The organism is Demequina zhanjiangensis (genome assembly GCF_030418315.1).
GTDB lineage: Bacteria > Actinomycetota > Actinomycetes > Actinomycetales > Demequinaceae > Demequina > Demequina zhanjiangensis.
Window position 1 is genome coordinate 227,920 of record NZ_JAUHPV010000006.1, and the last position, 49,617, is coordinate 277,536.

General features: G+C 68.2%; 52 protein-coding genes and 1 pseudogene (1 of these 53 only partly in view). 45 read left to right on the top strand and 8 right to left on the bottom strand.

Annotated elements, in window-relative coordinates:
• The 16 genes and pseudogenes from rplS to QQX04_RS11270 all read left to right on the top strand — a co-directional run.
• Positions 1-150: the final stretch of a 50S ribosomal protein L19 gene (rplS, locus tag QQX04_RS11195; RefSeq protein ID WP_301129198.1), read on the top strand. Its footprint begins 198 nt before the window's first position; the window shows 150 of its 348 coding nt (coding positions 199-348); the start codon falls outside the window, past its left edge; its stop codon occupies positions 148-150.
• A 110-nt stretch (positions 151-260) separates the two neighbouring features.
• Positions 261-866, top strand: coding sequence for a signal peptidase I (gene lepB, locus QQX04_RS11200; protein WP_301129200.1), 606 nt, complete (start codon positions 261-263; stop codon positions 864-866).
• A 4-nt stretch (positions 867-870) separates the two neighbouring features.
• Positions 871-1,566: a ribonuclease HII gene (gene rnhB, locus QQX04_RS11205; RefSeq protein ID WP_301129205.1), complete on the top strand. Its 696-nt coding sequence runs from the start codon at positions 871-873 to the stop codon at positions 1,564-1,566.
• Between the two features lie 58 nt (positions 1,567-1,624).
• Positions 1,625-1,954 (top strand): DUF2469 domain-containing protein, encoded by a 330-nt coding sequence (locus QQX04_RS11210; protein ID WP_301129207.1) that lies wholly within the window; start codon positions 1,625-1,627, stop codon positions 1,952-1,954.
• Positions 1,955-2,031: 77 nt separating this feature from the next.
• Positions 2,032-2,685, top strand: a complete 654-nt coding sequence (locus QQX04_RS11215; protein WP_301129209.1) for a TetR/AcrR family transcriptional regulator — start codon at positions 2,032-2,034, stop codon at positions 2,683-2,685.
• Between the two features lie 32 nt (positions 2,686-2,717).
• Positions 2,718-4,361 (top strand): MDR family MFS transporter, encoded by a 1,644-nt coding sequence (locus QQX04_RS11220; RefSeq protein WP_301129211.1) that lies wholly within the window; start codon positions 2,718-2,720, stop codon positions 4,359-4,361.
• Between the two features lie 173 nt (positions 4,362-4,534).
• A complete protein-coding gene (locus tag QQX04_RS11225) occupies positions 4,535-5,203 on the top strand; it encodes an ArsR/SmtB family transcription factor (protein ID WP_301129213.1) in 669 nt (222 codons plus the stop codon).
• Positions 5,200-6,618 carry an MFS transporter gene (locus tag QQX04_RS11230; RefSeq protein ID WP_301129215.1) on the top strand — a complete coding sequence of 473 codons (1,419 nt, stop codon included), beginning with the start codon at positions 5,200-5,202 and terminating at the stop codon, positions 6,616-6,618. Before QQX04_RS11225 ends, QQX04_RS11230 begins: the two co-directional genes overlap by 4 nt.
• 117 nt (positions 6,619-6,735) lie before the next feature.
• Positions 6,736-7,092 carry a YraN family protein gene (locus QQX04_RS11235; RefSeq protein ID WP_301129217.1) on the top strand — a complete coding sequence of 119 codons (357 nt, stop codon included), beginning with the start codon at positions 6,736-6,738 and terminating at the stop codon, positions 7,090-7,092.
• A pseudogene (locus QQX04_RS11240) lies at positions 7,089-8,021 on the top strand (ATP-binding protein); the annotation flags it as partial. The gene QQX04_RS11235 and the pseudogene QQX04_RS11240, both read left to right, overlap by 4 nt.
• A 195-nt stretch (positions 8,022-8,216) precedes the next feature.
• The gene (locus QQX04_RS11245) at positions 8,217-9,311 is read left to right on the top strand and encodes a hypothetical protein (RefSeq protein WP_301129219.1); all 1,095 of its coding nucleotides are present in this window, start codon (positions 8,217-8,219) and stop codon (positions 9,309-9,311) included.
• Positions 9,312-9,406: 95 nt separating this feature from the next.
• Positions 9,407-9,820, top strand: a complete 414-nt coding sequence (locus QQX04_RS11250) for an RING finger protein (protein ID WP_301129221.1) — start codon at positions 9,407-9,409, stop codon at positions 9,818-9,820.
• 83 nt (positions 9,821-9,903) lie between these two features.
• Complete coding sequence (locus QQX04_RS11255; RefSeq protein WP_301129223.1) at positions 9,904-10,464, top strand: hypothetical protein; 561 nt, start codon at positions 9,904-9,906, stop codon at positions 10,462-10,464.
• A 447-nt stretch (positions 10,465-10,911) separates the two neighbouring features.
• Positions 10,912-11,211, top strand: a complete 300-nt coding sequence (locus QQX04_RS11260; protein WP_301129225.1) for a hypothetical protein — start codon at positions 10,912-10,914, stop codon at positions 11,209-11,211.
• A 308-nt stretch (positions 11,212-11,519) separates the two neighbouring features.
• Complete coding sequence (locus tag QQX04_RS11265; protein WP_301129300.1) at positions 11,520-13,472, top strand: bifunctional DNA primase/polymerase; 1,953 nt, start codon at positions 11,520-11,522, stop codon at positions 13,470-13,472.
• A 555-nt stretch (positions 13,473-14,027) separates the two neighbouring features.
• Positions 14,028-14,363 (top strand): hypothetical protein, encoded by a 336-nt coding sequence (locus QQX04_RS11270; RefSeq protein ID WP_301129226.1) that lies wholly within the window; start codon positions 14,028-14,030, stop codon positions 14,361-14,363.
• 7 nt (positions 14,364-14,370) lie between these two features.
• On the opposite strand, the gene QQX04_RS11275 is transcribed toward QQX04_RS11270, so the two are convergent.
• Together QQX04_RS11275 and QQX04_RS11280 are read right to left on the bottom strand one after the other, a co-directional pair.
• Positions 14,371-14,709, bottom strand: a complete 339-nt coding sequence (locus QQX04_RS11275; RefSeq protein ID WP_301129227.1) for a hypothetical protein — start codon at positions 14,707-14,709, stop codon at positions 14,371-14,373.
• Between the two features lie 60 nt (positions 14,710-14,769).
• Positions 14,770-15,207: a hypothetical protein gene (locus QQX04_RS11280; RefSeq protein ID WP_301129228.1), complete on the bottom strand. Its 438-nt coding sequence runs from the start codon at positions 15,205-15,207 to the stop codon at positions 14,770-14,772.
• A gap of 30 nt (positions 15,208-15,237) precedes the next feature.
• Here QQX04_RS11280 and QQX04_RS11285 point away from each other — a divergent pair, with 30 nt between their 5' ends.
• Positions 15,238-15,921, top strand: a complete 684-nt coding sequence (locus QQX04_RS11285; protein WP_301129229.1) for a recombinase family protein — start codon at positions 15,238-15,240, stop codon at positions 15,919-15,921.
• Here QQX04_RS11285 and QQX04_RS11290 read toward each other — a convergent pair.
• Both QQX04_RS11290 and QQX04_RS11295 read right to left on the bottom strand, forming a co-directional pair.
• Entirely contained in the window at positions 15,905-16,549 is a 645-nt protein-coding gene (locus tag QQX04_RS11290; protein WP_301129231.1) for a hypothetical protein, read from the bottom strand. The genes QQX04_RS11285 and QQX04_RS11290 overlap by 17 nt on opposite strands.
• A gap of 18 nt (positions 16,550-16,567) precedes the next feature.
• Positions 16,568-17,254 carry a hypothetical protein gene (locus QQX04_RS11295; RefSeq protein WP_301129232.1) on the bottom strand — a complete coding sequence of 229 codons (687 nt, stop codon included), beginning with the start codon at positions 17,252-17,254 and terminating at the stop codon, positions 16,568-16,570.
• Between the two features lie 49 nt (positions 17,255-17,303).
• On the opposite strand from QQX04_RS11295, the gene QQX04_RS11300 reads away from it, so the two are divergent.
• Complete coding sequence (locus QQX04_RS11300) at positions 17,304-17,978, top strand: hypothetical protein (RefSeq protein WP_301129237.1); 675 nt, start codon at positions 17,304-17,306, stop codon at positions 17,976-17,978.
• A gap of 59 nt (positions 17,979-18,037) precedes the next feature.
• On the opposite strand, the gene QQX04_RS11305 is transcribed toward QQX04_RS11300, so the two are convergent.
• Both QQX04_RS11305 and QQX04_RS11310 read right to left on the bottom strand, forming a co-directional pair.
• Positions 18,038-18,346 carry a hypothetical protein gene (locus QQX04_RS11305; protein WP_301129242.1) on the bottom strand — a complete coding sequence of 103 codons (309 nt, stop codon included), beginning with the start codon at positions 18,344-18,346 and terminating at the stop codon, positions 18,038-18,040.
• Between the two features lie 110 nt (positions 18,347-18,456).
• Positions 18,457-20,046, bottom strand: coding sequence for a recombinase family protein (locus tag QQX04_RS11310; RefSeq protein ID WP_301129244.1), 1,590 nt, complete (start codon positions 20,044-20,046; stop codon positions 18,457-18,459).
• 28 nt (positions 20,047-20,074) lie between these two features.
• Here QQX04_RS11310 and QQX04_RS11315 point away from each other — a divergent pair, with 28 nt between their 5' ends.
• From QQX04_RS11315 to QQX04_RS11330, 4 genes are all read left to right on the top strand, one after another.
• Positions 20,075-20,671, top strand: a complete 597-nt coding sequence (locus tag QQX04_RS11315; RefSeq protein ID WP_301129306.1) for an ATP-binding protein — start codon at positions 20,075-20,077, stop codon at positions 20,669-20,671.
• Positions 20,668-21,825 carry a DNA-processing protein DprA gene (locus QQX04_RS11320; RefSeq protein ID WP_301129245.1) on the top strand — a complete coding sequence of 386 codons (1,158 nt, stop codon included), beginning with the start codon at positions 20,668-20,670 and terminating at the stop codon, positions 21,823-21,825. Before QQX04_RS11315 ends, QQX04_RS11320 begins: the two co-directional genes overlap by 4 nt.
• A 163-nt stretch (positions 21,826-21,988) precedes the next feature.
• Positions 21,989-22,918, top strand: coding sequence for a tyrosine recombinase XerC (locus QQX04_RS11325; protein WP_301129247.1), 930 nt, complete (start codon positions 21,989-21,991; stop codon positions 22,916-22,918).
• A gap of 12 nt (positions 22,919-22,930) precedes the next feature.
• Complete coding sequence (locus tag QQX04_RS11330; protein ID WP_301129248.1) at positions 22,931-23,767, top strand: FliA/WhiG family RNA polymerase sigma factor; 837 nt, start codon at positions 22,931-22,933, stop codon at positions 23,765-23,767.
• Positions 23,768-23,788: 21 nt separating this feature from the next.
• Here QQX04_RS11330 and QQX04_RS11335 read toward each other — a convergent pair whose 3' ends face one another.
• Positions 23,789-24,346, bottom strand: coding sequence for a M23 family metallopeptidase (locus tag QQX04_RS11335; RefSeq protein WP_301129250.1), 558 nt, complete (start codon positions 24,344-24,346; stop codon positions 23,789-23,791).
• A gap of 370 nt (positions 24,347-24,716) precedes the next feature.
• Between QQX04_RS11335 and rpsB the strand changes: the two genes are divergently transcribed.
• From rpsB to QQX04_RS11405, 14 genes are all read left to right on the top strand, one after another.
• Positions 24,717-25,622 carry a 30S ribosomal protein S2 gene (gene rpsB, locus QQX04_RS11340; RefSeq protein ID WP_301129252.1) on the top strand — a complete coding sequence of 302 codons (906 nt, stop codon included), beginning with the start codon at positions 24,717-24,719 and terminating at the stop codon, positions 25,620-25,622.
• Positions 25,623-25,633: 11 nt separating this feature from the next.
• Positions 25,634-26,473 carry a translation elongation factor Ts gene (tsf, locus tag QQX04_RS11345; protein ID WP_301129253.1) on the top strand — a complete coding sequence of 280 codons (840 nt, stop codon included), beginning with the start codon at positions 25,634-25,636 and terminating at the stop codon, positions 26,471-26,473.
• 57 nt (positions 26,474-26,530) lie between these two features.
• On the top strand, positions 26,531-27,274 hold the full coding sequence (pyrH, locus tag QQX04_RS11350; protein WP_301129255.1) for a UMP kinase: 744 nt from the start codon (positions 26,531-26,533) through the stop codon (positions 27,272-27,274).
• Positions 27,275-27,300: 26 nt separating this feature from the next.
• Positions 27,301-27,858 (top strand): ribosome recycling factor, encoded by a 558-nt coding sequence (gene frr, locus QQX04_RS11355; protein ID WP_301129257.1) that lies wholly within the window; start codon positions 27,301-27,303, stop codon positions 27,856-27,858.
• 31 nt (positions 27,859-27,889) lie between these two features.
• Positions 27,890-28,939, top strand: coding sequence for a phosphatidate cytidylyltransferase (locus QQX04_RS11360; RefSeq protein WP_301129259.1), 1,050 nt, complete (start codon positions 27,890-27,892; stop codon positions 28,937-28,939).
• Positions 28,936-30,051 (top strand): dual-specificity RNA methyltransferase RlmN, encoded by a 1,116-nt coding sequence (rlmN, locus tag QQX04_RS11365; RefSeq protein WP_301129261.1) that lies wholly within the window; start codon positions 28,936-28,938, stop codon positions 30,049-30,051. Before QQX04_RS11360 ends, rlmN begins: the two co-directional genes overlap by 4 nt.
• Positions 30,048-30,599, top strand: a complete 552-nt coding sequence (locus tag QQX04_RS11370) for a DivIVA domain-containing protein (RefSeq protein WP_301129263.1) — start codon at positions 30,048-30,050, stop codon at positions 30,597-30,599. The genes rlmN and QQX04_RS11370 overlap by 4 nt, the downstream gene beginning before the upstream one ends.
• Positions 30,596-31,756, top strand: a complete 1,161-nt coding sequence (gene dxr / locus QQX04_RS11375) for a 1-deoxy-D-xylulose-5-phosphate reductoisomerase (protein WP_301129265.1) — start codon at positions 30,596-30,598, stop codon at positions 31,754-31,756. Before QQX04_RS11370 ends, dxr begins: the two co-directional genes overlap by 4 nt.
• Before the next feature lie 46 nt (positions 31,757-31,802).
• Entirely contained in the window at positions 31,803-33,113 is a 1,311-nt protein-coding gene (locus QQX04_RS11380; RefSeq protein WP_301129266.1) for a M50 family metallopeptidase, read from the top strand.
• A gap of 112 nt (positions 33,114-33,225) precedes the next feature.
• Complete coding sequence (gene ispG / locus QQX04_RS11385) at positions 33,226-34,380, top strand: flavodoxin-dependent (E)-4-hydroxy-3-methylbut-2-enyl-diphosphate synthase (RefSeq protein ID WP_301129268.1); 1,155 nt, start codon at positions 33,226-33,228, stop codon at positions 34,378-34,380.
• Complete coding sequence (locus QQX04_RS11390; protein ID WP_301129270.1) at positions 34,377-35,306, top strand: GNAT family N-acetyltransferase; 930 nt, start codon at positions 34,377-34,379, stop codon at positions 35,304-35,306. The genes ispG and QQX04_RS11390 overlap by 4 nt, the downstream gene beginning before the upstream one ends.
• A gap of 148 nt (positions 35,307-35,454) precedes the next feature.
• Positions 35,455-36,864, top strand: a complete 1,410-nt coding sequence (locus QQX04_RS11395; protein WP_301129272.1) for a CAP and S-layer homology domain-containing protein — start codon at positions 35,455-35,457, stop codon at positions 36,862-36,864.
• A 53-nt stretch (positions 36,865-36,917) separates the two neighbouring features.
• Entirely contained in the window at positions 36,918-38,714 is a 1,797-nt protein-coding gene (locus QQX04_RS11400) for a proline--tRNA ligase (RefSeq protein WP_301129307.1), read from the top strand.
• A gap of 67 nt (positions 38,715-38,781) precedes the next feature.
• Complete coding sequence (locus tag QQX04_RS11405) at positions 38,782-39,528, top strand: glycerophosphodiester phosphodiesterase (protein WP_301129274.1); 747 nt, start codon at positions 38,782-38,784, stop codon at positions 39,526-39,528.
• A 70-nt stretch (positions 39,529-39,598) separates the two neighbouring features.
• Here QQX04_RS11405 and QQX04_RS11410 read toward each other — a convergent pair whose 3' ends face one another.
• Complete coding sequence (locus QQX04_RS11410; protein ID WP_301129276.1) at positions 39,599-40,579, bottom strand: hypothetical protein; 981 nt, start codon at positions 40,577-40,579, stop codon at positions 39,599-39,601.
• An 84-nt stretch (positions 40,580-40,663) separates the two neighbouring features.
• Here QQX04_RS11410 and rimP point away from each other — a divergent pair, with 84 nt between their 5' ends.
• The 9 genes from rimP (at position 40,664) to QQX04_RS11455 (ending at position 49,559) form a co-directional block, all read left to right on the top strand.
• Positions 40,664-41,134, top strand: coding sequence for a ribosome maturation factor RimP (gene rimP, locus QQX04_RS11415; RefSeq protein ID WP_301129278.1), 471 nt, complete (start codon positions 40,664-40,666; stop codon positions 41,132-41,134).
• An 11-nt stretch (positions 41,135-41,145) separates the two neighbouring features.
• The gene (gene nusA / locus QQX04_RS11420) at positions 41,146-42,153 is read left to right on the top strand and encodes a transcription termination factor NusA (RefSeq protein WP_301129279.1); all 1,008 of its coding nucleotides are present in this window, start codon (positions 41,146-41,148) and stop codon (positions 42,151-42,153) included.
• A gap of 23 nt (positions 42,154-42,176) precedes the next feature.
• A complete protein-coding gene (locus tag QQX04_RS11425) occupies positions 42,177-42,461 on the top strand; it encodes a YlxR family protein (protein WP_301129281.1) in 285 nt (94 codons plus the stop codon).
• A gap of 137 nt (positions 42,462-42,598) precedes the next feature.
• Positions 42,599-45,346 carry a translation initiation factor IF-2 gene (gene infB / locus QQX04_RS11430; RefSeq protein WP_301129283.1) on the top strand — a complete coding sequence of 916 codons (2,748 nt, stop codon included), beginning with the start codon at positions 42,599-42,601 and terminating at the stop codon, positions 45,344-45,346.
• On the top strand, positions 45,346-45,780 hold the full coding sequence (gene rbfA / locus QQX04_RS11435) for a 30S ribosome-binding factor RbfA (RefSeq protein WP_301129285.1): 435 nt from the start codon (positions 45,346-45,348) through the stop codon (positions 45,778-45,780). Before infB ends, rbfA begins: the two co-directional genes overlap by 1 nt.
• 4 nt (positions 45,781-45,784) lie before the next feature.
• Entirely contained in the window at positions 45,785-46,717 is a 933-nt protein-coding gene (gene truB / locus QQX04_RS11440) for a tRNA pseudouridine(55) synthase TruB (RefSeq protein WP_301129287.1), read from the top strand.
• A gap of 5 nt (positions 46,718-46,722) precedes the next feature.
• Positions 46,723-47,706, top strand: a complete 984-nt coding sequence (locus QQX04_RS11445) for a bifunctional riboflavin kinase/FAD synthetase (protein ID WP_301129289.1) — start codon at positions 46,723-46,725, stop codon at positions 47,704-47,706.
• 121 nt (positions 47,707-47,827) lie between these two features.
• On the top strand, positions 47,828-48,595 hold the full coding sequence (locus QQX04_RS11450; RefSeq protein WP_301129291.1) for an amino acid ABC transporter ATP-binding protein: 768 nt from the start codon (positions 47,828-47,830) through the stop codon (positions 48,593-48,595).
• Between the two features lie 88 nt (positions 48,596-48,683).
• Complete coding sequence (locus tag QQX04_RS11455) at positions 48,684-49,559, top strand: glutamate ABC transporter substrate-binding protein (protein WP_301129292.1); 876 nt, start codon at positions 48,684-48,686, stop codon at positions 49,557-49,559.
• The last annotated feature ends 58 nt before the right edge of the window (positions 49,560-49,617 follow it).

A 49,617-nucleotide genomic window follows, 5' to 3' on the forward strand; every position in this document is an offset into this window, starting at 1 on the left:
GTGGGTGTGGAGCGTAAGTTCCCCATCAACGCGCCGACCATCGAGAAGCTCGAGGTCGTCACCCGCGGTGACGTCCGTCGCGCCAAGCTCTACTACCTGCGCGGCCTGCGCGGTAAGGCTGCTCGCATCCGCGAGAAGCGCGAGAGCTAATCATCAGCGATTCCACGCAGACGCCGGCGGGCGGGGCACAGTCCCCGTCCGCCGGCGCTCGTGTATGGAGCTGGATCAAGGAGCTCGGCATCATCGCCATCGCGGCGCTCGTGCTGTCCCTGATCATCAAGACGTTCTTCTTCCAGTCCTTCTGGATCCCGTCCGGGTCGATGCATCCCACCCTGCTCGAGGGCGATCGCATCCTCGTGACGAAGTGGCGTCCGGGCCCGCTTGAGCTCCGCCAGGGCGACGTGGTGGTCTTCAAGGACCCGGGTGGCTGGCTGAACGGCGCAGAGTCGGTCGAGGCCACGGGGGCGCAGAGGGTCGTTCAGGACGTCCTCCAGTTCGTCGGGCTGCTTCCCGAGGATGCGGGCGAGCACCTGGTCAAGCGCGTCATCGGGCTCCCGGGTGACACCGTCGAATGCACGTCCGCCGAAGGCCCGCTGATGCTCAACGGTGTCGCGCTCGAGGAGGACTTCATCGCGGAGGGCTCGCAGCCGTGCGGCGCCGAGTTCTCGGTGACCGTCCCCGAGAACAGCCTGTGGGTCATGGGGGACAACCGCGACAACTCCGCCGACTCCCGCGCCCACATGGGCCTGCCGGGCGGTGGGACCATCCCGATGAGCTCGGTCGTGGGCACGGCCTTCGTGACGTTGTGGCCCATCGACCACTGGGGTGGCATCGGCAACCCCCTCGTCGACAGCGGCCAGGCCTGACCCCATGCGGTACACGGTGTCGCTCGAGCATGAGCGCGCGCTCTGGGATGCGGGCGCGCGCGTGGTCGCCGGGATCGACGAGGTGGGGCGTGGCGCTCTCGCCGGCCCCGTGAGCGTCGGCGTGTGCGCACTCGAGCGTCGCAAGGACTGGCCCGAGGGGCTTGCCGACTCGAAGGAGCTCACCCCGGCACGCCGCGAGGCGATGGCGGTCGCTCTCGCCGGGTTCGGAGTCGCCCGTGCCGTCGGTCATGCGGACGCGAGCGAGATCGACGAGCATGGGATCGTCGGCGCGCTGAGGCTCGCGGGGCTCAGGGCGATGTCGACGCTCACTCGCCAGGGAGTCGTGGTGGACGCCGTGCTTCTGGACGGCACCCATGACTGGCTCACGCCGCCCGCGGCGGATCTGTTCGCGGCGGCGAGCGGGGATCCGATCCTCGCCCTGGTACCGGACGCGCCTCCGGTGCCTCCGGTGACGACCGTCGTGAAGGGCGATGGCCGCTGCGCGTCCATCGCGGCGGGCTCGGTGCTCGCGAAGGTCGAGCGCGATGCGCTCATGGCGGCCGCCGACGGCGATCACCCTGCGTACGGCTGGGGTCGCAACAAGGGATACGGCGCGCCCGTGCATCTCAAGGCGCTGCGCAAGCATGGTCCCAGCCCGCTGCACCGTCTCAGCTGGTCGTTGCCCGCGCGCGATCTCTGACTCGCCCGGGACACGCCGCGATGCGGCCGCACGCCCACGCATCCGTCACAATGGACGGGTGAGCAGCGAGGACCTGGAGAACTACGAGACCGAGGCGGAGCTGGCCCTCTACCGCGAGTATCGCGATGTGGTCGGCCTGTTCCAATACGTGGTCGAGACCGAGCGCCGGTTCTACCTGGCGAACAAGGTGGACCTGCAGGTGAAGGCGTCCGGCGGGGACATCTACTTCGAGGTGACGATGGCCGACGCCTGGGTGTGGGACGTGTACCGCTCCGCGCGGCTGGTCAAGAACGTGCGCGTCGTGACGTTCAAGGACGTCAACATCGAGGAGCTCGCTCACGACGATGATCAGACGATCCCTGACCTGAGGCAGCTGCGCGGCAGGTGATCGCCCCGCGGCCACGGAGGGACCCGCTCCCCGGACCGCATTGACTGCTCGTTGCAGAGACTGCAATGATGCAGAGCATGCACGAATCGACGTCGGTGGCGCCCGCGCGGGCCGAGGGCCTGCGCGAGCGCAAGCTTCGGGAGGCCAGAGTCGCCGCCCAGCGCGCCGCGGTGGAGCTGTGCCTCGAGCGCGGGCTCGACTCGGTGACCGTGGAGATGATCGCCGACCGCGCAGGGATCTCGCCTCGCACCTTCTACAACTACTTCGGCACGCGCGAGGCCGCCCTGCTGGGCGATGCCAAGCCCGAGCCGACGGAGGACCAGGTCGCGAGGTTCCTCGCGCGCGACGACGTGAGCGACGTCGAGGCGTTCGCGATCATGGTCGCGGAGGCCTGGGCCGCCTCGCAGCCGGACCAGGAGCTGTTCCTCCTGCGCCAGCGTCTCTACGAGGCCGAGCCGACGCTCGCGGCGGCCAACCTGTCGCGTGTCGGCGAGCATCGAGAGGCCCTTGCGATCATCGCGCGAGAGCGGGTCGCCCTGCGGCATCCGGAGCTCACCGAGCCTGACCTCACGCTCGAGGCCACGCTCACGGTCGCCCTCGCGATGGCCGCGGTGCAGACCGTCGGGCGCGCCTGGCTCGCCGACGGCAACGCGGATCTCACCCAGCTCGAGCAGCTCATCTCCGACCTGGTGCCTCGCGTGAGACGCCTCACCCAGACCCCTCGCGCCTGACGCGAGACCTCACACCCCGGGAGCCCCCACTCATGTCAGACAGCATCGCGTCTCACAGCACAGGCGCCACCGAGGCGCCCGACAGGCGGAGCATCCTGCTCGTCTTCGTCGGCCTCATGACGGCCATGCTCCTATCCGCGCTCGACCAGACCATCTTCTCGACTGCGCTTCCCACGATCGTCGGCGAGCTCGACGGCGTCGACCACATGCTGTGGGTGACGACGGCCTACATCCTCGCGGCGACCATCATGATGCCGGTCTACGGCAAGGTCGGCGACCTGATCGGGCGCAAGCCGCTGTTCATCGTCGCGATCACGCTGTTCATGATCGGCTCGATCGTGGGTGGCCTGTCGCAGGGGATGACGGAGCTGATCGTGGGGCGCGCCATCCAGGGCCTCGGTGGCGGAGGACTCATGATCCTGTCGCAGGCGATCATCGCCGACATCGTCCCTGCACGGGAGCGCGGGCGCTACATGGGGGTCATGGGCGGAGTGTTCGCCCTGGCCTCGGTCGTGGGGCCGCTGCTCGGCGGCTGGTTCACCGAGTCGGTGAGCTGGCGCTGGTGCATGTGGATCAACATCCCTCTGGGCGTGCTCGCGATCATCTCCGCGATCGTGTTCCTGCACCCGCCGCACACGGATCGGGCGAAGCCGCGACTCGACATCGCGGGCATGGTGCTGATCGCCGTCGCCTCCGCTGCGCTCGTGCTCTTCACGTCCTGGGGCGGCGGCCAGTACGACTGGAACTCGCCGGTGATCGTGTCCCTCATCGCCCTCACGGTGCTGGCAGGCGTCGCGTTCGTGCTCGTGGAGCGCCGCGCGGCCGAGCCGATCATGCCGCTCATGCTGTTCCGCCGCCGCAACTTCGTGCTCACCACGTCCGCCGGACTGCTCATGGGCATCGCGATGTTCGGCACGCTCGCGTACATGCCCACGTACCTGCAGATGGTGGCGCAGGTGGATGCGACGGTCGCGGGCCTTCTGATGATCCCGATGATGGGGACGATGCTGCCCACGTCGATCATCGTGGGACGCCGTGTCAGCGTCACCGGGCGCTACAAGGCGTTCCCCGCCGTCGGCGCGGTGGTGATCGCCGTCGCGATGTACCTGCTGTCCACCATGGCGTTCGATCAGCCGATCTGGCAGACGTGCCTCTACCTGGCGGTCTTCGGTGCGGGTCTCGGTCTGCAGATGCAGGTGCTGGTGCTGATCGTGCAGAACACGTTCCCTCTGAGCATGGTGGGGACTGCGACCGCGGCGAACAACTACTTCCGTCAGATCGGGGCCTCGCTCGGTGCGGCGGTGGTCGGCTCGATCTTCACGAGCAACCTCATCTCGCTGCTGACCGAGCGCATGCCCGGGGGAGCGTCGAGCCTTGGCGACGCGAACTCGATCACGCCGGGGGCGGTGCTCGACCTGCCGCAGGACATCCAGGACGTGATCGTGAGCTCGTACAACGATGCGCTGACCCCTGTGTTCCTCTACATCGTGCCGCTGTCGCTGCTGTCCCTCGCGCTGCTGCTGTTCGTGAAGGAGGTGCCGCTGCGCACCACTCTCGATCGCGAGCCGGCGATCGAGCCGTCGCACATGGACGGGCCCGACTACCTCGAGGACGAGCGGGACTCGCGGCAATCTGCTGGCACCTCGGGAGCGTCGGAGCGGGGCTCCGCGACCTGAGCCTGGCCTTCCGGGGAGGTGCATGCCTCCCCGGTGGGGTGAGGGGCGCTGGTCGGCGGCACCGCCTCGCGGCGCGGCGGGGGTGAGCCTCCTCGCATGGATCCCGGGACCATCGCGCTGAAGTTGCAAAGAAACGGTTGCAAAGAATGCTTTGCAAGCCTACTGTGAGTGGCATGAGCACCGATGACGGCCAGACTGCCGATCCTCAGCACGCGTCGGGGGAGCCGAGCTCCGACAGCCCTCACTCCACCGTGCGGAAGGCCGACGCCGCCGCGATCAAAGGCCTCGCGCACCCGCTGCGGCTCGAGCTGTACGACCAGCTCGTCACGTTCGGCCCGGCCACCTCGGCGATGCTCGCGCACCGGCTCAACGAGTCCTCAGGCGCGACCAGCTATCACCTGCGGCAGCTCGCTCGCAGCGGACTGATCGTGGAGGTCCAGGGGGAGGGCACCGCGCGGGAGCGCTACTGGCAGCCGACGCCGGGAGGGCTCGCCCTCGGACCCGACGACCACCTCTCGCCCTCGTCCAAGCAGGCGGCGGGCAGCGTCGCCCGCAACGTCGCCCAGCGTGCGTCCCAGCGCGCCGAGGCCTTCGTCGATCGCGCGCTCGGGCACATCGAGGACCCGGAGGAACGGCCCTGGCTCGAGGCGTCGGAGCTCGCGGTGACCCGCCTCCAGCTCACCGTCGAGGAGCTCGCCGAGCTCGGGGAAGAGGTGCAGCGGATCCTGCAGGCCCGACGGCTGTCCGCCGAGCAGAGGGACTCGACCGCCGAGACCCGACGCATCCAGGTGCAGTTCTACGCCTTCCCCCTCGACGCCCCGGACGAGGGAGACCTGTCGTGACATCGCATCCGCCCGCACCCAGCGACCGTGGGCTCGGACACGGCTTCGGAAGACTCTTCTGGGCGGCCGTCGCCACGAACCTCGGCGACGGGCTCAGCCGCGTCGCAGTGCCTCTCGTCGCCGTGACCCTCACGCGAGATCCTCTCGCCGTCTCCGTGCTCGGAGCGCTCGCAGTGCTTCCTTGGCTGCTTTTCGGGATCCACGCCGGAGTGCTCGTCGACCGGCACGACCGCCGTCGAGTCATGGCGATCGCGAACGGGATGAGGGTGGTCACCGTTGTCGCCGTGCTTGCGAGCATCGTCGCCGACAGCGTGAACCTGGTCATCCTCGGCGCCGCGACCGTGCTGTTCGGCGTCGGCGAGGTGCTCGCCGACAACGCGACGAACGCGATCATGCCCGCAGTGGTGCGCAAGGATGCCCTCGACCGCGCGAACGGCCGCATCCAGGCCGCGCAGATCGGCGTCGACACGTTCGTCGCCACACCGCTCGGCGGAGTCCTCTTCGCCCTCGCGGTGACGCTGCCGCTCCTGCTCGCCACCGGCGCCTTCGCGGCGGTCGTCGTGCTCGCGCTCGCGCTACCCGCCTCAGCCGCTCGGGCGCGCTCCCGTGCGGTCGCACCGCCGCTCGTCGTCGCGCCAGGGGAGTCCCTGCCAGACGGAGACGTGGCGGAGGCGGTCGGTCCCGATCGCGGTGAGGCGGCCACGGGGGAGGCCGAGACGCCTGTCCGCGCGCGCGACGGGATCGCCTTCCTGTGGAACTACCGCTGGCTGCGCTGGATGACCCTGCTCACCTCTGCCACGGCTGCCTTCCTCACCTTCGCCCAGGCGACCACGCTCCTGCTCTTCCTCGACAGCTTCGGCGTGCCGGAGGCCGCGATCGGCGTCGTGACGGCCGGCGTCGGGCTCGGGGGCCTGGCCGGTGCGCTGGGAGCGCCGATGGTGGTGGCGCGGTTCGGGAGAGGCCGTGTCATGCTCGGCGGCATCCTCGCCGCCGGCGCGGGCCTCACCGCAGTCGGCCTCGCTCCCAATCTGCCCGTCGCCATCGGCGCGTATGCCATCAGCGCATGCGGGGTCGGCGTCTGGAACGTGCCGTGGGGTGCGACCCGCCAGTCAGTGATCCCCAGCGAGCTGCTCGGCCGAGTGCTCGGCTTCGGCCGCACGATCGGGTGGGGTCTGATCCCCATCGCGTCGATCGCGGGAGGCCTCGTCGCGCGGCTGTCCCTGACCACGCCGCTGATCATCGGAGGGCTTGCGATCATCGCGCTCGGCCTCGTCGGCGCAGTACTGATCCTCGCGACGGACCGGCAACCCTCGGTCTCCGACGCGGAGGACGAGCAGGTGTTCGACGAGGAGGGCCGGCTCGCCGACGACGCTGAGGCCCCGCCGCGAGAGGCCGTGCCTGCCGACGTCGTCTAGGGGAGCTCCGCCCCCGCCGTTCCCAGGCCGCACCACGCAAGCCGCCGTCCACCGCAGTCGGCCATGCGCACCCCGGCGTCCGCCGTCTCGCGCAAGGTGGTCGCTCGGAGGTGGGACATGGCAGCGAACGTCGCGGTCGGACGCTACGGGGAGGAGCTGGTCGCGCGTCGGCTCAGCGCCCAGGGGTGGCGGATCCTCGCACGGAACTGGAGATGCGCCGAGGGGGAGATCGACCTGGTGTGCGCCGACGGCCCCACGCTCGTGGTCGTCGAGGTGAAGACCCGACGGAGCATCTCAGCAGGGCTTCCCCAGGAGGCGGTGACCGCCGCGAAGGTGGTGAGGCTGCGGCGTCTGACCTCCGCGTGGCTCGCCGCTCAGGAGGCGCGCTGGTCCGCCGTGCGAATCGACGTCGTCGCTGTCACCCTTCCACGGTCGGGACCCGCCGTCGTCGAGCACCTGCGGTCCGTCGGATGATCGGGCGCACGCGCTCGGTGGTGCTCATGGGCCTCGCCGGGCACCTCATCGAGGTCGAGGCCCACCTCGCGTCGTCGTTGCCCGCGTTCACCATCGTCGGGCTGCCTGACGCCGCGCTCGGGGAGGCGCGGGACCGGGTGAGGGCCGCCGCGGCGTCGTCCGGGTTGAGATGGCCTGCACGCCGGGTCACCGTCAACCTCACCCCGGCCTCGCTGCCCAAGTCCGGCTCCGTCACGGACCTCGCGATCGCGGTGGCGGCGCTCGCGGCAGCGGGCGAGATCGACGACGCGCGCATCGCGGAGACCGTTCACCTGGGGGAGCTCGGCCTCGACGGGCGCGTGCGACCGCTCGTCGGAACTCTTCCGATGGTCGCGGCGGCCGCCGCGAGCGGAGCGCGCGAGATCGTCGTCCCGATCGGCAACCTCGACGAGGCGAGGCTCGTCGACGACGTGCGTGTGCGAGGTGTCGCAAGCCTCGGAGAGCTGCTCCGCGACTATGGCAGCACCGATGCCTCGCCTTCGTCTCTTCCTGCCGTGCTTCCGCATGCCATCAACGGCGCGCGCGCCGTCGTCCCCGATCTCAGCGACGTCCAAGGGCAGGCCGACGCGCGCTGGGCGCTCGAGGTCGCTGCCGCAGGCGGCCACCACCTCCTCATGACGGGGCCGCCCGGGACCGGCAAGACGATGCTTGCCGAACGATTGCCGGGCATCCTCCCCGACCTCTCCCCGCAGGAGGCGATCGCGGCGACCTCGGTCCACTCGCTCGCGGGCACGCTCGATCCCCAGGACGGCCTTCTACGGCGACCACCCTTCGAAGCGCCCCACCACTCGGCGAGCGCTGCCGCGATCGTCGGAGGGGGAGCGATGCTTGCGCGCCCTGGCGCCATCTCGCGTGCGCACGGCGGCGTGCTGTTCCTCGACGAGTCGCCAATACCAAAGTACACATTGCTATCCGTCGGTTCCCAATTGGTTCCGACGGTGTTATAGTCGAATCAATACCGGCAATACCAGGGAGTATTGCCCGTGCTGAAGGTGACGAACCCCTAGGGACTCCCAGTTCGCCGAAGACAGTGATCCAACGCCGGCCAGAGGTCGTGCGTCCACACTGATCTTTAGGAGACGGACATGGCACGTGGTTTCAATGTCGCATCCGACGTCTTCCAGCGGACCATCGATGGCTTCGACCTCGGTGGCATCTGGAACGACTTCCAGGATGCGCTTCAGGTATACAACCAGGGCAAGGCTCCGATCCTCGCCCTTCTCACCCACAGCACGACCGCGACCGGCGACCCGCTCGCTTTGGATGGCGGCAGGCTCGACTTCGAGGAGGCGTCGGAGTTCGGCGTTCCGAAGTCTGGCCGCGTCGAGCCGGACTACTACGTCGCGGGGTACGACCTCAAGTGGTTCGACCTCGCGCAGCGGTACACCGCCGCGTTCCTTCGCGACGCGACTGCCGAGCAGGTCCGGACCCAGCACATCGCGGCAATGGAGGGGAGCGACCGTCTTCAGTGGACGATGGCGATCAACCGCCTCATGACCCCGGCGCTGGAGGGTTCGCGACCGGTCAACCCGGAGGGGCAGTCGATCTACTCGCTCTATGCCGGATCAACCGACGATGCTCCGCCCGAGTTCAAGGGTCGGACCTTCGCCACCGGGCACAACCACTACCTGGTTTCTGGCGCCGCGACCGTCGACGGCCAGGACCTCGAGGACGCGATCGAGCACGTCGCGCACCACGGCTACGGCGTCGGACCGGGTGAGCGCATCATCCTGTTGGTTCACCCCAACGAGGGAGCGGTCATCCGTGGATTCCGCGCTGGCGTCAACGGCAGCCCCTTCGACTTCATCCCCTCGGCGGGCGGTGTTCCGTACATCACCACCGAGCGGATCGTGGGTGCTGTCCCGGCGGGCGAGTTCAACGGACTGCCGGTGATCGGTTCGTTCGGCAAGGCGCTGGTCGTCGAGACGTACGACGCCTTCGCTGGATACGTCGTTGCCATCGCGCACGGTGGCAACAACTCGACTCGCAACGCGCTGTCGGTCCGGTCCCACACTCGCCCGGAGCTGAAGGGTCTTCGCATGATTCCCGGCACCGACGACAAGTACCCCCTCAGCGGTTCGACCTACGGCATCGGCGTCGGGTTCGGCGTCCGCAACCGTGGCGCAGCAGCCGTGGTTCAGATCACCGCGAGCGGCTCGTACTCCGCTCCGACCATCTGAACCTCAACTGATTGGCGCTAGCGGGCGTCAGTCACCTCGGTGCCGCCGCGTCGCGGCCGGCGCGGCGGCACCACACCTCACAGATCGGAGAAGTCATGAACAGCACTCCAGACGCAGGCACAGTCGCGTTGCTCGAACAGTTCGATGTCGAGACTCGCGACGCGGAGAAACTCATTCCGCTGGTGCGGAACCGGCGACTCCGACGCCACGAGATGATCGGCGGGTGGATCGACAAGGCGCTCCGCTCGTACGACTCCGACGGGGAGTTCGGACCTGTTCCGGTCGTGCGGATCATCGACTGTGAGGTCGAGACGTTCCGACGCAACGGTGCGAAGCCGATCGCGGACGACCGTGCCCAGACCCGGTGCCTCAAGTGCAGTGAGGCCCACCTCGGCACAGTGCCATTCTGGATCAACTGCGGCCACGTGATCTTCCAGGCCGATCTGTGCCCTACGTGCTCTGACAACGCGGTGCTCGAACTCGACGCGCTGCCGCAGACTTGGGTCTAGCCATGGCAGAGCGTCGACGCTGTGCGGGCGTGGTCTCCACAGAGCATTCCGAGCGGTTCGGTGATCCTTGCAGGGCTTGGGCCATGCCGGGGTCGGACTTCTGCAACCAGCACCGGCCCGATGCTGCGGAGCAACTGACTAATCGGTGCGTGCGCCGGAAGAAGAACGGCGAGCAGTGTCGACGCCCTGCGGTGCGCGGATCGACCGTCTGCCCCAAGCACGGCATCAACCGCTTCGCGCTGGCGGCGGCTCAGAGGCGGCTCGCCTCCTTCGCAGACCCGGCGTTGACGGCGCTGTACGACATCTTGATTAAGCCCAGCACGCCGGACAACGAGCGGGCGCGAGTGGCGCTGGCGATCATCGACCGGGTGGGACTTGGTCCTAGCGCCAGGTTCGAGGTCGGGATCGAAGCGAAGCCGTGGGAAATCGTCATGCAGCATGTCGTGCGCGAACTGCCAGAGGGTTCCGACCTCGCCATCGAGTCGGGTCCGGTCGTGGATGCTGAGGTCGTCGAGGAACCGATCGAAGACGAACCTCGACCACGCGACAACCTGCCTCGGATTGTCCCTCCGCACTCCAGCGAGGAACGCGCCACCTACGAGCGCCCTCAGCGTTCGGCTGAGCCACCTGCCCATCTCGTGTGAGGACGGATCATGGAGAAGGATCTTTCGGCGTCGGAGTTCGCCCCAGACGCGACTCCCATCGAGGATCGAGCGCCTGCTGATCCTCCACGCTGGCTGACTGGCGATTCGCGCGCGCAGTGAGAGCTAGGAAGGGCGCGTGAGTCGCCCTAGATCGCGCTGTGGCGCGACGAACGGTGCTAGTGCGATATCGCGATCGACCGCGCGACTTCAGTGCCTCTCAGGCGATCTGATGCGACTGCGCCGGTAGGTCGTCGCGTAACATCTGCGTATCGATGCCGAATCTGAGTGTGTACCAGGTGCGATTAGATTCCCTCTGTGAAATAATCGAACCATCGACGGCGCGCAATCGCGCCGACTCCGACGTTTGGATGCCTGGCACACAGTTCGGAGATGCGTAGGGATCAGTGATTCCGGCTCGTGACCTTCAAGTCATGAACGGATCACGCCATGGCGCTTCCCAAGCGAACGCAGCGACTCGCGCGTTTCCTCGCGTACGACGGAATCACCCACAAGCAACTCGCGGTCGCCCTAAGCGACCCCGACCTCGGCATCGAGGTCACTGAGAACGAGGTCAAGACCCTCGTCCGCGGATGCCGGTATCCCACCCCTCGCGAACTCGAACGCATCAGTGCGATCTTCAACGGCCTCCCGCCAGATGTCTTCTTCGAGAAGTCGATGCTTGTCTACAAGGACGCGACATCGTGGCCGCCGCACGGTCGGGGCTTCCGCACAGGGCGGAACGCGTGATGGCCGCCGACGATGCAGCGCAGGCCGATGCGTCGAACGCGGAGGACTTTGAGCCGATGCCCGACGAGTTGGTGGATAGGGCGTTCGTATTCCTTCGCGGAGGCTGGAAGTGAACCGGCGCGAAGAGGCGACGGTCGCACTCTGGGCAGTCGCCATCGCAGCGGAGTTGTCGCCTAGCTCGAAGGCGAGCGACATTCGTCGGATCGCTGCCGAGCACGCGAAGCGTCCCGGTCGCCGTGTCCGAGCATTGCTTGGGCTGGCAGTCTCGGGGGTGGTCCGTGGCATCGCTCAGTGACCTCAAACCGCTCGTGGCACGTGGGTGGGAGATATTCCCATGCCACAGCGTCGTTGGCGGGGTGTGCTCGTGTGGTGACTTGCAGTGCACGGACCAGGGGAAGCATCCACGCACCCCGCAAGGCTTCAAGGACGCGACTACTGACCTCAACGCGGTCCGGGAATGGTTCGCGCGCTGGCCGGACGCGAACTGGGCGGTTGCTACCGGCAAGCGCTCTGGCGTGGTGGTGATCGACCTCGACCTCAAGTTGGGCGTCCACGGTAGGGACTCGCTCAACTGGTACTGCGCGGAGAACGACGTTGCGCTTCCCGAGACGTATGAGGTCGCCACCGGAGGCGGCGGCACTCACCTGTACTTCAAGTGCCCGGACGGCGGCCTTGGGAACCGTGTGGGGTGGCTCAACAATGTCGATGTGCGTGGGGATGGTGGCTATGTCGTGTTGCCCGGCTCATCGCACAAGTCAGGCCGTGACTACGCCCTCGCGGTAGACATGCAGATTGCGGCTCTCCCTGGCGCGATGGCGCAAGACATTTCGTCGCGCCTTGGTTCAGCGGATCGGACAGACTGGAAGCGTCCGGACAGCGCCGTGGCGGGTTTCCCGGAGGGCGAGCGTGATGACTCACTGTTCCGGTTGGCGTGCAGTCTGCGCAGGCGACTCGGAGACGACCGTGCGGCGGTGGAGGCGCTGATCCTCATTGCGGCCGCAAACTCCACCCCGCCGTTCCCCGAGAAGGACGCGCTCCGGAAGGTCGAGCAGGCTTTCCAGCAGGACCACTCGGACGACTTCGACCTCAGCCAGGTGCCCTTCGCTGCACCGGAAGGCGACCTCTACGAGTTCCTTCGCGACCTCGACCCCGAGATGCTCAGGGACGTTGAGAAGGCGGTTCGAGCTAGGACGGTTCGTGACCTCGCTGAGCGCGTGCGACGCGAGAAGCGTGCAGCCAAGTACGGCGACTCTGCGGCGCTGGACGGCGCGGAGTTCATGTTCGGCGAGGCGTCCGAGTATGTGCCGATCTGGGGCGACGGCGAGCGTCTGCTCTGGGCTGAGAAGGGCGGGCTGATGATCGCCTCAGACCAGGGTCTCGGGAAGTCGCTCACAGCGCAGCAGATCATCGCGGCACGGCTGGGCATTGGGCCGGGCGACTTGCTCGGGTTGCCGGTGCATCCGCTGTCAGAGGATCGCTCGGTGGTGTACCTCGCGCTGGATCGACCGAACCAGATCGCCAGGAGCATGTCCCGGCTCTTCGACTCGGAGGCCGGGCAGAACGTTGCGTACGAGCGTCTCCGGGTATGGACCAAGCCCCTCCCTCTCGATGTTCTGGGAGATCCCTTCGCGTTCGCGGATTGGGTGCAAGACACCTTCGGCGAGACAGTGGGCGACCTGGTCATCGACAGCGTGAAGGATCTGACCCCGGCGAACCTGTCGAACGGCGAGGTTGGTCAGGCGCTCGACATGGCGTGGAAGGAGTGTCGCGCTCGCGGCATCAGCACGCTGATCTTGCACCACGAGCGCAAGACCGGGAACGACGTGTCTCGCGCGAATCGCCAACCGGCGCTGGACAACATCTACGGGTCCGTGTGGCTGACCTCGGGTATGGACTCGGTCGTTCACATCCAGGGCAAGCAGGGCGAGAACGTGGTCACCTACTCCCACCTCAAGCACATCCTGGAGGGCCTCGATCCGATCACCGCCATGCACGACCAGGAGCACGGTCGCACTGAGGTCCTCGATGCCGGCTCGTCCCGTCCGGGATCGGTCGGCAAGGGCGAAGCGATCTTCCACGCCATCGCCTCGAGGTCGGCCCGTGGTGAGACGGTCACGGTCGCGCAGATCGTGGGGGAGACCGGCATCTCGCAGGCGACGGTCAACCGCCAAGTGAAGGCCCTGCGCGACGAAGGCCGCATCGAGGAAGCGACGCCGTACGACAAGGCGACCGCGACTCCGGCGACCTACCGGGCTGCCTGACCCGAGAATCATGACCGAGAATCACGCCAGAATCACGGTTCGAGAATCATGGGCGACTCTGGATGATTCTCGGTCGGTGGTCTGAGGTTCCTAGCTTGAAGGATTGGCGCCGATAGGTGCGACTTTGCGCGTGGGATCGAGAATCATCGACCGAGAATCATCCGAGAATCACGAACACCCGACCGAGAATCATCGCTGCGATATCTTTAGATATCGCGCGAATGATTCTCGAGGTCGGAGATGATTCTCGCGGAATGGTCACGTAAATAGGCGAAGTGGCGTGAGAGTCACTGAAGGCTAGGGCTGAGGATGGGTTGCTCAAGACCTGCACGACACGCGATACCTTGTCCCTCAATCGACCTGACCTGTACCAGGACAGATAGCGCCACGAGAGGCCCTAGATCGCCCGTGGCGCGCACGCGAGGCATCGCGCGAGGTGTCGATCGACGGCGCTCTTTCGTCGCCTAGGCGGCATTTCATTGAGGCGTATACAAAGACCGTTGGTCAATAGTTGACGCACGTTCATGAGTGGTCGAATATCCAAATATCGAATCGATGATTCGTTACAAGGAAGGAACGACCTCAATGAATATGAATGCCTATTGGCGTGCCTACAGGGCGACGCTGCTGAGGGTGAGAGCTGAGCGACCGGTGACCTTCGCAGGGCTGAAGGTGATCCTCGATGTCTTCCATGCCAAGTCGAGCGGCGACGCCTTCTTTCCTGGCGGTGCCGACGACGGCCTGGACGATGCCCTGCGCGATGCCGGGTGGAGCGTCACCTACGAAGAGGGCGACTACCTCTGGACGGCCACGCACCCTTCTAGCGGTGCGAGCGTGCATTACGTCGAGGGTGACGTGTACTGCCTCAGCGAAGGGGCGGTGCTGCTGTGAAGTGGGCTCAGCCAATCAGGAAGCGGGACACCACTGCGGAGGCGACGCCTGTCGCGACATCCAGCACCCACTTACCGAAGGCGATTGCTGCGCGCTTGGCCTTCAGCGCCCATCCGCGCCTGACCGCGAGAGTGCCGATCGCCACCGTCGGCAGGACCATGGCCGCGACGGTGATCTGCGCACCGCTGCTTCGAGTCTCGGTGTCTCGGCACAGGCCCGCTTCGAGCGACCCGATCCGGCGCCGCTCAGTCTCCCGATTCTGCTCCACGACTGCCAGGACGAGCAGCACAAAGAGCGCCATCACAAGGATGGTGCCCATCACGCGATCGAACTCTGGCAACCTCATGCCTTCAAGTCTGCCGGGCCGGTCTGACAATCTCCAGACGCCAGTGAAAACTTGCGGTGCTCAGGTGAGGATCAGGGTCGCGATGACACCGGCTACGAACGATGCGAGCGAGAGAGCGACCTGGAACCACCGTTCGGTCTTGGTGTTCTTGTCGAAGGCCTCGCCTATCTGTGCCTTTACGAGGCGTGCGGCCGCTTCTCGCTGTTCCTCGCTGAGTGCAGCCAAAGCGGCTGCATTCTCGGCGTCGCGCTTCGCCTGCTCAGTCGCCGCCATTTGGAGATCGAACTCGGATCGCACCTCAGTGTTGAGCGCTGAGAGTTCCTTGCTCAGGTCCAAGATGCGCTGCAACTTCTCATCGAGCGGCCCCGCGGTCTCCCGCAGTCGTCGCTCGCGGCGACGCCGGAGTATGTACACGTACCAGCCAATGAGGGCTGCGTACACGGTGACAAACAGCGGAACGACTTGCCATAAGAGATCCGAAACTGACGAATCGACCATTTCCCCCTCCGAGTGTTGCGAGTACTCTGCGTGGACGATACCGCAGGTAATGACTGGCTCTTCGGCCGGGAGCGCAACATGAAGGTTGTCGGATACCTTCGAGTGAGTACTTCGGACCAGGACTACGGTATCGACGCTCAGCGCGAGGTCATCGAACTAGAAGCTAGGCGACGCGACTGGACCGTCGAGTGGATCATCGACCAGGGCGAGACCGGCAAGAACGCGGATCGGCCTGGCCTAGCTTGTGCCCTTGCCATGCTCGACAGGGGAGAGGCTGACGCGCTGGTCGTCTCCAAGCTGGACCGGCTGTCGCGTTCGGTCGTGGACTTCGGGCAAATCCTCCAACGCGCCACACGGCCGCGAGGCCGCAAGGCGAAGCCGTGGGGGCTGGTGGCGCTCGATGTTGGCATCGACATGACCCAGCCAACGGGTCGCCTCGTGGCGCACATCCTGATTGCCGTGGCCGAGTGGGAGGGCGACATCATTTCCGAGCGCACCAAGGCCGGCCTGGCTCAGGCAAAGGCGAGGGGGGTGCAGATCGGTGCAGTGTCTCAGATGGACCCTGCCGTGGTCCGGCGCATGAAGTCGCTCCGGTCGCGAGGCTGGTCCTTCGACCGAATCGCGACTCGCCTCAATGAAGAGGGTGTGCCGACTCCTCGGGGCGCGCGGTTCCACGGGTCAACAGTCGCCTACGCTGTCAGGGGCCGGGCCTAACCCACCCGCCGAGCATGTGTGTGCAGTACCAAGAGTGCAGGTCTCGTACGACAGATTCTGCCAATGGCCGGGGGTCCTCGCGGAGCCAAGCAGTGTCACGATCCTCTGGGACCGAACTGTCGCGTGAGACCCACAGTGGCCACTTGTAGTGGACGAAGTCGTTTCTTATTTTCGCGAGCGATCGAATGCGGTCTTTCAGGTCCCGGGGAAGTTCGATACCTACTACTTCGTGCCAGAGTCTGCCCGTCTTTTCGTTCAGGTTCACACGTACGAGTTCTCGCGCTTCTTCGTAGCCCTGCTTCTTAACTTCGTACGTGGTGTACATGAGAATCCAGTTGAGCCGGTGTTCGACCCAAGTCGCGTACATGACAGCGGAAAGCATGGGCTTGTTGCGCGCGGCCAAGCGCCTCGCCTCTTCGATCAAAGTGTTCTCGTGGGAGACAGATACATCAGTTCCCTCGAAGACGGGCTTCTCTGCGGAGAGCAACAGTTCGTGTGACTCCCGGAGCACCTCCCTGTCTGACTTGCCTCGCGGATCAAGTAGTCCATCGAGAATGTGCATCTCCGCGATGTCGTAGACGATCGCTGACGGACTAAACCACGCTGCGTCCGGATTGTTTTGAGTCATGCGGGAGGTACCTCACATCTAGCCCGACGTGAACGCGAGCGTCGCGGCTACCGACACGACTGCAGTCACGGCCGATGAGATTGCGATCAATACGATCTGATCTTGGTTCCGTGACCAGAAGCTTGTCTGCTCGCGGCGGTGCTTGAAAGTGACCGAGCCATTTGGCGAGACCACGCGGCGTACAACGTACGTCAGACCCCAGCACATCACACCAACTGCTGTGAGCACATACGCCGGCCAAGCGGCGTCGCCTGGCTCGCGGCCAAATGCCGCGGCGAGGCTCGCGGCAACCACGACGATCCAGACTCCCCAAAGGCCGAAGAAGACTGCTCGTGCTACGAGCCTCTTCCAGAAGGCCAGCCGCGACCGCCGCACGACCGCCAGCATCTTCTCGAAAGCGCCCACGTGCGCAAGCGTTGTGAGGTTACGTCCGTGAACATACGCCTGGCTCTTTGGCGTCAAGACCAGGCCCATGTGTGGGCCAAAAGCCGTCTGTGTGAAGTCCCGGATCGTTATTGGCCCGCACGTGTCGGCGAGGTCGGTCACTGACTCGCTCTTGTACTCCGAGGTAGCGACTTCGTACGCAGCGAATCTGACGTCTTCCGTGACTTCCTTGAGGATCGACTCAATCGCGTCGATGTCCTCGCGAAATAGGCGCACATACGAGACGGAACTACGGCGCGACTGTCCCTTGTGTTCTGCCACGGACATCAAGTTACCGGTCCGTACAGACAAGTCGAAGTAGGTTTGGTCCATGGAAGAGGGGAAGTTGCAGAAAGCGCTTGCGGACGGCGCCGAGATTGTCGCCGCGTCGGTGCCTTGGGTTGCGTCCCTCGGTGTGGCGCTTGGAAAGGCTCGAACCGAGCGAGCGCTCGGCGCTCTCAACGCTCGCGTTGATGCGCTCGCCGAGCAGGTCCAGGCGTACGCGGACCAGGACCGCCTCGACGAACTTGCCGAAGATCCTGCGTTCTTCGCGGCCTTTGAGAAGACCGCTGCGGCGGTACGGCTCTCGGAATCAGAGGAGAGGCTCGAGTGGCTGCGAAACGGCTTCGTGAACGGCTACGTGCTTGATCAGGCCGTGGAGGATCGTGAGGTCTTCATGGACCTGGCTCGGCGCTACACGCCAAGACACATACAAGTTCTCGCGCAACACACGGACTATCGATCACCGCTCGGGCGCCGTCTTCGGAAGTACGGTGGCGAGCGCCTGGAACCTGGGTGGCGCAACAGTGGCAGAACTACCGCGAATCTTCAGACGCTTGCAGCAGACGGCCTTCTCGAGCAGATCGTCGAAGTCGACGCTGGGACAACGTTTGCTGAGCGGAATGAAGACCCCGAGGCGCAACTGACTTACCAGATCACGTCGATCGGCACCGCGTTCTTGGAGTTCATCTCCGAGCCGGACGAGTCGGCGGGGCAGCAGGGCTGAGCCTGTCTACGTGTCCGGGACGACGATTGGCAGCCCCGGACACGCTTGGAGCTAGGCGACTACTGCCCAGACTTCTTGAACTCCATCGGAGGCGGTCCGGCGCACCAGGGCGTCTGTGCCGCGAGTTCTGCATTGTCGGGATCGGCGCGCCAAGCCTGGTCGAGGTAGAACTGTGCGACCACGTCGCCGACCTTCCGCGCCAGACGATTAACCTCGTCCAAGTCGTCGAAAGTCGACTTGAAGATGACGCGATGATCTGCGGGCGCCCATACGTTGAGGACTTGAAACGTGGACGTACCGTCTCCCTCGGCTACGAGGTCAACTAGCAGCGTGACGATTCCTTCGGGCTGTTCGCCAACGGTATTCATGGCTCTCTCCAAAGTAGGTTGAGAGCGAAGCCACGTTCACAAGGAATAGGAGCGGGCTTCGCTCAACGTCTTCCTTGTGGCCCCTTGTAGGAGGCCGTACCAGCGTACTGTCACTCGCGCCCTGAGCGCCAGACGATCCTCACTCTCGACCGAAGGGCCGCAAGCGCGTCTGCCTCCCTTCGCGCGAGGTGCGCGTCCTCGGACTCCGCGCTGTGACGCGGCGCAGTTCTCTTCACTCGTGACGGTGCGACTTCCACCTTCTCGATGAAGATCCGCAGGAAGGCACGCCGTTTCATAGGCGGCCAGTCGCGCCAGTTGACGACATCCTCCACGTCGACACTCATTGCGGCAGGCTGCTGGCCGTAGAGCACAGCCAGTTCGCGGTCGATGCGCTCGATTTCGTCTTCTAGGTTGGCGACCTTGGACTTCGCCGCGCTCTCAGTGAGCAGGCCGAGGATGTACGAGTTTGCCGCGCGCTCGCGCTGATCGCGGAGTTCGGTGCGCTCAGCTTCGAGCCTGTCAAGATCGGCGTCGAGGGACGGGTCGCGCTCAGCGGCCCTCTCGTGGAATCGCGGTGACCTCGTGAGCCGCCCGATCACGATGTCAAAGACAAACGCCTCAAGAGAGTCGTGATCTACCGACACCCGGTTTGTGCGTCGGACTGTCTTGGTGGTCTTGCCATTGGTGACGTCGACGTAGGCAGGCTGGTGCTGAGGGTCGGGGCCATTGACGCGAGCGAGACAGGACAAGACAACTCGCAGGCTGCCGTCGGCGCGCCTCCGAGTGTTGCTGGTGAGGCGCTTGCCGCACGCGCTGCAGACGGTCAACCCGCCCGCCATCGAGTATTTGCCACCCTTGACGCCGGGGGATTGGACGACCTTGCGAGAGGGGTCGGTCAGCAATGCACTGAGCCGGTCAAAGGTGCGCCGGTCGAGAATTGGCTCCCAGCCGACGACACCGGCCTTGGTCTCTCCAAGGAGTGCCCGATTGAGAAGGATGTGCTTGAGGTTCGACTGTCGCCAGTGCTTGCCGTTGCGGGTGGGCTTCGAGATGTCAGTTCCGTCCGGTGTGGAGGGGCCATTCCACTCGGTGATGATGCTGTGCATCGGTTCACGCCCATCGAGCAGACGCGTTGCGGCCTCATGTATAAGGTCAGCCTCGCGTTCGTTCTTGATGAGGCTGCCTTTGCTGCCCTTGTCGCCTTTGCTGCCTTTGACGGCCGTGTAGCCGAACGGTGCAAGTCCTCCATGCCACTCACCGCGCTCGGCCTTGCCAGCCTTGTGGCGCTGCTGGCGCTCGCTGGCGCGACGCGTCTCGAATCGTGCAATTCCGGCGATCATCGTGGCTCGGAACTCGCCATCCGCGGTCGTGAGGTCGATCTCGCCGTCAACGGTTACGACCTGCGCTCCTAGGTCGATGAGGGTATTGAGGTCTTTCGTTGAGCGCACCAGACGGTCGAGGTCGACCGCGACGATGATCTCGAACTCGGTCGGCACGCGTTGCAGCATGTCGTGCCACGCTGTTCCTTCACCGCGTGGCCCGGACGCGCGCGTCTCGTTGTCGCGAAAGGTCGCGACGACCGGCCAGCCCTTTGCATTGGCGAGCGCGGTGCATCGAGCGAGCTGATTCTCGATGCCCTCGGCGCGGTCGAGAGACTGGCGAAGGTACAAAGCTGCACGTTTACCAGGGGGTTTGTTCATAGTACGATTGTATACTGTGTAAGACTGTATTGTCGCTGAGGCGCCCGAGTTCTCCGCGAGGGTGCTGCAGACGCTGCGGCAGCCGCTCGAGTCCGGGGAGGTCGTGCTGCATCGCGCCCATGGGGCGGTGCGCTATCCGGCACGGTTCCAGCTCGTCCTCGCGGCGAACCCCTGCCCATGCGGGCGCTTCCACGGATCTGGAGCGGGGTGCACCTGCACCCCGCTCGAGCGCCGCCGGTACCTGAGCCGACTCTCGGGGCCCCTGCTCGACAGGGTCGACCTCCAGATCGGGGTGCTTCCCGTACGGCTCAGGTCAGACGAGCCGGGGGAGAGCACAGCAGAGGTCGCGCAGCGGGTGCGCCGGGCGCGCAGCCGTGCGGCGGCCCGGCTCGCGGACTCGGGCCTCTCGGTCAACGCCGAGGCGCCGGGTCGGTGGCTGCGACACCACACGCCGCGGAGCGCGTGCAGGCCGGTGTGGAGCGCTCTGGACCGGGGGCTCGTCTCTGCCAGAGGCGCCGATCGCGCGCTGCGAGTCGCGTGGACGCTCGCCGACCTCGATGACCAGGACTCGCCCGACGTCGCCCACGTGGAGCAGGCGCTGCTGCTCCGCAGGAGCGCATCGTGACGGGCTCCGAGCGCGCCGCATGGATCGCATGGAGCGCGCTCGCCGAACCCATGGATGCGCTCGCGGGCGCGCTGCTGACCGCCGTGGGACCCGTGGACGCGCTCGGGTGGCTCAAGGAGGTGGACCGGCAGCCCACTCGTGGCGAGGCGGCGCTGCTGGAGATCATCGGGCCCGAGCTGGACAACAGGCTCCTCTCGAGGATCGTCGCCGCCTCCGCTCGCTGGTGCCAGCGGCTCCCTCGCGCTGAACCGGCCGAGCATGCGCGCAGGGCCACAGCTCTCGGAGCCCGCGTGCTGACCCCCGCTGACCACGGGTGGCCTTCGGCGGTGGGTGCGTTGGGCGCGGCCGCGCCCCACGCGCTCTACGTCCTCGGAAGCGGAGACCCCGCTGCCCTCCTGGACCGCGGGGTGGCGATCGTCGGCTCCCGGTCCTCGACCTCGTATGGAGACCACGTCGCTGCGGAGCTGGCGTCGGGACTCGCCGAGCGTGGACGTGCCGTCGTCTCCGGAGGCGCCTACGGGATCGACGCCGCTGCGCATTGCGGAGCGCTCGCGGCGGGCGGCGCCACGATGGCGGTCATGGCTGGCGGCGTGGACCGGTGGTACCCCGTCGGCACCTCGGCCCTGCGCGACGATGTGATGCGTCACGGCTGCGTCGTGAGCGAGGTTCCTCCCGGGTGGGCTCCGCATCGGAGTCGCTTCCTCAGCCGCAATCGCCTCATCGCCTGCGCGGCGGGGACCGTGGTCGTCGAGGCTGCCCACCGTTCGGGTGCGCTGAGCACCGCGCGTCACGCGCTTGCGCTCGCGCGCCCCGTCGGCGCAGTGCCGGGCGCAGTCACCTCCGCGGCCTCCGCGGGCGCCCACGCCCTCGTGCGGGGTGCCGAGGCGGTGCTGATCACCTCGGCGGCTGATATCGAGGAGCTCGTGGGTCCTCTCCATCCGGACGAGGAAGAGGTCGAAGGCGGCGGCGGGCCCGAGTTCGGGTCGGCGCAGGAGCGCGCGGCCTACGACGGGATCGCAGCCCGCGGATCCTCGCTCGAGCAGATCTCATGCGAAGCCGCGCTGAGCGTGCGCGAGGCGCGGCGGGCGCTCGCGGCCCTCTCCTCGGCAGGTCTCGTGGTGCTGGACGGGGGTACGTATCGGCGCAGATCGTGAGAACTCGGGCATCGATTCATGCGTCGATTCCTCCCGATCTGCTCCCTCAACACCCCAGGAAAAGGTGCAGAAAGGGACAAAACATAGTCATTATCAGAAATGGATGTGACAAATGTGACTGAAGGGGTTGATTTGACGAGAGTGACGATGCCAGAGTGACGACATGCCGATAACGTCGCACCGTGAGGAGAGCACGCTGCTCTCCGCATTCGAGGGGTACCTGCGCCACGAGCGCGGCCTCTCGGACAACACGGTGCGCGCCTACGTCGGCGATCTGCTCCACCTGACCGAGTCGCTCGGCGCCTCTGTCAGCGAGGCCGACTCGACCCTCGCACGGATCGAGCTGCCCGACCTTCGCGCCTGGCTCGCCTCCATGGCCGCAAGCGGACTGTCCCGCACCACGCTTGCCAGGCGAGGAGCCTCTGCACGAGCCTTCTTCGCCTGGGCGCACGACACGGAGAGGCTCGCGTCCAACCCGGCGCTGCGGCTCGCGTCCGCACGGCCCGCTTCGACCATTCCCGAGGTCATCTCGATCGACGACGTCTTCACGCTGCTCGAGACCGCGCGCAAGCGCAGCGACGATGGGGACGCCATCCACCTGCGCGACTGGGCATGCGTCGAGCTGCTCTACGCCACCGGCATGCGCGTCGGCGAGCTCGTCGGCGTCGACGTCAAGGACATCGACCTGAACGAGCGCCTGGTGCGCGTCATGGGCAAGGGCGGCAAGGAGCGCACGGTCCCATTCGGGGAGCCGGCCGAGAAGGCCGTGTCGCAGTGGCTCGACGAGGGTCGTCCGGTCCTGGTCTCCGAGCACTCCGGCGACGCGCTGCTCATCGGCCGCCGCGGTTCGCGGGCCGACCAGCGCCAGGTGCGCGAGTCGGTGCACCGCCTGTGCCGTCTGGCACGAGTGCCGGACATCGCGCCTCACGCGCTGCGGCACACCGCCGCCACGCATCTTCTCGACCGCGGCTCTGATCTGCGGTCGGTGCAGGAGGTCCTGGGGCACGCCAGCCTCACGACCACGCAGCGGTACACGCACGTCTCGGCCGATCGCCTGCGATCGGCCTACCAGCTCGCGCACCCGCGCGCATAGGAGGGGAATGCCATGTCGGAGCTCAACGCAGTCCTGAAGCATCTCGAGTCGCAGACCGAGCCGCACCAGGAGCCCGCGGCGGCCACGCTCGAAGCCGAGCCCCGATGGCACGCCCTCAAGCACGGGGACGAGTCCGCACGCCGTGAGGCGAGGGACGCCCTCATCACCGACTACGCGCCGCTCGTGAGCCACGTGGCGACGCGCATGATCGCGCGGCTGCCTGAGTCCGTCGAGCTGGGAGACCTCGTCTCCTACGGCATGTTCGGGCTCATCGACGCCGTCGAGAAGTTCGAGCCCGAGCGTGGCTTCAAGTTCGAGACGTACGCGAGCCAGCGCATCCGCGGCGCCATCATCGACGAGCTCCGTGCGGCCGACTGGGTGCCGCGCTCGGTCCGAGCGAAGGCCCGCGCGGTGGAGGTCGCGACCCGCCAGCTCGAGCAGAGCGTCCAGGGCCCGGTCACCGACGAGGCGGTCGCGGACGCGCTCGAGTGGCGCACCGCGGAGGTGCGCACCGTGCGCGCGCAGGTCGCTCTGAGCCATGTCGCCGCGCTCGACACTCTCGGAGGCATCGGCGACGACGCCTCGGCGCTCGACACCGTGGCCGCGCTGTCGGTGCCGGGGGCGGCTCGCGCAGTCGAGCATCACGAGACGCGATCGCTTCTCGCCGATGCCATTCAGCAGGTGCGCGAGCGTGAGCAGGAGGTGCTGCGTCTGTACTACTACGAGAACCTCACCCTTGCGCAGATCGGACGCATCCTCGGCGTGACCGAGTCGCGGGTCTCCCAGATCCACTCCGCCGCGGTCAAGAAGCTGCGTGAGACTCTCGTGAAGACGGGCGCCTTCAGCTGACAGCGCCCGCAGGTCTCTCGGCTACCCCGCGGCCTTGAGCCGGATCGGGCCCCAACCGGTGGTCCAGTCGAACGGGTCACGGTAGTCGTCGCCTTCGAGGAGCCCCCAGTGCAGGCACGCTGACGGCGCACAGTGACCGATGCCCGGCACGGTCGCCACCGACTGCACCCGCCCCACCACGTCGCCCTGCCGCACCGGATCGCCGACGTCTACGGTCGCGTCGACAGGCTCGAGAGTCGTGCGTAGGCCCGTGCCCTCCACCAAGACGCTCACGATCCCCCGTCCCGCGATGGTGCCCGCGTAGGACACCACGCCGTCGGCGGGGGAGCGCACCAGCGCCCCGGTGGCCACAGCGAGATCCGCGCCGCGATGGCCTGAGAGCCACGGATGCTCGGGAAGGTCGACGCCCCTCACGAGCTCGACCGGGGAGACCGGAGGCGTCAGGAGTGGTGCGGGCGCGGTCTCAAGGGCTGGCAGCGCCTCGGCGGCGCCTGAGCCCTCCTCGCTCGTGCCGCAGATCAGCATGAGCGCCGTCGCAGCGCTGAGGGTCACGATCCGAAGCAGTAGACGGAGTTCCATGCGGCTACAGTCATCGAGAAGCCGGAGTCCGAGCGTCGCGTGGCCGGTCACTGTGGAGGGTCCCGCGCACGGTGGGGGCTGGGGACGCCCGCTGCGGCGTATGAGTCGCCCCCGTCGGCCCGTGTCGGGTATGATCGACCCCGCATCCGGCATGCCCGGATGACATCGCGCGCCTATCGCGCCCAGGACGGTCGAGGTTCGACACGAACGGGATGCGCCGGAGACGCAAGGTCCGAGTTCGCTCGGTGCGGAACCGCGCAGGTGCCAGGGGCCCTTCCCCATCCGGGGGAGGACCGTCAACCGAACAGAGGCAGGCTCCGTTCTGCCGACAGAACAGGCACGCGCCCGCGCGTGCGGAAAAGGAAGTGCCATGGCCGTCGTGACCATGCGCCAGCTGCTCGACTCGGGTGTCCACTTCGGTCACCAGACCAGCCGCTGGAACCCCAAGATGAAGCGCTTCATCTTCACCGAGCGCAACGGCATCTACATCATCGACCTCCAGCAGTCGCTGTCGAAGATCGACGCCGCCTACGAGTTCGTCCGCGAGACCGTCGCCCACGGTGGCACGATCCTCTTCGTCGGCACCAAGCGCCAGGCGCAGGAGACCATCGCGGAGCAGGCCGCTCGCGTGGGCATGCCCTACGTGAACGAGCGCTGGCTGGGCGGCATGCTCACCAACTTCCAGACCGTGAGCAAGCGCGTCGCGCGCCTCAAGGAGCTCGAGGAGATCGACTTCGACGACGTCGCCGGCTCTGGCCGCACCAAGAAGGAGCTGCTCGGTCTGCGTCGCGAGAAGGACAAGCTCGCCAAGACCCTCGGCGGCATCCGTGACATGGGCAAGGTCCCGTCGGCCATCTGGATCGTCGACACCAACAAGGAGCACCTCGCGATCGACGAGGCCCACAAGCTCCAGATCCCGGTCGTCGGCATCCTCGACTCGAACTGCGACCCCGACGACGTCTCCTACGGCATCCCGGGCAACGACGACGCGATCCGCGCCGTCGGCCTGCTGACCCGTGTGATCGCGGACGCGGTCGCCGACGGCATCAAGCAGCGTCACGCCGTCAAGACCGGCACCGAGGCGGACGCCGCCGCGGACGCCGAGCCCCTGGCCGAGTGGGAGCAGGAGCTGCTCGACGGCGCGAAGGCCGAGGAGGCCCCCGCCGCTGCTGAGGCCCCGGCCGCCGAGGAGGCCCCGGCCGCTGCTGAGGCTCCCGCCGCCGACGAGACCACCGCTGACGCCGAGGCCCCTGCGGTCGCGGCCGACGAGAAGTAAGGACCCCTCACATGGCGAACTACACCGTTGCCGACATCCAGGCGCTCCGTGAGCGCACCGGCGCCGGCATGCTCGACGTCAAGAAGGCTCTCGACGAGGCCGATGGCAACATCGACGCCGCCGTCGACATCCTTCGCGTCAAGGGCCTGAAGGGCGTGGCGAAGCGCGAGGGCCGTTCGGCCTCCGAGGGCCTCGTGATCGCGTCGATCGCAGACGTCGACGGCGGCCAGGTCGGCACGCTCGTCGAGATCAACTCCGAGACGGACTTCGTCGCGAAGAACGAGAAGTTCATCGCCCTCGCGAACGACGTCCTCGCGGCCGTCGCGGCCGCCGGTGCCGCCGACGCTGAGGCCGCCCTCGAGGCGCCTCTCGGCGACACCACCGTGGGCGCCTACATCGACGCCCAGGCCGGCACCCTCGGTGAGAAGATCGTGCTGCGTCGCGTGGCGCGCGTCGAGGCCCCGGTCGTCACCGAGTACCTGCACCGCACCAACAAGGACCTCCCGGCTCAGGTCGGTGTCCTGGTCGGCTCGGACGCGAAGGCAGGTGAGGTCGCGCGCGACATCGCGATGCACATCGCCGCCTACTCGCCGCTCTACCTGGTCCGCGAGGACGTCCCCGAGGAGACCGTCGCCAACGAGCGTCGCGTCGCCGAGGAGACCGCCAAGGGCGAGGGCAAGCCGGAGGCCGCGCTGCCGAAGATCGTCGAGGGTCGTCTGAACGGCTTCTTCAAGGAGAACACCCTGGTTGACCAGGCCTTCGCGAAGGACCCGAAGACCACGGTCGGCAAGGTCATCGAGGCGACCGGCGGCGAGGTGACCGCCTTCGCCCGCTTCCGTGTGGGAGCCTAGTTCCCAGTCGGAACCATAGACAGCAACAGCCGCGCCGCGTCGCCTAGGAGGCAAGCCATGTCCGAGACCGTCACGATCCCGGACACGGCCCCTCCGGCGGCGCGGCGCGTGCTGTTGAAGCTGTCGGGAGAGATGTTCGGAGGCGGCGGCATCGGCGTCGACCCGGACGTCATCTCCCGCGTCGCCCAGGAGATCGCTGCGGCCGTCCGCCAGGGCGTGCAGGTGGCGATCGTCGTCGGCGGCGGCAACTTCTTCCGCGGCGCCGAGCTCAGCCAGCGCGGCATGGAGCGGGCACGCGCCGACTACATGGGCATGCTCGGCACCGTGATGAACGCGCTCGCCCTCCAGGACTTCCTCGAGCAGGCAGGCGTCGCCACCCGCGTGCAGACCGCCATCACCATGGGCCAGGTCGCCGAGCCGTACATCCCGCTCAAGGCGATCCGCCACATGGAGAAGGGCCGTGTCGTGGTCTTCGCGGCGGGCGCGGGAATGCCGTACTTCTCCACCGACACCGTGTCCGTCCAGCGCGCGCTCGAGGCCCGCTGCGACGAGGTCATCATGGGCAAGAACGGCGTCGACGGCGTCTACACCGCGGACCCGCGCAAGGATCCGTCGGCCCGCCGCCTCGATCACGTGACCTACCGCGACGCGCTCCAGCAGCGCCTGAACGTGATGGACGCCTCCGCATTCTCGCTCGCGATGGACAACAAGGTACCGATGGTGGTCTTCGGTCTCGAAGAGCATGGCAATGTGACGAAGGCCCTGCTGGGTGAGAGAATCGGGACGCTCGTGACGGCCTGAACGGCCGCACTGACAAGGAGACAGACGTGATTGACGAGATCCTCCTCGAGGCTGAGGAGAACATGGACAGGGCCATCGACGTGGCCAAGGACAACTTCGCGAACATCCGCTCGGGCCAGGCCTCTGCCGCGATGTTCGCGAACATCGCCGTGGACTACTACGGCGCGCCCACGCCGCTGCAGCAGCTCGCGTCCATCAGCATCCCCGAGCCGCGCACCGTCACCATCTCGCCCTACGACGTCTCCGCGAAGAAGGACATCGAGACGGCGCTGCGCAACTCCGACCTGGGGATCAACCCCACCGATGACGGCAAGGTGCTGCGCATCAACATGCCGCAGCTCACCGAGGAGCGCCGCCGCGACTACGTGAAGCTCGCGAAGACCCGCGCCGAGGAGGCCCGCGTCACGGTCCGGAACATGCGCCGCAAGGCCAAGGACCTGATCGACGGAGCCGTCAAGGACGGCGAGGTCGGCGAGGACGAGGGCTCCCGCGCCGAGAAGGAGCTGGACGCCCTCACCAAGAAGCACGTGGACGCGATCGACGCGCTCCTGGCTCACAAGGAGAGCGAGCTGCTCGAGGTCTGATGCGCGGAGCACACGCACCCAGGGGCTGTCGATGAGGTGGGGGCGCCGCCAGGCGCAGCCAGACACCTCCATCGAGCCGGCCGCTGCGATGCAGTCCTCGGGCACGCCTCCGTGGCCGCCGCTCACGGTGGACGTCGCCGAGCACAGTGCGCTCGTGACCGACGATGCGAGCGACGGCCTCGGTGATGACCTCGAGGAGTCTGACGCGTCGGCTGCCGATGAGGCCGACGACAGCGAGCTGACCCCCCAGGCGCCCCGCCGCAAGGGCGGTCGCAACATGACCGTCGCCACCATCGTGGGCCTGCTGCTCCTCATCGCGGCGCTTGCCGCAGCATGGTGGGACCCGCGGGCGTTCGCGCTGCTCGTCTACGGCTTCCTGATCGCCGCTGTCATCGAGTGGCGCCGTGTGCTGCACCGGGTAGGCAGCCGCGTGCCGCTCGTCCCTCTGCTGCTCGCCACCCTCGGGATGGGCTCAGCCACCTGGTTCGGCCGCGCGGAGGGGCTCACCGTCGCGGTGCTCGTGGGGCTCGCTGGCATCGTCGCCTGGCGGGCGGTGGATGAGCGGATCGAGAACACCCTCGCCGACTCGCTGCAGTCGATGTTCACCCTGCTGTGGATCCCCTTCCTGGGATCCTTCATCCTGCTCATCGAGCAGGCGGACGACGGATGGCAGCGCATCGTCGTCTTCGTGGTCGCCGTGGTCGGGAACGACACCGGCGGCCTCTTCTCGGGAATGCTGTGGGGACGTCACAAGATGGCCCCGCGCATCAGCCCGAACAAGACATGGGAGGGCTTCGCCGGCGGCATCGTCCTCGGCACGGTCGCCGCGACCGTCGCGTCGTACCTCCTTCTCGACGGACGCTGGTGGCTGGGGGTCCTCGTCGGCCTCGCCTGCACCGGCGCCGCCGTGCTCGGCGACCTCGCCGAGTCCGCGCTCAAGCGCGACGTCGACGTCAAGGACATGAGCTCCGCGATCCCCGGCCACGGGGGAGTCCTGGACCGCCTTGACTCGCTTCTTCTCGCCGCACCCGCTGCGTATGTGGTCTTCGCAGCCATCCTCGGAACCTTGGGGGGACGATGAGCACTCCGGTCAAGCTCACCTTCGCCGCGCCGCGTCGCGGCAAGCCGCCGCGACACTTCGCGGACCTGTCCGTCGACGAGCGCAAGGAGGCGATGCGCGAGCTCGGTCAGCCGTCCTTCCGCGCGAAGCAGCTCGCCACCCACTACTTCGATCACCTGTCGGTGGACCCGGAGCAGATGACGGACCTGCCTGCCGGCGCTCGCGACGAGCTCGTCGAGGCGCTGTTCCCGCCGCTCATGAGCCCCGTGCGCTCGCTCGAGGCGGACAAGGGCGCGACGCGCAAGACGCTGTGGAGCCTCCACGACGGCGTCAAGGTCGAGTCCGTGCTGATGAAGTACCCGGAGCGCGCGACGCTGTGCGTGACGAGCCAGGCGGGCTGTGGCATGGCCTGCCCGTTCTGCGCCACAGGTCAGATGGGACTCACGAGGAACCTCTCGGCGGCGGAGATCATCGAGCAGGTGCGTCTCGCCGCTCGCTCGGCTCGTGACGGCGAGCTGGGCGAGGAGGTGCGTCTGTCCAACGTCGTGTTCATGGGCATGGGCGAGCCGCTCGCCAACTACAAGGCGGTGCTGACGGCGGTGCGCACGCTGGTCGCTCCCGAGCCCGAGGGCTTCGGCCTGTCCGCACGGCACGTCACCGTGTCGACCGTCGGCCTCGTGCCCGCGATCGACAAGCTCGCCAAGGAAGGCATCCCGGTCACCCTCGCCGTGTCGCTGCACGCGCCGGACGATGAGCTGCGCGACGAGCTGGTGCCAATCAACACCCGCTGGAAGGTCGACGAGGTCCTCGACGCCGCCCGCCGCTACTTCGACGCGACCGGGCGCCGCGTGTCCATCGAGTACGCGCTCATCCGCGACATGAACGACCACGCGCACCGCGCCGACCTGCTCGGTGAGAAGCTCATGGAGCGCGGCACCGGCTGGGTGCACGTGAACCCGATCCCGCTGAACCCCACGCCCGGTTCCAAGTGGACGGCGTCGGATCCGGCGGTCGAGGACGAGTTCGTGCGGCGCCTGCGCGCGCACGGCGTGCCCACCACCATCCGGGACACGCGCGGAAGCGACATCGATGGCGCCTGCGGCCAGCTGGCGATCACTGAGGAGGACAAGTGACGGATCTGTTCCCCCGCGCGGGTCGGCTGAAGATCGGCTACCGCCGCGACCAGGTGGACGAGTTCTTCACCCAGGCCCGTGAGGCGTACGAGCAGGCCGACGGCGGAGCGATGGACGCGATCGACGTGAGGCGCGCCTCGTTCGACCTCAAGCGAGGCGGGTACGCGACCCCGCCCGTGGACGCCGCGCTCGATCGCCTCGAGCAGGCGTTCGCTGCACGCTCGCGCGAGTCCTTCATCAAGCAGAAAGGCCAGGAGGCCTGGCTCGCCGATCTCGCGAACCGTGCCCAGGTGCTCTACCCGCGTCTGCGGCGCCCGGCGGGGGAGCGCTTCGCTCGGCCGGGCGGGATCTCGGGCGGTTACGACGCGAAGGCGGTCGACGAGGTGCTCGACCGCCTGACCGGCTTCTTCGACCGTGGAGAGGCGATCAGCGCGGAGGAGCTGCGGAGCCTGACGTTCAAGCGGCGCGCCAAGTGGCGCGCCTACGAGGAGCGCGTCGTCGACGCCTACCTGGCGCGCGCTGTGGACATCCTGCTCGGCGTGGCGTGATGCCTCGCACGATCTCCCTGCTGGGCTCCACGGGATCGATCGGCACGCAGGCGATCGACGTCATCGTCCGCAACCCTGACGCCTTCGATGTGGTGGCGATCGCCGCGGGCGGCGCCGACCCGGAGGCCGTCGCGGATCAGGCGGCCGTGCTCTCGCCTGAGCTCGTCGCGGTCGCGCGTGCTGAGGCAGGCGACGCGGTGCGCGAGGCGCTCGAGGCGCGCGGCGTCCGAGCCGAGGTCCTCGCAGGCGAGGATGCCGCGACGCGTGCGGCGTCCGTCGGCGCCGACACGGTCCTCAACGGCGTCACCGGTTCTGTGGGGCTGCGCCCCACCCTCGCCGCACTCGAGGCGGGTTCGACGCTCGCCCTCGCCAACAAGGAGTCCCTCGTCGCGGGCGGCGTGCTCGTCAAGGCCGCGGTGAAGCGCGAGGGTCAGATCGTCCCCGTGGACTCGGAGCACTCGGCGCTCGCCCAAGCGCTGCGGTCGGGGACGGCCACAGAGGTGAAGCGACTGGTCCTGACCGCGTCGGGGGGCGCCTTCCGCGGCTGGACCAGGGAGATGCTCCACGGCGTGACGCCTGAGCAGGCGCTGAAGCATCCCAACTGGGACATGGGCCCGGTCGTGACGATGAACTCGGCGTCGATGGTCAACAAGGCGCTCGAGGTGATCGAGGCGCATCTGCTCTTCGACGTGCCGATGGACAGCATCGACGTGGTCGTGCACCCGCAGTCGATCGTGCACTCCATGGTCGAGTTCGTGGACGGCTCGACGATCGCGCAGGCGTCGCCGCCCGACATGCGCCTGCCGATCGCGCTGGGCCTCGGCTGGCCCGACAGGGTGCCCGAGGCTGCGCCAGCGCTCGACTGGACTCAGCCGCAGGCGTGGGAGTTCCATCCTCTGGATGAGGAGGCGTTCCCCGCGATCAGGGTCGCGCGCGCCGCAGTCGCGGAGTCAGGGCTCCACCCGGCTGTGTTCAATGCCGCGAACGAGGAGTGCGTCGCCGCGTTCGCAGCGGGCGACCTTCCGTTCCTCGGGATCGTCGAGACGGTGCGAAGCGTTGTGGAGTCGTACAAGGCCCCTTCGGACGTGACGCTGGAGGCCGTGGACGAGGCTGAGCGGTGGGCACGCGAGACCGCCCGCGCCGCCGTCCACGGATGACCGCCACGCAGGCGTGGGGCTGAGGAAGCGGACGTAGGGTGAGGGCATGGAATTCCTGATCGGCGTGCTGGTGCTCGTGGTCGGGCTGCTGGTCTCGATCGCGCTGCATGAGCTGGGGCACATGATCCCGGCCAAGCGCTTCGGCGTGCTCGTGAGCGAGTACTTCGTGGGCTTCGGCCCGCGGCTGTGGTCGCGCAGGCGAGGGGAGACCGAGTACGGCATCAAGGCGATCCCGCTCGGCGGGTACGTGCGCCTCGTCGGCATGGTCCCGCCTGCGTCGGCGGTGAAGCCCGTGCGCATCGGCGGGTGGGCCGGACGGCTGATCGAGGACACGCGTGCGCAGGCGGAGGAGGAGATCCCCGCCGGCCAGGATCATCGGGCGTTCTACCACCTGACGTGGTGGCGCAAGGCGATCGTGATGCTCGGCGGACCGCTCGTGAACCTCGTCCTCGCGATCCTGATCTTCACCGCGGTGCTGTCGTTCGTGGGCCTGCCGACGCAGACGCTTCAGGTCGCCTCGGTGGTCCAGTGCGTGCCCGCGGCGGGCACCTCGGAGTGCACCGCCGACGATCCCGCGGCCCCCGCCGCTGCGGCCGGCATCGAGGCCGGGGATGTGTTCGTCTCGGCCGACGGTGTGGCCCTCGACGAGTGGACCGACCTGACCGCGTACGTGGCGTCGCATCCGGGCGAGGAGATCGCGCTCGTGGTGGACCGAGGGGGCGAGCTCGTGGACCTGACGGTGACGCCCGCGTCGCGCACCGTGTACGCGGCCGACGACGAGGGCGAGCCCTTGCTCGACGCCGCGGGCGAGCCCGTGACCGAGGAGATCGGCTATCTGGGCGTGTACTCGCTCACGGAGGCGCAGCAGCAGCCCGTGTGGTCCGGCGCTGAGCTCACGTGGCAGTACCTGGGTCAGACCATGGGCGTGATCATCGACCTCCCGGCGCAGGTGTATCACGTGGGCCGCGCCGCGGTCGGGCTCGAGGAGCGCACCGCCGACTCCGTGATCGGCGTGGTCGGCGTCGGCCGGATCTCGGGAGAGATCGCGTCCGCCGATGTGGACGGCTACTCGATGGGCGAGCGCATGGCGGACATGCTGATGCTGCTCGGTGGTCTCAACCTCGCGCTCTTCGCGTTCAACATGATCCCCCTGGTGCCGCTCGACGGCGGTCACGTGGCCTCCGCGCTGTGGCAGGGGATCAAGAACGGCTGGGCTCGACTGCGGGGCGCCGCACGTCCGCGCCCCGTGGACGTCGCGCGCATGATGCCCGTGGCATACGGGGTCTTCGCGCTGCTGCTGGTGATGGGCGCAGTGCTCGTCTACGCGGACATCGTGGCGCCCGTGACGATAGCGTGACCGTGGACCGGAATACGGGGCACGACGCGCCTCGTTGACCCTGTCAGAGACGACCCTAGGGTCCGCCCCTCGCCTGCGGAGAGCGGCCTTCGACGTAAGGAATACTGGAGACATGACTGCCATCGGACTGGGGATGCCTGCGATGCCGGCTCCCGTGATCGCCCCTCGCAAGAAGACTCGTCAGATCAAGGTCGGCAGCGTTCTTGTGGGCGGCGACGCCCCGGTCTCGGTTCAGACCATGACGACCACCAAGACGCACGACATCAACGCGACCCTTCAGCAGATCGCGGAGCTGACCGCCGCGGGCTGCGACATCGTGCGCGTCGCGTGCCCCACGCAGGACGATGCCGACGCGCTTCCCGCGATCGCGAAGAAGTCGAACATCCCTGTGATCGCGGACATCCACTTCCAGCCCAAGTACGTGTTCGCCGCGATCGAGGCGGGCTGCGCGGCGGTGCGCGTCAACCCCGGCAACATCCGCAAGTTCGACGACCAGGTGAAGGAGATCGCCCAGGCGGCGAAGGACCACGGCACGTCGATCCGCATCGGCGTGAACGCCGGCTCGCTCGACAAGCGCCTGCTCGAGAAGTACGGCAAGGCCACGCCCGAGGCGCTCGTCGAGTCGGCGGTGTGGGAGGCCAGCCTGTTCGAGGAGCACGACTTCCACGACTTCAAGATCTCGGTGAAGCACAACGACCCGGTCGTGATGGTGCGCGCCTACGAGATGCTCTCGGAGCGTGGCGATTGGCCGCTGCACCTCGGAGTGACCGAGGCGGGCCCTGCGTTCCAGGGCACCATCAAGTCCGCGACCGCCTTCGGCGCGCTGCTCAGCAAGGGAATCGGCGACACGATCCGCGTCTCCCTCTCCGCACCGCCGGTGGAGGAGGTCAAGGTCGGCATCCAGATCCTGCAGTCGCTCAACCTGCGCCCCCGGAAGCTCGAGATCGTGTCGTGCCCGTCGTGCGGTCGCGCGCAGGTGGACGTGTACGAGCTCGCGGAGAAGGTGACCGCAGGCCTCGAGGGCATGGAGGTGCCGCTGCGCGTGGCCGTCATGGGCTGCGTGGTGAACGGTCCCGGCGAGGCACGAGAGGCCGACCTGGGCGTGGCCTCGGGCAACGGCAAGGGCCAGATCTTCGTCAAGGGCGAGGTCATCAAGACGGTGCCCGAGCGCGACATCGTCGAGGTGCTCATCGAGGAGGCCATGAAGATCGCCGAGACGATGGAGCCTGTCGAGGGCGCATCGCCAGAGGTGATCGCGGCCTCATGACCGATTCGCTGCTGCGGAGGGCCCAGCACGCGCTGGCGCCCCTGCAGCGGCGTGAGGTGGAGGCGGCCCTGCGCATGTGCGCGGCCGATCCCGTCGCGTCGGTGCTGCCCGCGATGCACCTGGAGGTCGCGCGCGACAGCGGCGTGATCCCTCGCGGGATGTGGTCGGTCCGACGCCGCTCCGGCCTGCAGAGGGACCTTGCCGGCATCGTCTGGAACGGTGCGAACCTCTCGGCTGTCCTGCCGACGACGCCGGATGATCCCTCGGGCGACGATCTGCGCGCCGACGTGGCCTCGGGCATGGTCGCGAGGCTGTCCCGGCCTGCCGCCCTGGTGGGCAGCGCGGATCTGATCCTGGACCTGTGGGGACGGGTGGAGCCGTGGTGGGGGCCGGCGCGTGAGCTGAGGCCGCGCCAGCTGTCGATGGCGCTGTCGACCGATCCGAGGCAGCCCGCGCCCATTCGCGGGGATGGCGAGCTGGACCTCGAGCCGCTCCGTCAGGCGACGATGGACGACTACGACATCCTGCTGCCGGCCTGCGTGCACATGTTCATCGGCGAGGTCGGTTACGACCCGATGCGCCATGGACGCGCGGCCTACGAGGAGCGATTGCGCTATCTGGTCCGTGAGGGCCGCTCCTACGTGCAGCTCGGCTCGATCCGCGGACGGCGTCCCGAGGTGGTGTTCAAGGCTGAGGTAGGCGTGCTGGGCGGGGGAGTCGCGCAGGTGCAGGGCGTGTGGACCCACCCCGACCTGCGGGGCCGTGGCATCGCCGAGAACGGCATGGCCGCGCTGGTCCGTCAGATCCATGCCGACGTGGCGCCCACGGCCTCGCTGTACGTGAACGACTTCAACTCCGCCGCCCTCGCCGTCTACCGCCGTGTGGGCTTCCGCGAGGTCGGCTCCTTCGCCACCGTGATGTTCTGAGACCGGCGCGTCCGGTCGGCGGCTTGAGCGCATTCGGGCGCTTTGTGGGAAGTGTCACATCGGCGTGATTAGTGCGGGTGTGCCTCGCTAGCGTCATCGTGTGCCAGGTCCGACGGGTCCTGGCTGTCGATACTGCTGAGGAGCCCGCATGCGCCGCCTTGCTGTCGCCGTCGTCGCGATCGCTGCCGTGTTCGCGTCCGCCGTGCCTGCCGCCGCGTCAAACGAACCCGGCGCCGCGTCCACCGTCACGGCGCTGACGAACGACCTGCGCGAGTCCGAGGGGCTCGCCCCGCTGGCGTTCAACCCCGGCGTGGCGTCCGTCTCGGAGTCGTGGAGCCAGTCCCAGCTTCCGTCCGTCGTCACGGCATGGAAGAAGTACCTTGCGGGTGGAGACCTCTCGGTCCCGTTGAAGCACAACCCGAACTTCTCGTCGCAGATGCCTTCGGGCTGGTCCTCCGCGGCGGAGAACGTCGCGTGGGCGTGCGGCTACGGCTCCGTCGACAAGGTCGCCCGCGCGCTCGAGACCTCGTGGGAGAAGTCGGCGGGTCACCGCGCGAACATGCTCGGCAACTACACCGACATCGGCGTCGGGATCGCCTGGGACTCCGCGACCGGCTGCGCGTACGGCACGCAGAACTTCGGCAAGTACGCCACGTCGTCCGCGCCGACCACGTCGGTGCCGAGCGCGAACACGACGCTCACCGGCACGCTCGAGGCCCCCGACGACTGGAACACCTCCAAGGCGTGCATCGGCGCATACGTCGCCTCGGACTGGGGCGGCCGGCCCTACCTCGACCCCGCCGGTCCCGCCGACTACTGGTGCGGAACCGTGGGCTCGACGTTCACCCTCGACGTGAGCACGACCGCGAAGTACTACCTGCGCGTCGTCAAGGGCTCCGTGTCATCCTCGAAGTCCTTCTCGTCGGCGAGCACCGGCCGCTGGTGGGGTGCTGACGACGCCGACCGTGACGCGCTCGCGGTGAAGCCTTCGTCGAGCGGCACCGAGGTCGAGATGTACTTCTTCGACGACGTCGCGGCTGAGCTGGTCGGCTTCGACCGCGTCACCTGGATGGGCGTCGAGGGCGTCTCCACGGGCTACGCGGATGGCACCTACCGGCCGGACTCGCTCGTGACGCGCAAGCACATGGCGCAGTTCCTGTACCGCTTCGAGGGCCGCCCCGACGTGGCGCGCACGTCCAAGTCGCCGTTCTCGGACATCGCGATGGGAAGCCCGGGCTACGACGCGATCGCGTGGATGTCGCAGGAGGGCGTGTCGACCGGCTACGCGGATGGTGAGTACAAGCCGCTGAACTACGTGACGCGCAAGCACATGGCGATGTTCATGTACAGGCTCGCGGGCTCGCCGGACGTGAAGATGCCGTCGAGGTCCCCGTTCACCGACATCAAGGCGGGCGAGCCCGGCTATGCGGCGATCGTGTGGATGGCCCAGGAGGGCATCTCGGTGGGCTACAACGACGGATCGTTCAAGCCGGACACCTACGTGACGCGCAAGCACATGGCCTTCTTCCTCAGCCGTCTCGACGACGCGCTCGCCTGATCGGACGCACCGGACGGGTCGTCCGCACGGCTAGGCTTGGGTCCATGCTTCGCATGTCCACGCTCTTCCTGCGCACCCTGCGCGAGGACCCGGCCGACGCCGAGGTCGCCTCCCACAAGCTGCTCGTCCGTGCCGGCTACATCCGCCGTGCCGCACCCGGCATCTACACCTGGCTTCCGCTGGGCCTGAAGGTGCTGGCGAAGGTCGAGGCGATCGTCCGCGACGAGATGGACGCCGCGGGCGGCCAGGAGGTGCACTTCCCGGCGCTGCTGCCGCGCGAGCCGTACGAGGAGACGAACCGGTGGACCGAGTTCGGTCCCGGCATGTTCCGTCTGCAGGATCGCAAGGGCGCCGACTACCTCCTGGGGCCCACCCACGAGGAGATGTTCACCCTGCTCGTGAAGGACCTGTACTCGTCGTACAAGGACCTGCCGCTGACGATCTACCAGATCCAGACCAAGTACCGCGATGAGGCGCGTCCGCGCGCGGGACTGCTGCGCGGACGCGAGTTCATCATGAAGGACTCGTACAGCTTCGACGTCTCTGACGAGGGGCTGGACGCCTCGTACGCGAACCAGCGTGCCGCCTACATCCGCATCTTCGAGCGGCTCGGCCTCGAGTACGTGATCGTGCAGGCGCAGGCGGGCGCGATGGGCGGCTCCAAGTCGGAGGAGTTCCTGTCGCCGACCGAGGTGGGTGAGGACACGTTCGTCCGCTCGCCGGGTGGATACGCCGCCAACGTGGAGGCGGTGACGACGCCGGTGCCGGCTGCGATCGACTGGGCCGATGCGCCCGCGGCTCACGTCGAGGACACGCCTGACACGCCGACGATCGAGACGCTCGTCGACTCGGCGAACGCGAACCACCCGCGCGAGGACCGCCCGTGGACCGCAGCCGACACGCTCAAGAACGTCGTCATCGCCGCGACCAACCCCCAGGGGGAGCGTGGCCTTCTCGTGGTCGGCGTGCCCGGCGACCGTGAGGTGGACATGACGCGCCTCGAGGCAGCGCTCGCGCCCGCGACCGTGGAGCCTGCGAACGAGGACGACCTCAAGACCCACCCCGAGCTGGTGAAGGGCTACATCGGCCCCGGCGTGCTCGGCCCGCAGGCTCGCCCGGCGGACGTGGAGTACCTCTCTGAGGACGACTCGACCATCCCGTACCTGCTCGACCCCCGCATCGTGCCCGGCACCCGCTGGATCACGGGTGCCGATGAGCACGGCCGCCACGTCTTCGACCTGGTGATGGGCCGTGACTTCGTGGGCGACGGCACGATCGAGGCCGCCGAGGTGCGTGCCGGCGACGAGGCGCCCGACGGTTCGGGCGCGCTCGAGCTCGCGCGCGGCGTCGAGATCGGGCACATCTTCCAGCTCGGACGCAAGTACGCGGAGGCTCTCGACCTCAAGGTGCTCGACGTCAACGGCAAGCAGCAGGTCGTCACGATGGGCTCCTATGGCATCGGTGTGACCCGTGCGGTCGCGCTCCTTGCGGAGAACAACCACGACGAGCTGGGCCTGGCCTGGCCGATCCAGGTCGCACCGTTCCACGTGCACGTGGTCGCCACCGGCAAGGACGACTCCGTCTTCGAGGCGGCCCAGGACATCGCGACCTCGCTTGAGGCGCAGGGCATCGAGGTGCTCTACGACGACCGTCCCAAGGTGTCGCCCGGCGTCAAGTTCAAGGACGCCGAGCTGCTCGGCGCCCCGTACATCCTGGTGGTCGGCCGCGGCCTGGCCGACGGGGTGGTCGAGCTGAAGACCCGTGCGACGGGTGAGGCGGAGCAGGTGCCGGTCGCGGAGGCTGTGGCCGTCGCGACCACGCGGGTGCGCGAGGCTCTCGACCGCGCGTGAGCCGGCGTTCACCGGTCCGCCACCCGGCGGCCATGGTGACGTCATGTCGCCGGGCTAGCGTGCTGGCGTGACGCAGATCTGGGCCCACCGGGGCGCGCGGCTCGTCGAGCCGGAGAACACCCTCGCGGCGATGGATGCCGCCGTGACGGGGGGAGCCGATGGCGTCGAGCTCGACGTGCATCTCTCGGCTGACGGCCGGCTGGTGGTGCGTCACGACCCGTGGCTTGCGCTCCCCGATGGCGCGTGCGTGCCGATCGGTTCGCTCACCAGGTCGGAGATCGAGCTCGCTGACGTGGGCGACGCCTCGTCCGGCGTGCACCGTGCGCCGTTCCTGCGCGAGGTGCTCGACCTGCTTGCCGCGACCGGCGTGGTCGTGAACATCGAGATGAAGGTCGGCGTTCGCTCGCCGTATCGCGGCATCGCCTCTGCGGTGGTCGACGCGGTGAGGCAGGCGCGCATGCAGGACCGGGTGGTGCTCTCGTCCTTCGATCATGTGGGCCTGCTCGAGGTGCGCGATCACGACGCGGCCCTTGAGCTCGCGCCTCTGTACTCCGAAGGTCTCGCGCGGGCGTGGGACTACACGCTGATGCTCGGGATGCGGGCCGCGCATCCCCAGATCGACACGATCCGGCGGCCTGGCACCCTCGAGTCGTTCCGCGCCGCGCAGGTCTCCGTGCGCCCGTGGACTGTGAACGACGAGGCCGACCTGCGGATGCTCCTCCTGGCCGAGGTGGACGCCGTGATCGTCGATGACCCCGCGGCGGCCGTCCTCGCGCGCTCGGCGCTTGCGCGCGAGCGCGCGTTCTCTGCCTGACGGCGAGGCGCCGCCTCGGAGACCGGAGCCCTGACCGCGAGAGGCGCCGGGCGTGCGCTCAGCGCCTCGCTCACTCCTCCGTGACGGCGGGTGCAGGGTCCTCGAGCCCGGGGAGCACCGGCAGCTCCCACAGCGTCCACCCGTCGACCTGTGCCGACTCCGTGTACGCGTCGAAGGCTCCGTCGAGGAGCCAGCGGAGGTCGTCGGGGCTGGCGTCGATCGCGTACGCGGCGTAGGCGGAGCCGACCGAGGTCTCCGCGCCGCGGAGAGTCGCGGCACGTGAGTCGTCGTCCTGGATGCTCGCCGCAAGGGTCGAGTACACCTCCGTGCGAGCGTCGGGCGCGTCCGAGAGCGACTGGAGGGCATCCGAGCGGTCCGCGTGAACCGCGGCCCGCGCGAGCGCGGCCGTCCGCGCCTCACCGGAGACGCGCGACGACGCGAGCTCGTACAGGTAGCGCGCCTGGTCGTGCCGAAGCGCCAGATCCGCCAGCGCGGCGGGGTCAAGCCCGGTGCTCTCGGGCAGCGCCGTCTCCGATGCCTGCTCGAGCGGGAGCCCGCGGGGCCCCGCGTCCACCGCGCCCGACGCCGCCTCGACCGAGTCGAGCCAGACTGCGAGCGCGTGCACCAGGGTGGCGCTCACGGCCCACGCGCGAAGCTCCTCATCGGGCGTCGTCTCTGCGATCTCGAGGCTCGTCTGGAGCGCGTCGGCTGCCGCCGTCGCCACGTCCTGGGCGACGGGCGAGGGCGACGGCGAGGCCGTCGGATCAGGGAACGCGACGTAGCGTGGCCCGACACCCGCGACGAGGGCCTCGATGCTGTGAGCCTCGACCGCGCCCGCGAGCGTCGTGGCCTCCTCCTGCGCGATCGCGAGGGCCACCTCGTCGAGCGAGTCCGCGAGCAGATCGCGCTCCAGGGTGACGGCGCTCGCCGTCCTCGACGGGGGCGGTGGGGTCTCGATCCTGACGCAACCCGTCGACGTGAGCACGACGGCGGCCGCGACAAGTCCCAGAAGGGGCCTCGGAAGCCCGCGATACGTCATGGCGGACATCATGACACGTGTCCTACGTGCGCTTAGAATGTCTCCCGAGCGAATTTCAGGAACGGAGCGTGCCGTCGGCGCGCGGGGAGGCAAGGTATGGACATCACGGAGCGGATCGCCGACCTCGCGGCCCCCGGCGTCGAGGCGACGGGCCTGGTGATCGACGGAGTCGAGGTGCACAAGGCCGGCAAGCGCTCGCGCGTGGTCGTCACCGTCGACCTTCCTGAGACCGAGGTCGGATCTGCCGATCTCGACGCGATCGCCGAGGCGTCTCGCGCCGTCGGCAAGGTGCTGGACGATGCGGACCTCATGCCAGGGGAGTACCTGCTCGAGGTCTCAACTCCCGGCACCTCTCGTGCCCTGACCGAGCGTCGTCACTTCATGCGCGCCCGCACGCGTCTCGTCGTCATCGATCTGGTGAGCGGCGACAAGGCGCGGGGCCGGCTCACCGACGTCACCGACGACGCTGTGCTGCTCGACGGTGAGGCCGGAGAGGTGACGGTTCCGTTCGGGAACATCGCGCGCGGACAGATCGAGCTCGAGCTCAAGCGGATCGAAGAGGACTGAGGAAGAAACCCGTGGACATCGACATGCATGCGCTGCGCTCGCTTGAGCGCGAGCGTGACATCTCCCTTGACGTCCTGGTCGACGCGATCGAGCAGGCGCTCGTCTCGGCGTACCAGAAGACCCCGGGCTCGTACAGGAACGCCCGCGCCCACCTTGACCGCGACTCCGGCCACGTGACGATCATGGCGAGGGAGCCTGTGCCCGAGGGGTCCGAGGAGGACCCGGACTCGATGCCTGAGTTCGACGACACCCCGGCAGACTTCGGCCGCATCGCCACCGCGACGGCACGCCAGGTCATCGTGCAGCGCATGCGCCAGGCGGGTGACGACGCGGTGCTGGGCGAGTACGCGGGCCGCGAGGGCCACCTCGTCTCCGGCATCATCCAGCAGAGCTCTGACCCCAAGAACGTTCACGTCGACATCGGCGACGTGGAGGCGCTCCTGCCCGCCCACGAGCAGGTGCCCACCGAGGAGTACCTGCACGGCGAGCGTCTGCGCGCCTATGTGCTTCAGGTGGCGCGCGGCCAGAAGGGGCCGTCGATCATGTTGTCGCGCACGCACCCCGGTCTGGTGCGTCGACTGTTCGAGATGGAGGTGCCGGAGATCGCCGACGGCACCGTCGAGATCATGAGCCTCGCCCGCGAGGCCGGGCACCGCTCCAAGATGGCGGTCCGTGCGACGGTCCCGGGCGTCAACGCCAAGGGCGCCTGCATCGGCCCCATGGGCGCACGTGTGCGCGCCGTCATGAGCGAGCTGCGTGGCGAGAAGATCGACATCGTGGACTGGGACGACGACCCGGCCACGTTCGTCGGCAATGCGCTGTCCCCGTCGCGTGTCGTGTCGGTGACGGTCGTGGACCCTGAGGCCCGTGCGGCCCGCGTGATCGTGCCGGACTACCACCTGTCGCTCGCGATCGGCAAGGAGGGCCAGAACGCCCGCCTCGCCGCACGCCTCACCGGCTGGCGCATCGACATCCGATCCGACGAGGCCGAGGGCGCGCCGGGCGCCGGCGGGGCCTGACGGTCCGGACAGCGGGTAGACTGGTGCAGCCGAGAGACTCGTCTCGTGCCGCCGAGCACCCGGAACCGTCCCGCGAGGGTCCTGTTCGCACGTGCGTCGGATGCAGGGGACGAGCGTCTCGGTCGGTTCTCGTCAGGGTCGCCGTCGTCGACGGCAGGGCGGTGCTCGACACCGCCAAGACCCTCCCCGGCAGGGGAGCCTGGCTCCATCCCGGGGACGACTGCATCGAGCTCGCCCTCAGGCGAAGGACGATCGGACGCGCGTTGCGCGCGCCCGACGTCGACCTGAGCGCTCTGACGGTGCGGTAGCGTGGACCGCGTCCACCAGCCATTCGGCCTGACAGAACGGGATGAAAGCCCATGGTCAAGCAGTGAGTACCTCGAAATGAGTTACCAGCCGTAACGATGGCTCGACCCTGTCTTGGGCGAGCCGAGACAGGAGAATTGTGGCAAAGCCCCGCGTTCACGAGATCGCGAAGGAGCTCGGTGTCCCGAGCAAGGACCTGATCGCCAAGCTCAACGAGCTCGGTGAGTACGTGAAGGGTCCGTCCTCCACCCTGGAGGCCCCCGTCGTGCGCAAGGCCCGTGAGGCCTTCCCCGGTGGCGGATCGTCCGCCCACAAGCCCGCCGCGAAGCCCGCGGCCAAGCCTGCAGCGAAGCCTGCGGCGAAGCCCGGACCCAAGCCAGCCCCCAAGCCCGCCCCGGCAGCGTCGACCGACGCCCCCGCGGCCGCGGAGCCCACGCCGGCCAAGCCTGGTGCGCCCAAGCCCGGACCCAAGGCGGCGGCGAAGCCCGCTCCCGCGGAGCCCGCAGCCGAGTCCGCGCCTGAGGAGACCGCTCCGAAGGCCGACGCGCCCGCGCCTGCGCCGAAGCCCGCCGCCAAGCCCGGCGCCCCGACTCCGGCCGACATGCCGAAGCCGCGCCCGCGCCCCGGCGGCAACAACCCCTTCTCGGACCGCTCCGCCGGTCCGCGTCCCCGCCCGCGTCCGGGCGGCAACAACCCGTTCCAGGGACCCCGCTCAGGCGGTGCCCCTCGCCCCGGCGGTGGCGCCCCTCGTCCTGGTGGCGGTGCTCCGCGTCCGGGCGGTGCTCCGCGTCCGGGTCAGGGCTTCGGCCCTCGTCCGACCGCCCCTGCGGGTGGCAACGGCGGCGCTCCGGGCCGTGGCGGCCGTGGCGGCTTCGGCGGCCCCGGTGGCCCCGGCGGCGGTCCTGGCGGTCCCGGTGGCCGTCCGGCTCCCGGTGGCCGTGGTCGTGGCGGCGGTACCGCTGGCGCCTTCGGGCGTCAGGGCGGTCGTCCCGTCCGTTCGCGTAAGAGCAAGCGCGCGAAGCGGGCAGAGTACGAGCAGCAGCAGGCACCGGCGATCGGTGGTGTGCAGATCCCTCGCGGTGACGGCACGACTCTGCTCCGCCTGCGTCGCGGTGCGACGCTGACCGACTTCGCCGAGAAGATCGATGTCAACCCCGCGTCGCTCGTCACGGTGCTGTTCCACCTCGGTGAGATGGCGACCGCGACGCAGTCGCTCGACGAGGACACGTTCGAGACGTTGGGCGCCGAGCTGGGCTACAAGATCCAGATCGTCTCGCCTGAGGACGAGGACAAGGAGCTCCTCGAGGGCTTCGGCCTTGACCTTGAGGCGGAGCTTGAGGCGGAGACGGATGAGGAGCTCGAGCCCCGGGCGCCGATCGTCACCGTCATGGGTCACGTCGACCACGGAAAGACGCGCCTTCTGGACTCGATCCGCAAGGCCGACGTCATCTCCGGCGAGGCCGGCGGCATCACCCAGCACATCGGTGCCTACCAGGTGCGTCACGACCACGACGGCGTCACGCGTCCCATCACGTTCATCGACACCCCGGGCCACGAGGCGTTCACCGCCATGCGTGCGCGTGGTGCGCAGGTCACCGACATCGCGATCCTCGTGGTCGCGGCCGATGACGGCGTGATGCCGCAGACCGTCGAGGCGCTCAACCACGCCCAGGCGGCGAACGTGCCGATCGTGGTCGCGATCAACAAGGTGGACAAGGAGGGGGCGAACCCCGACAAGATCCGCCAGCAGCTCACCGAGTACAACCTGGTGTCCGAGGACTGGGGTGGCGACACGATGTTCGTGAACGTCTCCGCGCTCCAGGGCATGGGCATCGACGAGCTGCTCGACGCGGTCCTGCTGACCGCCGACGCCGGTCTCGACCTGCGTGCGAACCCGAACAAGGACGCGCGTGGTGTGGCCGTCGAGGCGCACCTCGACAAGGGCCGCGGTGCCGTCGCGACGGTGCTGGTCAACTCTGGAACGCTGCGCGTCGGCGACTCGATCGTCGCGGGCACGGCCTACGGCCGCGTGCGCGCCATGTTCGACGAGTACGACAACCCGGTCGAGGAGGCGACGCCTGCACGTCCGGTGCTCGTGATCGGTCTGACGTCCGTCCCCGGCGCCGGTGACTCGTTTATCGTGGCCGAGGATGACCGCACGGCCCGCCAGATCGCCGAGAAGCGTGAGGCTGCCGAGCGTGCCGCTCAGCTCGCGAAGCGTCGCAAGCGCATCTCCCTCGAGGACTTCAACAAGGCCCTCGAGGAGGGCAAGGTCGACACCCTCAACCTCATCATCAAGGGTGACGTCTCCGGTGCCGTCGAGGCGCTCGAGGACGCGCTGCTCCAGATCGATGTGGGCGACGAGGTCGACCTGCGCATCATCCACCGCGGTGTGGGTGCGGTGACGCAGAACGATGTGAACCTGGCGACGGTCGACAACGCGATCATCATCGGCTTCAACGTCCGTCCTGCCGAGCGTGTGCAGGAGCTCGCGGACCGCGAGGGCGTCGACATGCGCTTCTACTCGGTCATCTACCGTGCGCTCGAGGACGTCGAGGCGTCGCTCAAGGGCATGCTCAAGCCCGAGTTCGAGGAGAAGCAGGTCGGTGCGGCCGAGATCCAGGAGATCTTCCGCTCGTCCAAGTTCGGCAACATCGCCGGATGCCTCGTCCGCGAGGGCGTCATCAAGCGCAACGCGAAGGCGAAGGTCGTCCGCAACGGCACCGTCATCGGCGAGCCCACGATCGACACCCTGCGTCGTTTCAAGGACGACGTCACGGAGGTCAAGGACGGCTACGAGTGCGGTATCGGACTCGGCAAGTTCAACGACATCCAGGTCGGCGACATCATCGAGACCTTCGAGATGGTCGAGATTCCGAGGGACTGATGAGCGACAACCCGCGCGCGCTCCGGCTCGCGGGCACGATCAAGAAGATCGTGGCCCGCGCGCTGGAGAGCGAGATCAAGGACCCGCGACTCGGGTTCGTGACCGTCACCGACGTGCGCGTGACGGGCGACCTGCAGCAGGCGTCGGTGTTCTACACGGTCCTCGGCTCTGACGAGGACCGTGAGGGCACCGCCGCCGCCCTGCAGTCGGCCAAGGGTCTGCTGCGCTCCAAGGTGGGGCACGAGCTGGGCATCCGTCTGACGCCCAGCCTCGAGTTCCACCTGGACGCGGTGCCCGAGTCGGCTGCCTCGCTGGACAAGGCGCTGCTCGAGGCGCACCAGCGTGACGAGGAGCTGCGTCGTCTGCGTGAGAACGCGAAGTACGCCGGGGAGGCGGACCCGTACCGTCACCACGACGAGGACGACGAGGCGTAGCCCCATGGGCCGTAGGCCGAGCGTCGAGCCGACGCCGGGTCTCCTGCTTGTCGACAAGCCTCAGGGCTGGACGTCGCACGACGTCGTCGGGCGCTGCCGTCGGCTCGCGGGGACCCGGAAGGTCGGGCATGCCGGCACCCTGGACCCCATGGCCACTGGGCTGCTCGTGCTCGGCATCGGTCGCGCCACGAAGCTGCTGACGTACATCACCGGCCACGACAAGGCGTACGACGCGACGATCCGCCTGGGTCAGTCCACCGTGACCGACGACGCGGAGGGCGACGTCACGTCCTCCGCGGACGCGGCCGCGGTCACGGAGCAGGCGATCGCCGCGGCGGTCGCCGTCCTGACGGGCGACATCATGCAGCGGCCCAGCTCGGTCAGCGCCATCAAGGTGGACGGCAAGCGTTCGTATGCGCGTGTGCGTGGGGGAGAGGACGTGGAGCTCCCGGCGCGCCCCGTCACCGTGAGCCGCTTCGACGTCGGCGAGATCCGACGCGAGGGGGACGTCATCGATCTCGACGTCACGGTCGAGGTCTCGTCGGGGACCTACGTGCGCGCGCTTGCACGCGACCTCGGCGACGCGCTCGGCGTCGGTGGTCACCTCACAGCCCTGCGTCGCACCCGCGTCGGCAGCATCCCCGTCACTGACGCGGCGACGCTCGACGCGCTCTCGGCGCTCGTCGAGGAGGGGGAGCCGCTGCCATTGCTTCCCCTGGGAGCGTCCGCGGCGGCGACGCTCACCTCGGCCACTGTGGGCGAGGACGACGCCCGTGCCCTGGGCTACGGCCAGTGGGTCGAGGCCACCGTCGGAGACGACGGCGAGCACCTCGCGCTGCTCGACGCCTCGGGCGATCTGGTCGCCATAGGCGAGCGGCGGGGAGGCAAGGTCAAGCCTGTCGTCGTCATGAAGCCTGCGGGGTCTGCGGCACAATGACCGGCATGCAGATCTGGCGCTCACTCGACGAGGTCCCTCGTGGCCTTGCGCCCTCGGTCGTGACCATCGGCAACTTCGACGGCGTCCATCGCGGCCACCGCGCAGTGCTGACGAGGATGGTCGCGGACGCGCGCGAGCGCGGCATGCGGGCGGCCGCGATCACGTTCGACCCGCACCCCAGGGCCGTGCACGACCCCGCGCATCCGCCCGTGCTCATCACGGGTGTCGAGGACCGGCTGGAGCGGCTCGCGCAGACCGGGCTCGACGGCGTGCTCCTGCTCGAGTACACGCTCGACTTCGCGCAGCAGACGCCCGAGGAGTTCGTGCGCACCCACCTTGTCGAAGGGCTCGGCGCTGCCGTGGTCGTCGTCGGCCGCGACACCAAGTTCGGCCGCGGCAACGCGGGCGACGTGGAGACGATGCGCGAGCTCGGTGCGCAGCTGGGCTTCGAGGTGGAGGTCCTGCCCGACGCGGGCGACACCGACTCGCGCGGACGTCGCTGGTCGTCCACGTGGATCCGCGAGCTGCTCGAGGACGGCCGTGTGGGGGAGGCGACCGACGTGCTCGGCTGCGAGCACCGGCTGCGCGGCACCGTCGTGCACGGCGACAAGCTGGGCCGCACCATCGGATTCCCCACCGCGAACGTGTCGGTCGACGCGGGCATGATCCCGCGCCACGGCGTCTACGCGGGCTGGCTCACGGTGCTGGACGACGGCGGCAACCCCAAGGCGTCCGCTCGCGTCGGCGAACGCATGCCCGCCGCGATCAGCCTGGGCATCAACTACACGGTCGGAGGCGACTCGCTCCGCGTCGAGGCGTTCGTGATCGAAGGCGTGGGGCTGGACCTGTATGACGCACGCGTCGCGCTCGACCTCGTGGCGTGGCGTCGACCCATGCTCGACTTCGGCTCCGTGGAGGCGCTGACCGACGCGCTCGCCGAGGACGTGTCCTGGTGCCGGGGCGCCCTGGGGATGCCTGCCGCGCACTGAGCCGGAGGTCCTAGTAGATCCCCGGACTCGACGCTAGGCCCTGTTTCGGGCTGGTTACCGTTTGGTCGCGGTTTGTCCTTCCACCAGGACACGCCCCACGCAGCGCCCTAGGGTGCAGAGCATGGACGAGTCACAGAGATCAGACGGCGGACACCGTCCGCTCGTCGTGCTTGACAAGGTGAACAAGCACTTCGGTGACCTGCACGTGCTGCAGAACATCGACCTCACCGTGGGCGAGGGCGAGGTCGTCGTGGTCATCGGCCCCTCGGGCTCCGGCAAGTCGACTCTCTGCCGTGCGATCAACCGGCTCGAGACCATCGACGACGGCAGCATCAGCCTCGACGGCGTCGCGCTTCCCGAGGAGGGCAGAGCGCTTGCCACCCTGCGCGCCGACGTGGGGATGGTGTTCCAGTCCTTCAACCTGTTCGCGCACAAGACGATCCTTGAGAATGTGACGCTCGGTCCCATCAAGGTGAAGAAGGTGCCGCGCAAGGAGGCGGAGGCGGAGGCCATGCGGCTCCTCGAGCGCGTCGGCGTCGCCAACCAGGCGCAGAAGTATCCCGCGCAGCTCTCGGGTGGTCAGCAGCAGCGCGTGGCGATCGCCAGGTCTCTCGCCATGAAGCCCAAGGTGATGCTGTTCGACGAGCCCACGTCCGCGCTCGACCCGGAGATGATCAACGAGGTCCTGGACGTCATGACGTCGCTCGCGCATGAGGGGATGACCATGATCGTCGTGACTCACGAGATGGGCTTCGCGCGCAAGGCGGCGAACCGTGTGGTCTTCATGGCTGACGGCCGCATCGAGGAGGAGGCGCAGCCGGAGGAGTTCTTCACGAACCCCAAGTCGGAGCGCGCCAAGGACTTCCTGTCGAAGATTCTCACGCACTGAGGCTCGCAGGCAGGTGGAGGTGCGCTGGGGGGAGCGCATCGGAGTAGGCCCGTCGGACCGTACGGGCCGAGACACAGGGAGAGAGAACATGAAGCTCAGGACGAGCACCTGGATCGCGGCGAGCGCGGTGGCGCTGGTCGCCCTGACCGCCTGCTCGAGCGGCGGCGACGATGCGGAGCCCGCGGGCTCCGGCGACGAGGCGATGAGCGAGTTCGCCGAGGGGTCGACGATGGCCGCGCTGGCCGACGCCGGCTCGATCACCATCGGCACCAAGTTCGACCAGCCGCTCTTCGGACTGCTGGCACCGAGCGGGACGCCCGAAGGGTTCGATGTGGAGATCGGAAAGATCATCGCGTCGGAGCTCGGCATCTCGGAGGACAGCATCGAGTGGGTGGAGACCGTCTCTGCGAACCGTGAGCCGTTCATCCAGGACGGCAGCGTCGACATGGTCGTCGCCACGTACACGATCAACGACGACCGCAAGGAGCTGGTCTCCTTCGCTGGCCCGTACTACAACGCCGGCCAGGCGCTCATGACGCTGTCGACCACGACCGACATCCAGTCGCCCGACGACCTCGCGGGCAAGACCGTCTGCTCGGTCACCGGCTCGACCCCGGCCCAGAACATCGCGGACAACTTCCCTGAGGCGGAGCTCGCGCTGTTCGACGCCTATACCGACTGCCTCGAGCCGCTGCGCAACGGCCAGGTCGACGTCGTCACGACCGACAACGTCATCCTCGCCGGCTACGTCGCGGAGTCCGACGGCGAGTTCCAGGTGGTGGGGGAGCCCTTCACCGAGGAGCCCTACGGCATCGGCGTGGCGCTCGAGGACACCGAGTTCCGCATGTGGATCAACGACGTGCTCGAGGAGATCTTCGAGGACGGCCGTTGGCTCGAGGCGTGGAACGCGACCGCTGGCACGGTGCTGCCGGAGCCCGCGGTCCCGACGGTCGACCGCTACTGAGCGACTGACCCGACCAGGAAGCGGGCCCCCCCCCCCCGGGGGGGGGGGCCCCCCCCCC

Coding starts and splice junctions, on each gene's coding strand:
- rimP (WP_301129278.1), top strand. CDS start 40,664: ATGGACATCACGGAGCGGATCGCCGACCTCGCGGCCCCCGGCGTCGAG.
- QQX04_RS11335 (WP_301129250.1), bottom strand. CDS start 24,346: ATGGAACTCCGTCTACTGCTTCGGATCGTGACCCTCAGCGCTGCGACG.
- rlmN (WP_301129261.1), top strand. CDS start 28,936: ATGAGCACTCCGGTCAAGCTCACCTTCGCCGCGCCGCGTCGCGGCAAG.
- truB (WP_301129287.1), top strand. CDS start 45,785: ATGGGCCGTAGGCCGAGCGTCGAGCCGACGCCGGGTCTCCTGCTTGTC.
- QQX04_RS11235 (WP_301129217.1), top strand. CDS start 6,736: ATGGCAGCGAACGTCGCGGTCGGACGCTACGGGGAGGAGCTGGTCGCG.
- QQX04_RS11260 (WP_301129225.1), top strand. CDS start 10,912: ATGGCGCTTCCCAAGCGAACGCAGCGACTCGCGCGTTTCCTCGCGTAC.
- QQX04_RS11275 (WP_301129227.1), bottom strand. CDS start 14,709: ATGAGGTTGCCAGAGTTCGATCGCGTGATGGGCACCATCCTTGTGATG.
- ispG (WP_301129268.1), top strand. CDS start 33,226: ATGACTGCCATCGGACTGGGGATGCCTGCGATGCCGGCTCCCGTGATC.
- QQX04_RS11305 (WP_301129242.1), bottom strand. CDS start 18,346: ATGAATACCGTTGGCGAACAGCCCGAAGGAATCGTCACGCTGCTAGTT.
- rnhB (WP_301129205.1), top strand. CDS start 871: ATGCGGTACACGGTGTCGCTCGAGCATGAGCGCGCGCTCTGGGATGCG.
- QQX04_RS11410 (WP_301129276.1), bottom strand. CDS start 40,579: ATGATGTCCGCCATGACGTATCGCGGGCTTCCGAGGCCCCTTCTGGGA.
- QQX04_RS11220 (WP_301129211.1), top strand. CDS start 2,718: ATGTCAGACAGCATCGCGTCTCACAGCACAGGCGCCACCGAGGCGCCC.
- QQX04_RS11245 (WP_301129219.1), top strand. CDS start 8,217: ATGGCACGTGGTTTCAATGTCGCATCCGACGTCTTCCAGCGGACCATC.
- QQX04_RS11225 (WP_301129213.1), top strand. CDS start 4,535: ATGAGCACCGATGACGGCCAGACTGCCGATCCTCAGCACGCGTCGGGG.
- QQX04_RS11280 (WP_301129228.1), bottom strand. CDS start 15,207: ATGGTCGATTCGTCAGTTTCGGATCTCTTATGGCAAGTCGTTCCGCTG.
- QQX04_RS11300 (WP_301129237.1), top strand. CDS start 17,304: ATGGAAGAGGGGAAGTTGCAGAAAGCGCTTGCGGACGGCGCCGAGATT.
- QQX04_RS11250 (WP_301129221.1), top strand. CDS start 9,407: ATGAACAGCACTCCAGACGCAGGCACAGTCGCGTTGCTCGAACAGTTC.
- QQX04_RS11255 (WP_301129223.1), top strand. CDS start 9,904: ATGCCGGGGTCGGACTTCTGCAACCAGCACCGGCCCGATGCTGCGGAG.
- QQX04_RS11330 (WP_301129248.1), top strand. CDS start 22,931: ATGTCGGAGCTCAACGCAGTCCTGAAGCATCTCGAGTCGCAGACCGAG.
- tsf (WP_301129253.1), top strand. CDS start 25,634: ATGGCGAACTACACCGTTGCCGACATCCAGGCGCTCCGTGAGCGCACC.
- pyrH (WP_301129255.1), top strand. CDS start 26,531: ATGTCCGAGACCGTCACGATCCCGGACACGGCCCCTCCGGCGGCGCGG.
- rbfA (WP_301129285.1), top strand. CDS start 45,346: ATGAGCGACAACCCGCGCGCGCTCCGGCTCGCGGGCACGATCAAGAAG.
- QQX04_RS11290 (WP_301129231.1), bottom strand. CDS start 16,549: ATGACTCAAAACAATCCGGACGCAGCGTGGTTTAGTCCGTCAGCGATC.
- QQX04_RS11270 (WP_301129226.1), top strand. CDS start 14,028: ATGATTCGTTACAAGGAAGGAACGACCTCAATGAATATGAATGCCTAT.
- QQX04_RS11380 (WP_301129266.1), top strand. CDS start 31,803: ATGGAATTCCTGATCGGCGTGCTGGTGCTCGTGGTCGGGCTGCTGGTC.
- QQX04_RS11400 (WP_301129307.1), top strand. CDS start 36,918: ATGTCCACGCTCTTCCTGCGCACCCTGCGCGAGGACCCGGCCGACGCC.
- QQX04_RS11390 (WP_301129270.1), top strand. CDS start 34,377: ATGACCGATTCGCTGCTGCGGAGGGCCCAGCACGCGCTGGCGCCCCTG.
- QQX04_RS11310 (WP_301129244.1), bottom strand. CDS start 20,046: ATGAACAAACCCCCTGGTAAACGTGCAGCTTTGTACCTTCGCCAGTCT.
- rpsB (WP_301129252.1), top strand. CDS start 24,717: ATGGCCGTCGTGACCATGCGCCAGCTGCTCGACTCGGGTGTCCACTTC.
- QQX04_RS11215 (WP_301129209.1), top strand. CDS start 2,032: ATGCACGAATCGACGTCGGTGGCGCCCGCGCGGGCCGAGGGCCTGCGC.
- QQX04_RS11445 (WP_301129289.1), top strand. CDS start 46,723: ATGCAGATCTGGCGCTCACTCGACGAGGTCCCTCGTGGCCTTGCGCCC.
- QQX04_RS11455 (WP_301129292.1), top strand. CDS start 48,684: ATGAAGCTCAGGACGAGCACCTGGATCGCGGCGAGCGCGGTGGCGCTG.
- QQX04_RS11325 (WP_301129247.1), top strand. CDS start 21,989: ATGCCGATAACGTCGCACCGTGAGGAGAGCACGCTGCTCTCCGCATTC.
- QQX04_RS11450 (WP_301129291.1), top strand. CDS start 47,828: ATGGACGAGTCACAGAGATCAGACGGCGGACACCGTCCGCTCGTCGTG.
- QQX04_RS11395 (WP_301129272.1), top strand. CDS start 35,455: ATGCGCCGCCTTGCTGTCGCCGTCGTCGCGATCGCTGCCGTGTTCGCG.
- QQX04_RS11360 (WP_301129259.1), top strand. CDS start 27,890: ATGAGGTGGGGGCGCCGCCAGGCGCAGCCAGACACCTCCATCGAGCCG.